This window comes from Streptomyces sp. NPDC001851, assembly GCF_040297165.1.
Lineage (GTDB): Bacteria > Actinomycetota > Actinomycetes > Streptomycetales > Streptomycetaceae > Streptomyces.
In genome coordinates, this window is the sequence record NZ_JBEOYR010000001.1 from 552478 (window position 1) to 609848 (window position 57371).

General features: G+C 72.5%; 46 protein-coding genes, 2 pseudogenes and 1 riboswitch (2 of these 49 only partly in view). Of the genes and pseudogenes, 18 read left to right on the top strand and 30 right to left on the bottom strand.

The window, feature by feature from the left end; all coding sequences use genetic code 11:
- Positions 1-1161, top strand: the 3' portion of a protein-coding gene (locus ABT171_RS02590) for a DUF5691 domain-containing protein (protein WP_351238937.1). Its footprint begins 519 nt before the window's first position; the window shows 1161 of its 1680 coding nt (coding positions 520-1680); its start codon lies beyond the left edge, outside the window; its stop codon occupies positions 1159-1161.
- On the opposite strand, the gene icmB is transcribed toward ABT171_RS02590, so the two are convergent.
- Positions 1137-1559 (bottom strand): coenzyme B12-dependent isobutyryl CoA mutase small subunit, encoded by a 423-nt coding sequence (gene icmB / locus ABT171_RS02595; protein WP_351238939.1) that lies wholly within the window; start codon positions 1557-1559, stop codon positions 1137-1139. The genes ABT171_RS02590 and icmB overlap by 25 nt on opposite strands.
- Positions 1560-1783: 224 nt before the next feature.
- On the opposite strand from icmB, the gene ABT171_RS02600 reads away from it, so the two are divergent.
- Complete coding sequence (locus ABT171_RS02600; RefSeq protein WP_351238941.1) at positions 1784-2635, top strand: esterase/lipase family protein; 852 nt, start codon at positions 1784-1786, stop codon at positions 2633-2635.
- Between the two features lie 208 nt (positions 2636-2843).
- Entirely contained in the window at positions 2844-4352 is a 1509-nt protein-coding gene (locus tag ABT171_RS02605) for a M23 family metallopeptidase (RefSeq protein WP_351238943.1), read from the top strand.
- Between the two features lie 51 nt (positions 4353-4403).
- Here the strand turns inward: ABT171_RS02605 and pcrA are convergent, their stop codons facing one another.
- Positions 4404-6884: a DNA helicase PcrA gene (gene pcrA, locus ABT171_RS02610; protein ID WP_351238945.1), complete on the bottom strand. Its 2481-nt coding sequence runs from the start codon at positions 6882-6884 to the stop codon at positions 4404-4406.
- Between the two features lie 236 nt (positions 6885-7120).
- A riboswitch (cyclic di-AMP (ydaO/yuaA leader) is annotated at positions 7121-7277 on the top strand.
- A gap of 7 nt (positions 7278-7284) precedes the next feature.
- Here pcrA and ABT171_RS02615 point away from each other — a divergent pair.
- Entirely contained in the window at positions 7285-8466 is a 1182-nt protein-coding gene (locus ABT171_RS02615; RefSeq protein ID WP_351238947.1) for a C40 family peptidase, read from the top strand.
- A 104-nt stretch (positions 8467-8570) separates the two neighbouring features.
- Positions 8571-9533: a tellurite resistance/C4-dicarboxylate transporter family protein gene (locus ABT171_RS02620; protein ID WP_351238949.1), complete on the top strand. Its 963-nt coding sequence runs from the start codon at positions 8571-8573 to the stop codon at positions 9531-9533.
- Here ABT171_RS02620 and ABT171_RS02625 read toward each other — a convergent pair.
- The gene (locus tag ABT171_RS02625; protein ID WP_351238951.1) at positions 9511-9864 is read right to left on the bottom strand and encodes a hypothetical protein; all 354 of its coding nucleotides are present in this window, start codon (positions 9862-9864) and stop codon (positions 9511-9513) included. The two genes, ABT171_RS02620 and ABT171_RS02625, sit on opposite strands and share 23 nt — an antisense overlap.
- Positions 9865-10306: 442 nt before the next feature.
- Here ABT171_RS02625 and ABT171_RS02630 point away from each other — a divergent pair, with 442 nt between their 5' ends.
- Positions 10307-11371 (top strand): C40 family peptidase, encoded by a 1065-nt coding sequence (locus ABT171_RS02630; protein WP_351239123.1) that lies wholly within the window; start codon positions 10307-10309, stop codon positions 11369-11371.
- A gap of 17 nt (positions 11372-11388) precedes the next feature.
- Here ABT171_RS02630 and ABT171_RS02635 read toward each other — a convergent pair whose 3' ends face one another.
- Positions 11389-12132, bottom strand: a complete 744-nt coding sequence (locus tag ABT171_RS02635) for a LuxR C-terminal-related transcriptional regulator (RefSeq protein ID WP_351238953.1) — start codon at positions 12130-12132, stop codon at positions 11389-11391.
- Positions 12129-13454 (bottom strand): ATP-binding protein, encoded by a 1326-nt coding sequence (locus tag ABT171_RS02640; protein WP_503072922.1) that lies wholly within the window; start codon positions 13452-13454, stop codon positions 12129-12131. The genes ABT171_RS02635 and ABT171_RS02640 overlap by 4 nt, the downstream gene beginning before the upstream one ends.
- Before the next feature lie 175 nt (positions 13455-13629).
- Here ABT171_RS02640 and ABT171_RS02645 point away from each other — a divergent pair, with 175 nt between their 5' ends.
- Complete coding sequence (locus ABT171_RS02645) at positions 13630-15075, top strand: PspC domain-containing protein (protein ID WP_351238957.1); 1446 nt, start codon at positions 13630-13632, stop codon at positions 15073-15075.
- On the top strand, positions 15062-15268 hold the full coding sequence (locus ABT171_RS02650; protein ID WP_351238959.1) for a hypothetical protein: 207 nt from the start codon (positions 15062-15064) through the stop codon (positions 15266-15268). The genes ABT171_RS02645 and ABT171_RS02650 overlap by 14 nt, the downstream gene beginning before the upstream one ends.
- Positions 15269-15380: 112 nt before the next feature.
- On the opposite strand, the gene ABT171_RS02655 is transcribed toward ABT171_RS02650, so the two are convergent.
- The 3 genes from ABT171_RS02655 to ABT171_RS02665 form a co-directional block, all read right to left on the bottom strand.
- Positions 15381-15911 (bottom strand): DoxX family membrane protein, encoded by a 531-nt coding sequence (locus ABT171_RS02655; RefSeq protein ID WP_351238961.1) that lies wholly within the window; start codon positions 15909-15911, stop codon positions 15381-15383.
- Between the two features lie 137 nt (positions 15912-16048).
- On the bottom strand, positions 16049-17329 hold the full coding sequence (locus ABT171_RS02660) for a hypothetical protein (protein WP_351238963.1): 1281 nt from the start codon (positions 17327-17329) through the stop codon (positions 16049-16051).
- Between the two features lie 279 nt (positions 17330-17608).
- Positions 17609-18403 carry a class II aldolase/adducin family protein gene (locus ABT171_RS02665; protein ID WP_351238965.1) on the bottom strand — a complete coding sequence of 265 codons (795 nt, stop codon included), beginning with the start codon at positions 18401-18403 and terminating at the stop codon, positions 17609-17611.
- 140 nt (positions 18404-18543) lie between these two features.
- On the opposite strand from ABT171_RS02665, the gene ABT171_RS02670 reads away from it, so the two are divergent.
- The gene (locus ABT171_RS02670; protein ID WP_351238967.1) at positions 18544-19008 is read left to right on the top strand and encodes a pyridoxamine 5'-phosphate oxidase family protein; all 465 of its coding nucleotides are present in this window, start codon (positions 18544-18546) and stop codon (positions 19006-19008) included.
- Between the two features lie 12 nt (positions 19009-19020).
- Here ABT171_RS02670 and guaA read toward each other — a convergent pair whose 3' ends face one another.
- Positions 19021-20601 carry a glutamine-hydrolyzing GMP synthase gene (guaA, locus tag ABT171_RS02675; protein WP_351238969.1) on the bottom strand — a complete coding sequence of 527 codons (1581 nt, stop codon included), beginning with the start codon at positions 20599-20601 and terminating at the stop codon, positions 19021-19023.
- Between the two features lie 153 nt (positions 20602-20754).
- Between guaA and ABT171_RS02680 the strand changes: the two genes are divergently transcribed.
- Positions 20755-21144, top strand: coding sequence for a chorismate mutase (locus tag ABT171_RS02680; RefSeq protein ID WP_351239125.1), 390 nt, complete (start codon positions 20755-20757; stop codon positions 21142-21144).
- A gap of 567 nt (positions 21145-21711) precedes the next feature.
- On the opposite strand, the gene ABT171_RS02685 is transcribed toward ABT171_RS02680, so the two are convergent.
- From ABT171_RS02685 to ABT171_RS02700, 4 genes and pseudogenes are all read right to left on the bottom strand, one after another.
- Positions 21712-23508 carry a GMC family oxidoreductase N-terminal domain-containing protein gene (locus ABT171_RS02685; protein ID WP_351238971.1) on the bottom strand — a complete coding sequence of 599 codons (1797 nt, stop codon included), beginning with the start codon at positions 23506-23508 and terminating at the stop codon, positions 21712-21714.
- A 74-nt stretch (positions 23509-23582) separates the two neighbouring features.
- Entirely contained in the window at positions 23583-25196 is a 1614-nt protein-coding gene (locus ABT171_RS02690; protein WP_351238973.1) for a succinic semialdehyde dehydrogenase, read from the bottom strand.
- A gap of 136 nt (positions 25197-25332) precedes the next feature.
- The gene (locus ABT171_RS02695; RefSeq protein ID WP_351238975.1) at positions 25333-26334 is read right to left on the bottom strand and encodes a protein kinase domain-containing protein; all 1002 of its coding nucleotides are present in this window, start codon (positions 26332-26334) and stop codon (positions 25333-25335) included.
- A gap of 46 nt (positions 26335-26380) precedes the next feature.
- Positions 26381-26695: pseudogene (locus tag ABT171_RS02700) on the bottom strand (MBL fold metallo-hydrolase); the annotation flags it as partial.
- Positions 26696-26702: 7 nt separating this feature from the next.
- On the opposite strand from ABT171_RS02700, the pseudogene ABT171_RS02705 reads away from it, so the two are divergent.
- Positions 26703-27314, top strand: a pseudogene (locus tag ABT171_RS02705) (AraC family transcriptional regulator); the annotation flags it as partial.
- Here the strand turns inward: ABT171_RS02705 and ABT171_RS02710 are convergent.
- From ABT171_RS02710 to ABT171_RS02730, 5 genes are all read right to left on the bottom strand, one after another.
- Entirely contained in the window at positions 27301-29091 is a 1791-nt protein-coding gene (locus ABT171_RS02710; RefSeq protein ID WP_351238977.1) for a serine/threonine-protein kinase, read from the bottom strand. The pseudogene ABT171_RS02705 and the gene ABT171_RS02710 overlap by 14 nt on opposite strands.
- Before the next feature lie 97 nt (positions 29092-29188).
- On the bottom strand, positions 29189-31102 hold the full coding sequence (locus tag ABT171_RS02715) for a serine/threonine-protein kinase (protein ID WP_351238979.1): 1914 nt from the start codon (positions 31100-31102) through the stop codon (positions 29189-29191).
- 127 nt (positions 31103-31229) lie between these two features.
- Entirely contained in the window at positions 31230-33842 is a 2613-nt protein-coding gene (locus ABT171_RS02720; RefSeq protein ID WP_351238981.1) for a serine/threonine kinase C-terminal domain-containing protein, read from the bottom strand.
- A gap of 163 nt (positions 33843-34005) precedes the next feature.
- Entirely contained in the window at positions 34006-36111 is a 2106-nt protein-coding gene (locus tag ABT171_RS02725) for a serine/threonine-protein kinase (protein ID WP_351238983.1), read from the bottom strand.
- A 186-nt stretch (positions 36112-36297) separates the two neighbouring features.
- Positions 36298-38007, bottom strand: coding sequence for a glycerol-3-phosphate dehydrogenase/oxidase (locus tag ABT171_RS02730; protein ID WP_351238985.1), 1710 nt, complete (start codon positions 38005-38007; stop codon positions 36298-36300).
- A 289-nt stretch (positions 38008-38296) separates the two neighbouring features.
- Between ABT171_RS02730 and ABT171_RS02735 the strand changes: the two genes are divergently transcribed.
- Together ABT171_RS02735 and ABT171_RS02740 are read left to right on the top strand one after the other, a co-directional pair.
- Positions 38297-39505: a nucleotide sugar dehydrogenase gene (locus ABT171_RS02735; protein WP_351238987.1), complete on the top strand. Its 1209-nt coding sequence runs from the start codon at positions 38297-38299 to the stop codon at positions 39503-39505.
- 138 nt (positions 39506-39643) lie between these two features.
- Positions 39644-40219 (top strand): hypothetical protein, encoded by a 576-nt coding sequence (locus ABT171_RS02740; RefSeq protein WP_351238989.1) that lies wholly within the window; start codon positions 39644-39646, stop codon positions 40217-40219.
- A gap of 68 nt (positions 40220-40287) precedes the next feature.
- On the opposite strand, the gene ABT171_RS02745 is transcribed toward ABT171_RS02740, so the two are convergent.
- From ABT171_RS02745 to ABT171_RS02765, 5 genes are all read right to left on the bottom strand, one after another.
- Complete coding sequence (locus tag ABT171_RS02745) at positions 40288-41412, bottom strand: GuaB3 family IMP dehydrogenase-related protein (RefSeq protein WP_351238991.1); 1125 nt, start codon at positions 41410-41412, stop codon at positions 40288-40290.
- 153 nt (positions 41413-41565) lie between these two features.
- Entirely contained in the window at positions 41566-43074 is a 1509-nt protein-coding gene (gene guaB / locus ABT171_RS02750) for an IMP dehydrogenase (protein WP_351238993.1), read from the bottom strand.
- Positions 43075-43237: 163 nt separating this feature from the next.
- The gene (locus ABT171_RS02755) at positions 43238-43825 is read right to left on the bottom strand and encodes a sigma-70 family RNA polymerase sigma factor (RefSeq protein ID WP_351238995.1); all 588 of its coding nucleotides are present in this window, start codon (positions 43823-43825) and stop codon (positions 43238-43240) included.
- Between the two features lie 974 nt (positions 43826-44799).
- Positions 44800-44928 (bottom strand): hypothetical protein, encoded by a 129-nt coding sequence (locus tag ABT171_RS02760; RefSeq protein WP_351238997.1) that lies wholly within the window; start codon positions 44926-44928, stop codon positions 44800-44802.
- A gap of 68 nt (positions 44929-44996) precedes the next feature.
- Positions 44997-45608 carry a response regulator transcription factor gene (locus ABT171_RS02765; protein WP_003948568.1) on the bottom strand — a complete coding sequence of 204 codons (612 nt, stop codon included), beginning with the start codon at positions 45606-45608 and terminating at the stop codon, positions 44997-44999.
- 380 nt (positions 45609-45988) lie between these two features.
- Here ABT171_RS02765 and ABT171_RS02770 point away from each other — a divergent pair, with 380 nt between their 5' ends.
- Positions 45989-46318, top strand: coding sequence for a WhiB family transcriptional regulator (locus tag ABT171_RS02770; protein ID WP_351238999.1), 330 nt, complete (start codon positions 45989-45991; stop codon positions 46316-46318).
- A 94-nt stretch (positions 46319-46412) separates the two neighbouring features.
- Here the strand turns inward: ABT171_RS02770 and ABT171_RS02775 are convergent, their stop codons facing one another.
- Positions 46413-47312: a LysR family transcriptional regulator gene (locus tag ABT171_RS02775; RefSeq protein WP_351239001.1), complete on the bottom strand. Its 900-nt coding sequence runs from the start codon at positions 47310-47312 to the stop codon at positions 46413-46415.
- An 81-nt stretch (positions 47313-47393) separates the two neighbouring features.
- Between ABT171_RS02775 and ABT171_RS02780 the strand changes: the two genes are divergently transcribed.
- The 3 genes from ABT171_RS02780 (at position 47394) to ABT171_RS02790 (ending at position 49691) form a co-directional block, all read left to right on the top strand.
- Positions 47394-48059, top strand: a complete 666-nt coding sequence (locus tag ABT171_RS02780) for an MOSC domain-containing protein (RefSeq protein ID WP_351239003.1) — start codon at positions 47394-47396, stop codon at positions 48057-48059.
- A gap of 74 nt (positions 48060-48133) precedes the next feature.
- Positions 48134-48907: an SDR family NAD(P)-dependent oxidoreductase gene (locus ABT171_RS02785; RefSeq protein WP_351239005.1), complete on the top strand. Its 774-nt coding sequence runs from the start codon at positions 48134-48136 to the stop codon at positions 48905-48907.
- Positions 48908-48983: 76 nt separating this feature from the next.
- Complete coding sequence (locus tag ABT171_RS02790; RefSeq protein ID WP_351239007.1) at positions 48984-49691, top strand: ester cyclase; 708 nt, start codon at positions 48984-48986, stop codon at positions 49689-49691.
- 80 nt (positions 49692-49771) lie between these two features.
- Here ABT171_RS02790 and groL read toward each other — a convergent pair whose 3' ends face one another.
- The 4 genes from groL to ABT171_RS02810 all read right to left on the bottom strand — a co-directional run bounded on the left by groL (position 49772) and on the right by ABT171_RS02810 (position 54094).
- Complete coding sequence (groL, locus tag ABT171_RS02795) at positions 49772-51397, bottom strand: chaperonin GroEL (RefSeq protein WP_351239009.1); 1626 nt, start codon at positions 51395-51397, stop codon at positions 49772-49774.
- 119 nt (positions 51398-51516) lie between these two features.
- Complete coding sequence (gene groES, locus ABT171_RS02800; protein WP_020132158.1) at positions 51517-51825, bottom strand: co-chaperone GroES; 309 nt, start codon at positions 51823-51825, stop codon at positions 51517-51519.
- 278 nt (positions 51826-52103) lie between these two features.
- Positions 52104-52898 (bottom strand): polysaccharide deacetylase family protein, encoded by a 795-nt coding sequence (locus ABT171_RS02805; protein WP_351239127.1) that lies wholly within the window; start codon positions 52896-52898, stop codon positions 52104-52106.
- Positions 52899-53182: 284 nt separating this feature from the next.
- Positions 53183-54094 carry a polysaccharide deacetylase family protein gene (locus ABT171_RS02810; protein WP_351239011.1) on the bottom strand — a complete coding sequence of 304 codons (912 nt, stop codon included), beginning with the start codon at positions 54092-54094 and terminating at the stop codon, positions 53183-53185.
- A 90-nt stretch (positions 54095-54184) separates the two neighbouring features.
- Here ABT171_RS02810 and ABT171_RS02815 point away from each other — a divergent pair, with 90 nt between their 5' ends.
- Positions 54185-55366: a THUMP-like domain-containing protein gene (locus tag ABT171_RS02815; protein WP_503072978.1), complete on the top strand. Its 1182-nt coding sequence runs from the start codon at positions 54185-54187 to the stop codon at positions 55364-55366.
- Here ABT171_RS02815 and ABT171_RS02820 read toward each other — a convergent pair.
- Together ABT171_RS02820 and ABT171_RS02825 are read right to left on the bottom strand one after the other, a co-directional pair.
- Positions 55363-56664: an RNA polymerase sigma factor gene (locus ABT171_RS02820; protein WP_503073086.1), complete on the bottom strand. Its 1302-nt coding sequence runs from the start codon at positions 56662-56664 to the stop codon at positions 55363-55365. The two genes, ABT171_RS02815 and ABT171_RS02820, sit on opposite strands and share 4 nt — an antisense overlap.
- A 378-nt stretch (positions 56665-57042) precedes the next feature.
- Positions 57043-57371: the 3' portion of a YciI family protein gene (locus tag ABT171_RS02825; protein WP_351239013.1), read on the bottom strand. 28 nt of this gene lie beyond the right edge of the window; 329 of the gene's 357 nt are visible here — the last part of the coding sequence; its start codon lies off the right edge, out of view; it ends in the stop codon at positions 57043-57045.

Genomic DNA, 57371 nt, shown 5'->3' on the forward strand with positions numbered 1-57371 from the left:
CGCGCGGCCCCCGGCGGCGGCACCGCACTGCCCGGCCCCGGGGAGGACGAGGAGGTCCGGCGGCTGTGGCAGGAAGGCCTGTTCGCCGAGCGGGTGGCCCTGCTGGGCGCGCTGCGCGCCGCTGTGCCCGCGTTCGCGCGCGAGCTGCTGGCATCGACCTGGCCGAAGGAGCGGGCGGAGGACCGGCTGATGTTCCTCGACTCGCTGCGCACGGGCCTGTCCGCCGCGGACGAGCCGTTCCTGGAGCAGGCGTTGGCCGACCGCAGCCGCAATGTGCGGGCGACGGCGGCCGAACTGCTGTCGGCGTTGCCCGCTTCGGCGCTCGCCACGCGCATGGCCGTACGGGCCGTGGCGTGCGTGGCCCTCGACCGCACGGGGAACACGCCGGCGATCGCGGTGGAGGCGCCGCTTGAGTGCGACTCCGGCATGGAGCGCGACGGTGTGGTGGCCGCACCTCCCGCAGGCAGAGGGGAACGCTCATGGTGGCTGGGGCAGTTGGTGGAAGCGGCACCGCTCGGCGTCTGGCGGGAGCGGCTCGGTGGCCGGACGGCGCAGGAGATCGTGGCGCTGCCGGTGGCGGACGGCTGGCAGGGCGAACTGCACGCGGCCTGGTGCCGGGCGGCGGTGCGGCAGCGGGACGCCGAGTGGTCGAGGGCGCTGCTCGGCTCGCCGTCGGCACCGGAGGCCGGCGGGCCGGGCGCGGTGTCACTGGCCGAGCGCGCGAAGCTGCTGGCCGCCCTGGAACCGGCGGAGCGGGCCGGGTGGGTGGCGGGATTCATCGCGACACACGGTCTGTCGGAGGCGTTCCAGCTGCTCGGGGTGTGCGCGGTGCCCTGGGCCCCGCCGCTGGGCCGGGCGGTCGTGGACGCGCTGAACATCGCGCGGGACGCGGGGAGTTACCCGTGGAGCTTCAGCGGGGTGATGGGCCTGACGGAACGCTGCCTGGACCCCGCGGAGGCCGCCCGGCTGGAGGGGCTGCTGGCGATACCCGACGAACGGGAGGACGCGGCGCCGGGCGCCGGAGGGTACTGGGCGGAGGCGTTCCAGCGGTTGGTGACCACATTGCGGTTGCGGGCGGAGATGGCGGCGGAACTCGCGGCCGGCGAGCGGCCGCCGCCCCTGGTCGCGGCGTCGGCTCAGCCGCCGGAGGCGGTCGGCTGACGGACGTTGTCCCGCACCCACTCCACGATCGACGCGGTCGTCGCCCCCGGCGTGAAGATCTCCGCGACGCCCTTCTCCTTCAGCGGCGGGATGTCCTCGTCCGGGACGATGCCGCCGCCGAAGACGACGATGTCCTCGGCGTCCCGCTCCTTGAGCAGGTCGATCACCGCGGCGAACAGCGTGTTGTGCGCGCCGGAGAGGATGGACAGACCGATCGCGTCGGCGTCCTCCTGGATGGCGGTGTCCACGATTTGTTCCGGCGTCTGGTGAAGGCCGGTGTAGATGACCTCCATACCGGCGTCGCGCAGGGCACGCGCGATGACCTTGGCCCCGCGATCGTGGCCGTCGAGCCCCGGTTTGGCGACCACCACGCGGATCGGACCGGCTGCCACACCCATCACTGCCTCCATCAGACGACCACGGAAGCGATCGCTTCCGTCCGTAACGACAAGTACCGCACTTTTGGCGCGTCCCGCCACCTGTCGCGAAGTGAACGAACGTTATCTCCAGCATCCCGCAACCGGCAGTTTTACGGTGCGCAGCGAGGGGGAAATCACATGGTGGGACATGAGGGCACACGGGGGATCGAGCCGTCCTCCGGCGTGCCGACAGGAGGTCGGCCATGAAGGTCACCGGGGTACTGCCGCTCTTCCTCCCGCTCTGCCGCCGCCTGTGGCCCGGCAGACTGGCCGGACTCTCGGTGGCGCTGGTGAAGGCGACCGCTCTGGAGGCCGCGATCCTGACCGGCCACCTCCTGCTGTATCCGACCGGTCTCACCCAGGAACGCCGCTCCCCCGTCCTGCCCGCCCAGGACGGCACCGCCCCGCTTCCGGTCCGGTCCGGCCCGCCGGTGGTGCTGCTGCACGGTTTCATCGACAACCGTTCGGTGTTCGTGCTGCTGCGCCGCAACCTCGCCCAGCACGGCAGGCAGCGCGTCATATCGCTCAACTACTCCCCGCTGACCTGTGACATCCGCGCGGCCGCCGAGCTGCTCGGCCGGCACATCGAGGAGATCTGCGAGCGCACCGGCAGCGACCGGGTCGACATCGTGGGGCACAGCCTCGGCGGGCTGATCGCCCGCTACTACGCGCAGTGCCTCGGCGGCGACCTGCGGGTGCGCACGCTGGTCACGCTGGGTACACCGCACTCGGGGACCAGCGCGGCGCCGCTGGCCAACGCCCATCCGATCGTGCGCCAGATGCGGCCCGGTTCGGGGGTCATCGAGGAGCTGGCCCGGCCCGCGCCCGGCTGCCGTACACGGTTCGTCTGCTTCTGGAGCGATCTGGACTCCGTGATGGTCCCGCTGGAGACGGCCTGTCTCGAACACCCCGATCTCGACGCGCAGAACGTCCGGGTGACCGGCATCGGGCATCTCGCCCTGCCCGTGCACCCGGCCGTCGCGGCCGGAATACGCACGGCGCTCGACACCCCGCACCCGGGGGACCGGGTCGCCGGCGGTCTGACGGTGGCATGACCCCGACGCACAGGTGACCAACGGTCACCCCACATCGAACACCAATCGAACCCTCGGCCAAACTCGTGTCCGGCACCCCCCGAAACACCGCCGAATGCCCGTTTACCGCCAACGCGAAACCGGCGGAAGATTGTCGCGCCCAGGTACCGGCGGGTACAGTCGCCGCACTGCTCTGGCAGCCCCTGTTGTCGAGGCGAAAGAGAAGTTGGTGAACGACCGTCACCCGTCGGGGACCATGACCACCCCGGCCCCGGCTTCCGACGCCTCCACCGCGCACTACGCGGCATACGGGACACATGAAGCCCCCTACGGCGACCTCACCACGTACGGCGGCTACGGCGCCAGCGGTTTTCCGGACGGCACCGGTTCCTTCTCCACCGATCCGCTCTTCGGCGGCCTGCCCGGCCAGCAGACCAGCAGTGCGTACGAGACGGGACAGTGGCAGACCGGTCAGAGCCCGAACTACGACCCCTACGCGGCCCAGCACCACACCGCCTACGACTCCGGCGTCCATGACACCAGTGCCTGGACGGTCCCCGCCCAGGCGACCGGCAACGACATAAGCGGGCAGTGGGACGCGAGCGCCTGGCTGCAGCCCGACCAGTCCGGCGGGGCCGACCCGACACAGCAGTGGGAGTGGGGCACCCAGACCTTCGAGACGGGCGCCTACGACGCCACCCAGTGGAACTCCGGCGGCCAGGGCCTGACGGCCGAGCCGGAGCAGCCTGGCGAACCGTTCGGCCAGCAGGCCACCGCCCTCTTCGAGCAGGCCGGCGAGCAGGACGCGGCCTACGGGCAGGCGCCGTATCAGCACCAGGCGCCGTACGCGGACACCGCCTTCGCCGGACAGCATTCCGCGGACTCCGCGGACGACGAGCCGGGCGGTACGGGCGAACTGCCCGCGGTCACCGGTCTGCTGGACGACCAGGAAGAGATCGCCCCGGTGTCCGTGACGCGTGCCGGCGCCCGCAGCGCCGCGCGCTCCCGCCGTCGTACACCCGCCAAGCGCTCCGCGCTGCTGACCGTCGCCGTGCCCTCGGCCTGTGTGATGGGGGTCGCCGGGATCGCCGCCGCCTCGGTCGGCGCCCTGACCGACGGCGGCGGCAAGGACACCACGGCCTCCGCCTCGGACGCGCACGCGGTCAAGCCGTCGGTCGCCAACAGCACGCTGGACAGCCAGCTGCGGACGCTGTCCGCCGGTGCCGACGACTTCGCCGACCGGGCGAGCCGGACGCAGGAGCGGATCGATCTCAAGAACCACCAGGAGCTGGAGAAGAAGAAGGCCGCGGCTCAGGCCGCACTCAAGGAACGGCTGCGCCCGAAGTTCGTGCTGCCGGTCACGCAGCGGGGGCTCAGCGCCTTCTTCGGCCAGGCGGGCGTGAACTGGATGTCGGTGCATACGGGCATCGACTTCCCCGTCTCCTACGGCACCACGGTGATGGCCGCCACCGACGGCGTCGTCTCCACGAAGTGGAACAGCGCCTACGGCAACATGATGATCGTGACGGCGAAGGACGGCACGGAGACCTGGTACTGCCACCTCTCCAGCTACCGCGTCGCTTCCGGTACAGCCGTCAAGGCCGGCCAGCCGATCGCCTACTCCGGCAACTCCGGCAACTCCACCGGCCCGCACCTGCACTTCGAGGTGCGGCCCGCGGGCGGGGCGGCCATAGACCCGCTGCCGTGGCTGAGGAGCCACGGACTCGATCCGACCTGAGCGTCCAAGCGTCCAGTGGCCCTCGCCGTTCGGCGAGGGCCACTGCTGCTTCTACAGCTTCTCCACCGGGGCGTACCGCAGCAGCAGCCGCTTCGGCTTGGCGTCGCCGAAGTCGATCGTCGCCTCCGCGTTCGCTCCCATGCCCTTCACGGCGACGACCGTGCCGAGCCCGAACTGGTCGTGGGTGACCCGGTCCCCGACGGCCAGCGCCACCACCGGCTTCTCCGCCGTGCGCCGCGTGGCGAAGCCGGACGCGCCCGACGCCGAGGAACGCGAGCGGGTCGAGGACAGCGAGGCCGCGATCCCGGAGGCCGGGCCGGAGGAAGCCGGTGCCGTCGCCCCCGTCCGCTTCCACTCGACATGGGCGGGCGGGATCTCCTCCAGGAAGCGGGAGGGCGGGTTGTACGACGGCTGGCCCCAGGCGCTGCGCATCGCGGAGCGGGTGAGGTAGAGCCGCTCCCGCGCGCGGGTGATGCCGACGTACGCCAGGCGCCGCTCCTCCTCCAGTTCCTTGGTCTGGCCGAGGGCGCGCATGTGCGGGAAGACGCCGTCCTCCATGCCGGTCAGGAAGACGACCGGGAACTCCAGGCCCTTGGCGGTGTGCAGGGTCATCAGGGTGATGACGCCGTCGCCGTCCTCCTCGTCGGGGATCTGGTCGGAGTCGGCGACCAGGGCGACCTGCTCCAGGAAGTCGGCCAGCCCCACCGGTTCGCCCTCGCCGCGCTCCTGCTCGAACTCCAGGGCGACGGCCGCGAGTTCCTGGAGGTTCTCGATGCGGGTCTCGTCCTGCGGGTCGGTCGAGGCTTGCAACTCGGCGAGATAGCCGGTGCGTTCGAGGACCGCCTCCAGGACGGTGGCGGGTCCGGCGCCGGACTCGGCGATCGTACGCAGGTCCTCCATCAGCGTGTTGAACCGCTTGACCGCGTTGGTGGAACGCGCGGCCATGCCGTACGCCTCGTCCACCCGCTTCAGCGCCTGCGGGAAGCTGATCTTCTCGCGCTGGGCGAGGGCGTCGACCATCGCCTCCGCGCGGTCGCCGATGCCCCGCTTGGGCACATTGAGGATGCGGCGCAGCGGCACCGAGTCCTCGGGGTTCGCGAGGACCCGCAGGTAGGCGAGGACGTCCCGGACCTCCTTGCGCTCGTAGAAGCGGACCCCGCCGACGACCTTGTAGGGCAGGCCGACGCGGATGAAGACCTCTTCGAAGACACGGGACTGGGCGTTGGTGCGGTAGAAGACGGCGACGTCGCCGGCCTTGGCGTCCCCCGCGTCCACCAGGCGGTCTATCTCTTCGGCGACGAACTGCGCCTCGTCGTGCTCGGTGTCGGCGACGTAGCCGGTGATCCGCGCGCCCTGGCCGGCGTTGGTCCACAGGTTCTTCGGGCGGCGGGACTCGTTGCGCTCGATGACCGCGTTGGCGGCGGACAGGATGGTCTGCGTGGAGCGGTAGTTCTGCTCCAGCAGGATCGTCGTCGCGTCCGGGTAGTCCTCCTCGAACTGGAGGATGTTGCGGATGGTCGCACCCCGGAAGGCGTAGATCGACTGGTCCGCGTCACCCACCACGCACAGCTCGGCGGGCGGGATGTCGTACGCGCCGGGTGGGGTGTCCTCGTCGTGTTCCCCGGTGCCGACGAGTTCCCGTACCAGCGCGTACTGGGCGTGGTTGGTGTCCTGGTACTCGTCGACCAGGACGTGCCGGAAGCGGCGGCGGTAGTGCTCGGCCACGTCCGGGAAGGCGCGCAGCAGGTTGACCGTCGTCATGATCAGGTCGTCGAAGTCGAGGGCGTTCGCCTCGCGCAACCGCGACTGGTACAGGGCGTAGGCCTGGGCGAGGGTCTTCTCGAAGCCGTCGGTGGCCTGGGCGGCGAAGTCCTCCTCGTCGATCAGCTCGTTCTTCAGGTTGCTGATCTTGGCGCTGAAGGACTTCGGCGGGAAGCGCTTGGGGTCGAGGTCCAGGTCGCGGCAGACCAGGGCCATCAGGCGCTTGGAGTCCGCGGCGTCGTAGATCGAGAACGACGACGTGAAGCCGAGCTTCTTGCTCTCCCGGCGCAGGATGCGCACGCACGCGCTGTGGAAGGTCATCACCCACATCGCGTGCGCGCGCGGGCCGACGAGCTGCTCGACGCGCTCCTTCATCTCGCCCGCGGCCTTGTTGGTGAAGGTGATCGCGAGGATCTGGCCCGGATGTACGTGCCGCTCGGCGAGGAGGTGGGCGATGCGGTGGGTGAGCACACGGGTCTTGCCGGAGCCGGCACCGGCGACGATGAGCAGCGGCGAGCCGGCGTGCACGACCGCGGCGCGCTGGTTGTCGTTCAGCCCTTCCAGCAGGGCCGCCACGTCGAGCGCGGGGCGGGGGGCGCCGTCGCGGTAGTAGGCGTCCCGATCCGGGGGCACGTCGAACTTCCCGCCGAACAGATCGTCCGGAAGCGGCTCCGGAGCGTGATCGTCCTCGGGCGGCGGCGGGGGCTCCTCCTCGCGCCCGCGAGGGGGCTGGAGGTCCGCCAGGAAGCTGTCGTCAAAGAGGCTGCTCATCGCTCTACGAGTCTAGGGCGCCCCACCGACAACCGGTCGCCGTCCCGGGAAGATGCCCCGCGGGCTCGATGGCGGAGATCCGGGAACACAGCCCTTACGCTGCGGAATCGCCCGATGGCGTAAACGTGATCCGGAGGTCGGATCACGAAAATGTATCGGACATATCACGCACCAACCTTCACACTAGTCACACGAGTTGGCTAGGTTGCCGTCAGGCCGCGTGCGCGGCCTCCGCCGAGTCCGGCGCGCCGCTTCCGGCGACCGGAGCCGGGGACCCACCGATCCCGGGGTGAATCGGCCGACTCCCACCCGGGACGAGGCCGTAGGGCAACCCTTCCGAGCCGCCGCCCGAACCCGACAGCTAACCCGGTAGGCGGCCCACTGGAAGGAGTCGCCTCCCTTGGCGTCGCACCGCAAGACGCGCCCCGGCGGAACCATCGGGACGGGCCTGCGCACCCCCGCCCTCGCCACCGCCGCCCTCACCTCCATGGCTGTGCTCTCGCAGACCGCGGAGGCCGCCCCGACCGATCGCGCCAAGCCGAGCCTGGAGGAGGTCGAGAGGAAGGTCGACGACCTCTACCGCCAGGCGGAGTCGGCGACCGAGAAGTACAACGCGGCCAAGGAGCGGACAGGAAAGCAGCAGGGCCGTGTCGACGCCCTGCGCGACGATCTCGCCCGGCGCACCGAACGCCTCAACAAGGCGCGCGAGGAGCTGGGCTCCTTCGCCGCGGCCCAGTACCGCAGCGGCGCCGCCACTCCCGGCACGGCCACCTTCCTGCTCGCGGACAGCCCGCAGGACTACTTCGACCAGAGCCAGCTGATGAACCGGCTGACCTCGCGGGAGAAGAGCACGGTCGACGACTACATCGGCGAGCAGGCCGCGACCATGAAGAAACGGCGGGAGGCCGCGGAGAGCCTTCAGACGCTGACCGACTCGCAGCACGACCTGCAGGCCGCCAAGGCCACCGTCCAGAGCAAACTCGCCTCCGCGCGCGAGCTGCTGTCGCAGCTGACGGCCCAGGAGAAGGCGCGGCTGGCCGCCATCGAACGGGAGAAGCAGCAGGAGGCGGCACGCAAGGCGGCCGAGCTCGCGAAGCAGCAGGCAGACCGGGAGCATTCCGCCTCGTCCTCGTCGTCGTCCTCATCGTCCTCGTCGTCCTCGTCGTCCGGATCCGGTTCGACGGGCTCCGGCTCGGCCGGCTCCACGCCATCCGGTTCCTACGGCACGAAGGCCGAGAAGGCGATCGCCTTCGCCCGTGCGCAGCTCGGCAAGCCGTATGTGTGGGGCGCCACCGGGCCGGACTCCTACGACTGCTCGGGCCTCACCCAGGCCGCCTGGAGAGCGGCCGGCGTCGCCCTCCCGCGCACCACCTACGACCAGGTCGATGCGGGCACCACGGTGTCGCTGGCCAACGCGCGGCCGGGCGACCTGGTCTTCTTCTACGACGACATCAGCCACGTCGGCGTCTACCTGGGCAACGGCATGATGATCCACGCCCCGAAGCCGGGCGCCTACGTCCGCGAGGAGTCGATCTTCTACGGCGGAGAGTCGATCATCCACAGCGTGGTCCGGCCGGGCTGACCGGGCCGGCTTTCTTCGCCGCACGCGCGCGTAGCGGCGTTTTCGCCCTCCACGCGCGCGTGCCCTTCCCCGGCGGGGCCGTGCGGCTCCCTAGCATCGGGCGCATGCCCGGCATCCCAGGTCTGCGTACGTGGTGGGCGGAGCGGCCCCCCGCGGCCGGGGCCGCCGTGATGGCGACCGGCATCCTGTCGGTGGGGCTGCACCTGACCGGCGCCGAGGCGCTCTCCTGGGTGACGCTCGCGATGACCGGCGTCGCCTGGGTGGCGCTGGCCGCCGACTTCGTCCTGCGGCTGCTCTGCGAGCGGCAGCGCTGGGTGGCCGAGGCGGAGAGTCCCGGCGCGCTCAGCGCCGTCGCCGCGACCACCGTGCTCGGCACCCGGGTCGCGGAGCTGGGCCGGCAGACCGTGGCCGGGGCGCTGCTGGCGCTCGCGGCGCTGCTGTGGCCGGTCCTGCTGGTCCTGGTCGTCCGGCACTGGGGGCAGCGCATGCCGGGAGCGGTGTTCCTGTGCTGTGTGGCCACCCAGGGGGTCGCCGTACTGGCCGCGACGCTGGCCGCGGCCCAGCGCACGGCGTGGCTCGCGCACGCCGCACTGGTGGTGTTCTGGCTGGGGCTGGTGCTCTATGGCCTCGCGCTGGCCCGCTTCGACGTACGGCAGGTGCTGGAGGGGGCCGGCGATCACTGGATCGCCGGCGGGGCGCTCGCGATCTCGGCGCTGGCGGGGGCGAAGCTGCTCGTCGCCGGGGACGCAGGCCTGTATCTGTGGGACGAGGACGACCGCGGGGTGCTGCGCACCGTGACGGTCGCGCTGCTCGTCCTGAACCTGGCCTGGTGTCTCGTGCTGCTGGCCGCTGAGGCGGTGCGGCCCCGGCGCGGCTATGACGTGCGGCGGTGGGCGACGGTGTTCCCGATGGGGATGACGGCGGCGGCGACGCTGACCGCCGCGAGCGTCCTCGGTGTCCCGTGGCTCAGTTGGCCGGGACGGGTGCTGCTGTGGGTGGCGGTGGCGGTGTGGCTCGCGGTGGCCACCGGTGCGGTGCGCGCGTTCAGGTCCACAGCACGGCGATGAAGACATTCACCGCGGTCAGCGCACCCACCAGCCCGAACTGGGTCCTGTCCACCGTCTCCTCGTCGCGCTTCACATAGACCAGCCCGAGGATCACGATCAGCAGCGCCAGCTTCACACCGATCTTGATGGTGTTGATGTGGTGGTCGTCGGCCTGGTTGAGGCCGACCAGGGCCACACCGGTGACCAGCATGGTCAGCGCGCCGTGCAGCATCCCGGGCACGAATCGGGCGGTGCCCCGGCCCATCGCCTTCATCTGGGTGAGGAAGCCGCCGAGCAGCGCGGCGATGCCGATGATGTGCAGGCCGACGAAGAGATGGATGAGTACGTCCATGGGTCCGGAGCCTAGCCAGCACTCCCCCACGCTCTGTCAGCGGGCCGCCGGACACCGCCGCGGATGTGGATATATGCGCCCCATAGCAGCCCAGGGCTCCCATCCGTACCGTTTTCCGTGCTTCGGTCACCACGCTGCGTGAAGGCGACGACTCATCACCGACGGCCTGGTCACATACGGTCACATCTCGGTCCGTCGAGGCCAGTTCCGTACACCGCGTTACCCGCCTGTCACCGTCGGGCCTAGCGTCCTCCCCCAGGTGACCGGCTTCCCACCGCCGCCCGGGCCAGGGGCGGCCGTCGGCCACCACCGCCGAGAAGGTCCGGCGGTGGTCCGCTCCCCCTGTGCGGGCCGCCGCCGGACGTCGTACGGACCACTCGGTCGGGCCGCCCGGCCGGACCACTCGGTCGTACGAGTCGTACGGAAGGACGTGACGGCCCAGGTGGCAGCGCACCGCAAGCCCCGGCAACGCTCGATCGGCGGCCCTACCGCCCGGACGGCCGCCACACTCGCCCTGGCGGGCGCGGCCACCGCCGCGGGGTTCGACGGGACCGGCCACGCCGAGCCGCAGCTGACACCGGCCCAGGTGAAGGCCAAGGTGGACAAGCTCTACCAGGAGGCCGAGGCCGCCACCGAGAAGTACAACGGCGCGAAGGTGGAAGCGGACACGGCGCAGCAGCGCCTGAACGCGCTGCGGGACGAGACCGCCCGCAAGCAGGAGGGACTCAACGCCGCCCGGGAGCAGCTCGGTTCGTTCGCGGCGGCGCAGTACCGCGACGGCGGGTTCGCCCCGGCCTGGCAGCTGGCCCTGTCCGGCGATCCCGACCGGTACCTGGACAACGCCGCGTTCGCCGAGCGGGTCGGCGACCGGCAGGCCACCGCCCTGTCACGGGTGCGCGAACAGCTGCGGGAGATCGAGCAGTTGCGCGGCGCCGCGCGCGTCGAGCTGACGTCGCTGCGGTCACGGCAGGCGCGGCTGAAGCAGCAGAAGAGGACCATCACCGGCAAGCTGGACGAGGCCCGGCGGCTGCTGGAGCAGCTCACTCCCCGGCAGCGCAGTGAGGCCACCGGTGACGGCGTCGCGCCGGGACGTGCCTCCCGCTCGGCCTCCGACACCCGTGGAGCGCTGGAGCAGGCGGGGCCGGCCACGGCGCCGAACGCGCGCGCCGCGGCGGCCGTCTCCTACGCCTACGCCAAGCTGGGCAGCCCCTATGTGTGGGGCGCGTCGGGCCCGAACGCCTTCGACTGCTCAGGCCTGGCCCAGGCCGCCTACCGCTCCGCCGGCATCTCCCTGCCCCGCACCACCTACACCCAGATCAACGCGGGCCGGCGCGTGTCCCGCTCCGAACTCCAGCCGGGTGACCTGGTGTTCTTCTACTCCGGCATCAGCCACGTCGGCATCTACGTGGGCAACGGACAGATGATCCACGCGCCGAACCCCTCGGCCCCGGTCCGGCTGGCCCCGGTCGACCTGATGCCGTTCGCGGGAGCGACACGGGTGGTCTAGGGGCGGCGCCGTAAGGGTCAGACAAGCCGGCGGGCCGTCGCCCAGCGGGTCAGTTCATGGCGGTTGGACAGCTGCAGCTTGCGCAGCACCGCCGAGACATGGGACTCGACCGTCTTCACCGAGATGAACAGCTGCTTGGCGATCTCCTTGTAGGCGTAGCCGCGGGCGATCAGCCGCAGCACCTCGCGCTCGCGCTGGGTGAGCCGGTCCAGGTCCTCGTCCACGGGCGGGGCGTCGGTGGAGGCGAAGGCGTCGAGGACGAACCCGGCCAGCCGCGGGGAGAAGACCGCGTCGCCCTCCTGGACGCGGAAGATGGAGTCGACCAGGTCGGTACCGGTGATGGTCTTGGTGACATAACCGCGGGCACCGCCGCGGATCACGCCGATCACGTCCTCGGCCGCGTCCGACACGGACAGCGCGAGGAACCGGACCGGCCGCTCGGTGTCCGCCGTCAGCGCCGCGCACCGGCGCAGCACTTCGACACCGCCGCCGCCCGGCAGGTGGACGTCGAGGAGGACCACCTCGGGCCGGGTCGCGGTGATGACCGTGACCGCCTGGTCGACGTCCGCGGCCTCGCCGACCACCTCGACGCCGGTCTCGGCGGTCTGCCCGATCTCGGCCTGGACACCGGCGCGGAACATACGGTGGTCGTCCACGAGCACCACCCGTACATGCCGTCCGCCCGCGCCGCCGTCGGCGGCCCCGGACCCGGTCGCCTCGGGGGCTCCCGCCGTGCCGTTCGCCTCGGTCGCGTCGCTCATGACGTCTTCTCCGCCCTCTCCATCTCCAGCTCGACCTCCGTGCCGCCGCCCGGCACCGACCGCAGCCGGGCCGTGCCGCCGTAGCGCTCCATGCGGCCGATGATCGATTCTCTAACGCCCATGCGGTCGGCGGGTATCGAGTCGGGGTCGAAGCCCGGGCCGCGGTCGCGCACGGACACGAAGACCGTCCTTCCCTCGACCTCGGCATAGACCTGCACGGCGCCGCCCTCGCCACCGTACTTGGCGGCGTTCACCATCGCCTCGCGCGCGGCCTGCATCTGCGCGCCGGTTCTCTCGTCCAGCGGGCAGTCGCCGACGATGACGACCTCGATGGGCACCCCGTGCTTGTCCTCCACCTCGGCGGCGTTGCGCCGGACCGCCTCGGCGACCGTGTCCGGCTCGTCGGCCTCGTCCTTGCCGGTGCCCTCCGGCTTGTACAGCCAGGTGCGCAGGTCGCGCTCCTGGGCGCGGGCGAGGCGGCGCACCTCGTTCGCGTTGTCGGCGTTGCGCTGGATCAGGGTGAGGGTGTGCAGCACGGAGTCGTGGACATGGGCGGCGACCTCCGCGCGCTCCTGGGCGCGGATGCGCATCAGGCGCTCCTCGGACAGGTCCTGGGTCATACGGACCAGGTACGGGCCGGCGAGGAGCGTGATGCCGACGAGGACGACGAGGGCCGCCTGGAGGACCGCGCCGAGGTGGGCGGCCGAGCCCTGCAGGACGAAGATGGCGGAGACACCGGCCGTGACGAGCAGCACACCGCCGGCCGCGCGCAGCAGGGTGAGGGTACGGCGCCGGCGGCCGACCTCGACCCAGCGGGCCCTGCGGGCGTTGTCCGCCTGGCGCCAGACGAGGGCGACACCGGCCGCGACGAGGACGGCCGGCACCAGATACACCTTGGCGCCATCGCCCAGGTCGACGCTGCTGACGAAGACCACGGACACGACGACCATGAGGAGCAGCGCGACGATCTGGCCCTTGTCCGGCTTGCGCGCCACGAGTCTGCGGCGGCCGTCCGGCGCAGTCTCAGTGCCGAGGAGCGACTGCTTCTGCTCCACCACGCCGCCGACGCCGAGCGGCACCCAGAACCAGAACGCCGCATACAGCAGCGCGCCGAATCCGTGGGCCATGAACAGGCCGACGAAGGCGAGCCGCACCCAGATCACGGGCAGCCCGAGGTGCCCGGCGAGGCCCCGCGCCACTCCGCCGAGCCAGCGTCCGTCGCTGCTGCGGTAGAGCTTGCGCGGCGGCCGCGGGTCGTCGACTGGCAGGCTTGCGGCTTCCGGCATGCCAACGATGGTCACACGGCCGGCGGGACCGGGCATCAGGGTCGGCCCCCGAGACGCCCCTGATCTTCGGCGGCGTCGGGTCGGGGAGCACCGGGCGGGGGCTCTCCCGCGACGTTCGAACGGTTCCCCACCTGGCCTCAGGGCCGATTTCAGGGTTCGCCCAGGGTCGTCCCGACTGCCGCGGCGGCGGCCGGGCCGTCACCATGGACGCATGACGGATCACGAGCACGCCGCGACGGGTCCGGGACCCGGCCCCGGCCCGCGCCCGGTCCCGGGCACCGGGCCGACGGATGCCGCGCCCGCCGCGACGGACAGGACGGGAGCGGCCGGCGCCGGCACAGACACCCACGCCGACGCACAGCAGCCGGAGCAGCCGGCCGCCGGAGCGCCCGAGCGGTTCCGGCGGGACCGCCGGCACAAGATGATCGCGGGCGTGTGCGCGGGCCTCGGCCGGCAGACCGACATGGACCCGGTCATCTTCCGGATCACGCTGGCCGTGCTGTCCGCGACCGGAGGCATCGGCCTGATCTTCTACGGCTTCGCCTGGCTCCTCGTGCCGTACGGGGACGAGGAGGAGAACGAGGTCCGCAAGCTGCTGACGGGCCGGGTCGACGGCCAGGCGCTCGCCGCCGTGCTGTTCGCCCTGGTCGGCTGCGGGACCTTCCTGACCATGCTGAGAAACGGCGGGGTGCTGACCTTCGCCGTGGTGCTCTCCCTGCTGCTGGCGGGCGCCGGGTACTGGTCGCGGCGCCGTGGCGCGGCCGGCCCCGACCCGCTGGCCGCGCAGGCCGCCGCCGACGCCCCGCCGGAGGCACAGGCCCCGCCGGTCGTCACCACCTATCCGTCCTGGTGGCGGGACCCGATCGTCAAGGACGGCACGCACGTCGGCGGCACCGGCTATCTGTGGGGGCCCGGCGACGCCCGCCACCGGGACCTCACCTCGGTGGTCGACGTCGGCGTCGCCCTCCCCTGGGCCCACCACGGCTCCGCACAGCCGCGGCCGGCCGCGCCCCCGAGACCGCGCGGGCCGCGCTGGATCGGCGGCTGGGTGTTCCTGCTGGCTCTGGTGGCGGGAGGTCTCGGCACCGGGCTGACGTGGGACACCCATCCGCTCGGCACCAGCCTGCAGACCGGCTTGGCGTGCGCGCTGGGGGTCTTCGGCCTCGGCGTCGCGGTCAGCTCGTTCCTGGGCCGCACGGGAGCCGGGACGGTGTTCCTGGCGATCGTCACGGCGGCGCTGCTCGCCGGGGCGGCGGCTCTGCCCAAGGACATCACCACCCACTGGAGGGACGTCTCCTGGAAGCCCGCCGCAACGGCACAGGTCCGGCCGGACTACGACCTCGGCACCGGGCGCGGCACGCTGGACCTGAGCCGGGTGCATCTGGCCAAGGGCCGGACGGTCACGACGGACGCCCATGTGGGTGCGGGGCAGCTGAAGGTGATCGTTCCGGCGGACGCGACCGTGCGGATGACGATCGACGTGGGAGTGGGCGACATCCGGTCGCCCGAGGACAGCGGGAAGGACGTGGACGTGCAACCTGGCAGGCACGCAGACGTGACGCTGGCTCCGGCCAAGGGCGCCAAGGACACGGGCACGCTGGACCTCACGCTCGGGGTCGGTGTGGGACGGGTGGAGGTCAGTCGTGCTGCGTCATGAGTTCCAGCCCGGGAGGCTGGTCGCCGGTCTCTTCCTCACCGCCACGGGCGCGGTCTTCGCGGGAGACGCGGGCGGCCTGTGGGAGACACCGTGGTTCGCGGTCGTCCCTCTGACCGTGGGCGGCCTCTGTCTGGCCGGCGCCACGGCGACCGTGGCCCGGGGCATACGCAGACGGGGCGGCGCCGAGAGCTGAGCGCGCCGCTGGACGTGCCGGGATGCGCCGTCCGTCGCGCATCCCGGTGGTGGCCGCACACCGGACGGGGCCCCACGAGATCGGACAGGACCCCGCGCGGGGTGCTGCCGGGCTAGCGGTAGCCGCCCAGCCGCCGGCGGCGACGGGCTCGCCAGGCCGCGTCGAGGGAGAGGTAGGGGGCGCCGGCGAGGACCAGCGGGAGCCAGGCCATCAGGTAGGCGAGGTCGTTGCCGTAGTAGTAGGGACTCGTCGCCCAGCTCACCGTGAGCCACAGGCTGAGCGAGATCAGCGCGCCGCCGAGCGCGGCGAGCCGGCCGAGCAGACCGAGCAGGGTGCCGATGCCGACGGCCAGTTCACCGAGGGCGATGGCGCAGCCGAAGCCCACCGGGGCCTTCAGGGCCAGGTCGACCAGGGCCGGGACGGCGGCGGAGTCGCGGGCCCCGCGCATGGTGTCGCCGATGGACCCGGAGCCGCCGGACTTCATGAAGGCGCTGTCGGTGAGCTTGTTCAGGCCGGCGTAGACGAAGGTGACGCCGAGGAAGATCCGGAGGGGCAGAAGTGAGTAGTGGGTGGCGGTGTCCCGCCAGCTGCGGCGGCCGTTCAGGCCGGAGGTGTGCGGGTCCGTCCGGATGCTGTGGGTCATCGTCGCCAGCCGCCTCTCGCCCGCCGTTGAGCCCCTCACCGACCATACGCATGGAAAGGGGAAGCGGTTCAACCGCGACTCGGGTCTTTTTCCGGACTTCGAGGTGGTGGTGTGCGTTGGTCACCCGGTCAGGCCGGTCAATCGGTCACCTGGACGATGCAGCGGTTGGTCGCGACCCCGGCCGCGGTCACCACCTGCACCTCCACCGCCCCGGGCTCGACATCGGCCGGTACGGGCACGGTCAGGACGCTGTCCGTGGGGTTGCGGAAGCCGCCGGCGACGGGGACCAGCGGCACGTGCACATCGACGGCGCCGATGCGGACCACTATGCGGGAGAGCCGGTCGGCGGTGCGTGCGCCGGGCGGCACGAAGCCGGCACCGCGGATCTCGATGTCGTCGCCGGTGCGGATCGGCCCGTCCAGGTCGCCGGGCTCACGGGCCCGGACCACGGACAGGACGACCGGGCGGCCGCCCTCGGCGTACTTGCCGGCCAGGTAGGTCGCGGCCGAGACCAGCACCACCACGCCCAGCCCCCAGGGCAGGTCGGGCAGCTGGTCGGGGCGGCGGGCCAGCCGTACGGCGGCGAACAGCAGGGCGACGGCGCTGATGGCGACGTACTGGATGTCGGCGAAGGCGCCCCGGCCGGAGTCGTCGGTGAGCAGATCGGCGGCGCGCGGCCGGTGCGCCGGTACCTTCTGCAGCCGCTGCGCGAGAACGCGCACCGCCACCACCCGACGGACCAGGACGGCGATGCCGCACACCACGGCCAGGACGGTCACCACGCCGGCGCCGCGCGCCAGGTCGAGGCCGGAGATCAGCGCGTCGCGCTGGACGTGGTCGGAGGCGGCGGCCAGCCGGGCGGCCAGCAGCAGGACGGCGTAGCCGACGAACAGCACCCAACAGGCGGCGACGGTACGGGAGGTGGACATGCGGTTGTCCTCGCCGATCACCGGGGCCAGCGCCCCGCCACGCGCCCGGTGCAGCCAGGAGGCGGCGCTGAGCGTGATGGCGACGACCAGCGCGGCGGCCAGGGCCGCGGTGCGGGCGCCGGTCCAGCCCGCGCCGACCGCGGTGAGCGCCTCGCCGAGCAGCAGGGCGAGGACCGCGCCCCACACCGCGCACACCGTCCGCACCCACAGCCGGGCGAGCCGGGCCTCGCCCTCGGCCCGGCCGCGTTCCGCGACGGCGTCCGCCCGCTGGGTCAGTTCCTCGGAGACCCACTGGCGGGTTGCCGAGGCGGAGTGCGCCACGGCCGTCGGCAGGCCGTGCCCGGCCGCGTACTCGTCCCGCAGGCGCAGGAACGCGGCGACGGCCCGCCGGTGCCCCTCCCGGGCGCCGTGCGGGCAGTCCCCGCAGGCGCAGCCGCCCTCATGGATCGCCCCGGCATCCGTGCCCTGTCTCGCCTCCTGCACCGCCACGCCCGGCGCCCGCCTTCCCCACGACCTTCCGGCACGGCCGGCGGTCCCTCGTCGGAAGAGCTCGCTGCCGCGCAACTGCCTTGCGTCGAAAGCGAATTGTGCCCTACGGCAGGCCGCCCGGGGCCGTCGAGGCGGGTCACGGCGGGTGAAGTACGGGTCGCTGTGTTGACCCGGCTGCGAGAACCGCTGGCCGAGAGCATCCAGCGGGACCCCCAGGTCCCGGCGCGCGCGGCCGCACCCGGCAGCCGTCCGGACCCTGACGGGCGGTGCTCAGGGGGTTCAGCTGAGCAGGTCCGGTTCGGTGCGGCTGATGTCCTGCCACAGCGGCTGGTAGTTGATCCAGGCCACCAGGTCGCCGCCGAGCTGTTCGCGGGTGGCGACGGCCAGTCTGTGGTCGATGAGGACCGGGCGGCCGGCCGCCTTGGCCATCAGCTGCACCTGGCAGGACCGCTCCATGGACATGAACCACCAGGCCGCGGCATCCACCGAGTCGCCGACGGTGAGCAGTCCGTGGTTGCGCAGCACGAGCGCCTTGCGGGAGCCGAGGGCACCGGCGATCCGGCGGCCTTCCTCGGTGTCGACGGTGACGCCGGTGTAGGAGTCGTAGAGCGCGACGTCCTCGTAGAAGGCGCAGCTCTCCTGGGTGATGGGGTCGATCAGCTCACCGAGCGCGGCCAGGGCGCGGCCGTGCACGGAGTGGCAGTGGGCGACGGCGACGACGTCCGGGCGGGCGGCGTGGACCTGGGCGTGCACGGTGAACGCGGCCTGGTTGACGTGGTAGCGGCCCTCGACGACCTGCCCGTCCTGGTTGGCGAGGACCAGATCGCTGACGGTGACGTGCGTGAACGGCATCCCGAACGGGTTGACCCAGAAGCAGTCGGAGAACTCGGGGTCGCGGGCGGTGATGTGCCCGGAGACCCCGTCCTCGAACCCGGCCCGCCCGAAGATCCGCAGGGCTCCCGCGAGCCGCTCCTTGCGGTGCCGGCGCTCGTCCTCCACCGACTCGTGCATCGGCGGCATGGCGAACTGCAGCTGGTCGGTGGGCAGCGGCAGGGGCGGGGTGGGCCCGTGCATAGGTCCTCCAGCGGGCGGATTGCGGTACGCGCCGGAAGTTACCGCCGGTCAGCGCAAAAGGGCAGAGCTGTTTTGTAAAGATGACGTACGCGACGGATTCACGACAGAGGTTGTCCGGTATTCCGGTGAGACTTGCGCGCATGAACTGGGCATCCTTCACCACCGCAGAACCCGGACTGGCAGCGATCGTCGAGGAGCGGTTCGGCGCCTTCCGCCATCACGTCCTCGCCACCCTCCGCAGGGACGGCTCGCCGCGCACGTCCGGCCTGGAGGCCGAATTCCGCGGCGGCGAGCTGTGGCTCGGCATGATGGCGGGCTCGCGGAAAGCACTCGACCTGCGGCGCGACCCGCGTTTCGCGCTCCAGGCGAACCCGGGCGAGGGCACGGGGATGGGCGGCGGGGACGTACGGATCGCCGGGCGGGCCTACGAGGTCGAGGGCGAGCGGAAGTCCGGGTACGCGAAAGAGGTGGAACCGCCGGAGCCGTTCCACCTCTTCCGTACCGAGCTGACGGAGGTCGTGCGGACCTGGGTCGAGGGCGACCGGTATCTGGTCGTCCAGGTCTGGCAGCCCGGTGAGCCCCTGCGCACGCTCACGCGCACGTAGGGGCCATGGGGGTCACTCCCACTCGATGGTGCCCGGCGGCTTCGAGGTCACGTCGAGGACGACGCGGTTGACGTCCCGGACCTCGTTGGTGATCCGGGTCGAGATGCGGGCCAGGACGTCGTAGGGCAGCCGGGACCAGTCGGCGGTCATGGCGTCCTCGGAGGACACGGGGCGCAGCACGATCGGGTGGCCGTAGGTGCGGCCGTCGCCCTGGACGCCCACGCTGCGGACGTCGGCGAGGAGGACCACCGGGCACTGCCAGATGTCGCGGTCCAGGCCGGCCGCGGTCAGCTCCTCGCGGGCGATCGCGTCGGCATCGCGGAGCAGGTCCAGGCGCTCCTTGGTGACCTCGCCGACGATGCGGATGCCGAGGCCGGGGCCCGGGAACGGCTGGCGCTGGACGATCTCGTCCGGCAGGCCGAGCTCCTGGCCGACCATGCGGACCTCGTCCTTGAACAGCTTGCGCAGCGGCTCGATCAGCTGGAACTCGAGGTCCTCGGGCAGGCCGCCGACGTTGTGGTGCGACTTGATGTTCGCGGTGCCGGTGCCGCCGCCGGACTCGACCACGTCCGGGTACAGGGTGCCCTGCACCAGGAACTCCACGGCCGGGCCCTCGTCGGCGATGATGTCCGCCTGCGCCTGCTCGAAGACGCGGATGAACTCACGGCCGATGATCTTGCGCTTCTCCTCGGGGTCGGTGACGCCCTTGAGCGCGGTCAGGAAGCGCTCCTCGGCGTCCACGACGACCAGCTTGACGCCGGTCGCGGCCACGAAGTCCTTCTCGACCTGCTCGGTCTCGCCCTTGCGCATCAGGCCGTGGTCGACGTACACGCAGGTCAGCTGGTCGCCGATGGCGCGGGCGACGAGGGCGGCGGCGACGGCGGAGTCCACGCCGCCGGACAGACCGCAGATCGCGCGCTTGTCGCCGACCTGCTCGCGGATCGCGGCGACCTGCTCCTCGATCACGTTGCCGGTCGTCCAGTCCGGCTTCAGGCCCGCGCCCCGGTACAGGAAGTGCTCCAGCACCTGCTGGCCGTGCGTGGAGTGCATGACCTCGGGGTGGTACTGGACGCCGTAGAGCTTCTTCTCGTCGTTCTCGAACGCGGCGACCGGGACGACGTCCGTGGACGCGGTGACCGAGAAGCCCTCGGGGGCGGCGGAGCAGGCGTCACCGTGCGACATCCACACGTGCTGCTCGTCCGGGGTGCCCTCGAACAGGGTGGAGGAGTTCTTCGAGACGTGCAGGTCGGTACGGCCGTACTCGCGGGCGCCGCTGTTGTCGACGGTGCCGCCGAGGGCCTGGGCCATCAGCTGGAAGCCGTAGCACATGCCGAAGACGGGGACGCCGGCCTCGAAGATCTCGCGGTCGAGCGTGGGGGCGCCCGCCTCGTACACGGACGAGGGGCCGCCGGAGAGGATGATCGCCGCGGGGTTCTTGGCGAGCATCTCCTTCACCGGCATGGTGCTCGGCACGATCTCGCTGTAGACCCGCGCCTCGCGGACGCGACGGGCGATGAGCTGGGCGTACTGCGCGCCGAAGTCGACGACCAGGACGGTGTCCGGAGTGGCGGCAGTGGAGGTCGCTGATGACACGGGGTGCCTTCTGGTGGTCGGGCGGGGGTCTGTGCTAACGAGTCTAACGGTGTGGGCGGGAAGGCTTCCCCTGGACTTCGCCATGGCATACTGACCGCATGCTCCAGCACACGACCTTCGTCTTTACCTATGGCACCCGGCCCGCCGGCTGCCATGGTCGTGCTGCTTGAGCGCAACGCCAAGCACTTCCCAGGCGCCCCGGGCCGACAAGGCCCGGGGCGCCTGTCGTTTTTCCGGGTCGTGTCGTCTCCGGGACGTTCCTTCCGATCGAGGAGCCCCGACATGACCAGTACCGTCACCGCGGAAGAGACCATCGCGAACGCCCGCGAGCGCATCGACGCGCTCGACGACCGGATCATCGGTCTCGTCCAGGAGCGGATGGCCGTCTCCGCCGTCGTCCAGGAGACCCGGATCGCCTCCGGCGGACGCCGGGTGAACCTCTCCCGCGAGATGGAGATCCTCGGCCGCTACCGCGAGGCCCTCGGCAAGCCCGGCACGCCGCTCGCCATGACCCTGCTGGAGCTGTGCCGGGGCCGGGTCTGAGCGCCGGCCGGGAGCGCCGTATCTGAGTTCGAGCTCCGTCTCACCCGTACGGCGCGTGACCGGACACCGCACCGCTTCGTTGAACGGGGTGTCCGTGCCAGCCAGGGGCGGGCCCGACAGAACCACGCGTGGCTCGCTGGAGCGATGAGGCGTACGGGTCGTGCCGTGCGCCGTGGGACCTCGCTCCAGGGAAGTGACCGGACGGCAGGGGACAGCAGCCCGGTCACCCAAGAGAACGGCCGGCTCCGGGGACGCCCGGGGCCGGCCGGCGGAAAGACCGCACACCCACCCCAGAACCAGCGGCGCACCTCCCCCCGGCGCCGCCCCCAGGCACCGACGCTGCCCTGACGTCGGTGCTGACCGAAGAAGGGCCCCGCGGCCTCTCCGTCCCGCGGGGCCTTTCGGCATGCCCGTGACCCACGCCACACGAATATTCGATGACGCGAAGCAACCCTTCACGGCTTTCGCCGATCAAACCTGCCGAAACGAAAAAACAGGGGACAGTGAGAGGGACCTGCCTTCGGAGGGGGATGCAGGTCTCTCTCGCTGTACTCAGCCGGGCGCCCGCTAGGCGTGCCCGCCGGGCTGGTTCTTCGGTGGTACGGCCGGCATCCCCAGGAACGGCAGGCGCAGCGCACCGAAGGCCTCCGCCGGGACCGCCGGGGCCTGCGGTTCCACCGGCTTCAGCCGCTCGTACACCGCTCCCGGTGCCGGCCGCGGGTCCTCCTCGCCCTTGTTCGGCCAGAAGGACATCGCCCGCTCGGCCTGCGCGGTGATCGTCAGCGACGGGTTCACGCCGAGGTTCGCCGAGACCGCGGCGCCGTCCACGACCGAGATCCCTGGGTGGCCGTAGAGCCGGTGGTACGGGTCGATCACACCCGTCTGCGGGGAGTCGCCGATGGGGCAGCCGCCGAGGAAGTGCGCGGTGAGCGGGGTGCCCATCAGCTCGCCGACGTTGCTGCCCGCGAAGCCGTTGATCTCGGCGGCGAGCGCGGTGGCGGCCTCCGTGGCGGCCCTGATCTGCTTGGGGTTGGGGGCGCCGTGGCCCTGGCGGGCGGTGAGCAGGCCCCTGCCTATTCCGTCCGGTTTCAGGTACGTCGTCAGGGAGTTGTCCAGCGACTGCATCACCAGGCCGATGATGGTCCGCTCGGACCAGCGCCGGTTGGAGAGGGAGCGCAGGAGCAGCAGCGGGTGCCTGGCCGCGTTCGTCAGCCAGGCCAGTGCCCGGGAGGAGCCCTCGGCGTACGGCACCTGGAGGATCGACAGGCCGCCCATGGAGTTGGAGCCCTTGCCGTAGCGGACCGGCTCGATGTGGGTGTTCTCGTCCGGGTGGATCGAGGAGGTGATGGCGACGCCCCGCGTGAAGTCGGGCTTCGGCCGGCCGGTCGCCCTGCGGTAGCGGCGGCTGTCGGTCTGCGCGCCGACCAGCGCCTCGGAGTTGGTCCGGGTCAGGTCGCCCAGCCGCTCGGACAGGTACGGCAGCTGGCCGCCGGCCTTCATCCGGTGCAGCAGCGTCTGCGTGCCGTAGGTGCCGGCCGCGAGGACGACCCTGCGGGCGGTGAAGAGCCGGCCCTCACCCTTCTTCTTCCGGTCCGTCGGCAGGGTCGCCACCGCGTACCCGCCGCGCGAGTCGTCCGTGACGGACACGACCGTCGTCAGGGGGTGGACCACCGCGCCCGCCTTCTCGGCGAGGTAGAGGTAGTTCTCGTTCAGGGTGTTCTTCGCACCGTGCCGGCAGCCGGTCATGCACTCGCCGCACTCGGTGCAGGCGTTGCGGGCGGGGCCGGCGCCGCCGAAGTACGGGTCGTTCACCTGCCCGCCGGGCCTGGCCTTCGCCTTGCCGTCGGCGTCCTTGCCGTCGCCGAAGAACACGCCGACCGGGGCGAGGTGGAAGGTGTCACCGACGCCCATCCGCTGCGCCGCCGCCTTCAGATGCACGTCGGAGGGGGTCATCGTCGGGTTGAGCCGTACGCCGAGCATGCGCTGGGCCTGGTCGTAGTACGGCGTCAACTCCTCCTGCCAGTCGGTGATGTCCCGCCACTGGGGGTCGTCGAAGAACGCCTTCGGCGGTACGTAGAGGGTGTTGGCGTAGTTGAGCGAGCCGCCGCCCACACCCGCGCCGGCCAGCACCATCACATTGCCCAGCAGATGGATGCGCTGGATGCCGAACATGCCCAGCCTCGGCGCCCAGAGGTAGTTCTTCAGGTCCCAGGAGTTCCTGGGGAGGGTGTCGCGGGTGAAGCGGCGTCCCGCCTCCAGTACGCCGACCTTGTAGCCCTTTTCCGAGAGGCGCAGGGCGGACACCGAACCGCCGAATCCCGATCCGACCACGATGACGTCGTAGTCGTAGGTGTCCTGAGGCACGGGGGTCTCCTCGTTGGGTTTCGCGTGCGGGCCGTCTGTGGTTGATCGCGCAGTTCCCCGCGCCCCTGGGTGACTCACCTGAGCCGGAAGGTCTTCATGAGCCGGAGACTCGCAGTCATGAAGGCCGCGTACTTCTCGTCCGTCATGCCCAGCGACGGCGCCATCGGCAGCAGCCGCTGCTGGGCCACCGTCTGGGCCTCCGTGTACTTGAGGATGCCCTCGGAGCCGTGGCGGCGGCCGAGGCCGGAGTCCTTCATGCCGCCCATCGGGGACTGGACGCTGCCGTAGGCGGGTGCGTAGCCCTCGTTGACGTTGACCGTGCCGGTGCGCAGGCGGGCGGCGACGTCCCGGCCGCGCGCGGCGCTCCTCGTCCAGACCGAGGAGTTGAGGCCGTACGGCGTGGCGTTGGCGCGCTCGACCGCCTCGTCGTCGCTCTTGAACCGGTAGACCGAGACGACCGGGCCGAAGGTCTCCTCCTCGCACACGGACATGGAGCTCTCCACGCCGTCGAGGATGGTCGGCTCGAAGAAGTACGGGCCGATGTCCGGGCGGGCGACCCCGCCCGCGATGACCTTCGCCCCCTTGGCGACGGCCTCTTCCACATGCCGCTCGACGGTCTTCAGCTGGCGCTCGCCGACCAGGGAGCCCATGTCGGCGCCGTAGGCGAGGGAGTTGCCGAGCCGCATGGCCCGGGTGCGGGCGGCGAAGCGCTCCAGGAAGGCGTCGGCGACCGACTCGTGGACGTACAGCCGCTCGATGGAGATGCAGAGCTGTCCGGCGGAGGAGAAGCAGGCGCGTACGGCGCCGGCGGCGGCCTTCTCGATGTCGGCGTCGTCCAGGACCAGCATGGCGTTCTTGCCGCCGAGTTCGAGCGAGACGCCGACCAGACGGGCCGCCGCGCCTTGCGCGACCTCGCGCCCCGTGCGGGTGGAGCCGGTGAAGGAGACGTAGTCGGCGTGCTTGACGACCTCGGGGCCGACGACCGGGCCGTCGCCGAGGACGACCTGGAAGACGCCCTCGGGCAGGCCGGCCTCGATGAGCAGGTCGCGGGCCCACAGGGCGGTCAGGCAGGTCTCCGTGTCCGGCTTCATCACGACCGCGTTGCCCGCGACGAAGGCCGGCAGCGCGTCACCGACGGACAGTTCCAGGGGGTAGTTCCACGGGGCGATCTGGCCCACGACCCCGCGCGGGTGGCGGAGTTCGGTGACCATCGTGAGCGTGGGCACGGCGCCGGTGTGCCGCTTCGGCCGCAGGTAGGCGGGAGCCTTGCGGCCGTAGTGGCGGGCCGCGACCGCGACGGCCTGCACCTCCTCGTGCGCGTGCAGGCGGGCCTTGCCGGTCTCCAGCTGGATGAGGTCGAGCACCTCGGCCTGCCGCTGGAGCACCAGGTCGTGGAAGCGGAGCAGGACGGCGGCCCGCTGCCGTACCGGGGTCTTCTCCCACCCGGCCTGTGCGGTGCGGGCCGCCTCGAAGGCCTTCTGTACGTCCTCGGGGGTGGACTCGGGCAGGTCGGCCAGCTTCTCGCCGGTGAACGGGGTGTGGTTGGCGGTACGGCCGGAGCCGACGACACCCTTGGTGAGCTGGGCCACCAGTTCCGGGGTGACCACGTCGGCGGCGGTGCGGGCGCCTTCGGGTGCGGGCGCGAGGGGGTTGGTGCCGGTGCTGTCCGGGGCCTGCGTGTCCGTCATGACGCGCAGGGTATGCCGGAGCGGGGCCTTTGTGTACCCGTCGGTAACGGGGATTCACCGAGTGCTCACACGCCGCCAGTGATCACTGGCAGGGAATGTGCTGATCAGGGCGTTGAGGCGGTGACGGGCACAACGATCATTCGAGTCCGGCTTTTTTCGCCAGGAGCAGTCCGAGCGCGGTGCGCGGGGGGCGGCGACGGCGGGGCGGGGGCGACGGGGGCACCGGCGAGGGCGAAGGCCCTGCCGTGGTGCCGGGCTCCGGCGCGGTGCCGGGTCCGCTCGCGGTTCCGGGTGGGGTGCCGGGTCCGCTCGCGGTTCCGGGTGCGGTGCCGGGTCCGCTCGCGGTGTCCGGTTCCGGTGCTGCGCCGGGTTCCCCTGCGCTGTCCGGTTCCGGTGGGAGTCCGAGGTACGCGCGCAGTGCCGTCATGACCTCCTCGGCGCCCGGGCGCTCCGCGGGCTCGGCGGCGTGCAGCCGGTCCAGCAGCGGGCCCAGCGGGCCGGGGTCCGCGTCCCCCAGGGCGGCGCGGAGCAGGGCACCCAGCGACCACAGGTCGCAGGCCGGGCCGGCGCCGGGGCCCGCGGCGCGCTCGGGGGCCACGAATCCGGCGGGCGCGTCCGCCGGGTGCCCGGCGCCCGTGCCGAAGTCGGTGACGACGACCCGCCCGGTGCCGGACTCCAGCAGCACGTTGGCCGGTTTGACGTCCCGGTGCACGATGCCGACGGCGTGCGCGGCGCGCAGCGCACCGAGGACGGCGAGCCCGATCCTGGCGGCCTCGACGGGCGGGAGCGGCCCGCGGCGCAGGACCTCCCGCAGGGACTCGCCCTCCACCAACTCCATGACCACCCACGGGACATGGTCCTCGGTGACGACGTCGTACACGGTGACGGCGGAGGGATGGCGCACCCGGGCGGCGGCGCGGGCCTCCCGGTGGAGCCGGCGGGCGACCCGGCGGATCTCCTCGTCGGCGGCCGGATCGCCGGGCAGCAGCGGCTCCTTGACGGCGACCCGGCGGCCCCGCCCCTGTTCGTCCCGGGCCCGCCAGACGGTTCCGGTGGGCCCGGAACCGAGGCGTCCGGCCAACCGGTAGCGGCCACCGATCAGACGTGCGTCGGGCGGGTGTTCGCCGTCTCCACTCATGTCACATGAGTACCGTGCGCACCACGCCCTTGTCGAAGCGAGGCGGTCAGGCGGCCCACCGGTCCAGGGTGAAGCCGCCCCTTGCCTTCCTCACCTCCACCGCGCCGGCCCCGCCGAAGTGGGCCGGGACGACCAACTCGCGTTCGGCCGCCGCGCGTTCCAGGACCCGCAGCCGGGTCTCGGCCGCCTTTCGCGGGTCGAGGCAGAAGCAGCTGCTGCACTCGGGGTGCAGGATCTGCACCGGGCTGTGCAGCAGATCCCCGACGAACACGGCCCGCTCGCCCCGGGACTCGACGCGCAGGACCGAGGAGCCCGGGGTGTGACCGGGCGCCGCCTCCAGGACGAGGTGGGCGTCGATCCGGTCCCCCGGGCCGGGCCCCGACGTCGAGCTGCTGTGCGGCAAGTACCGGCTCGACCGCAGCCGTACGCATCCGCTGCTGGCGGAGCTGCCGCACGTGGTGCATCTGCCCCACCAGGTCGGCGGCCATCCCGAGCTGCGCACGGCCGTCGACCTGCTCGCCCGTGAGCTGGACGAACGCCGGCCGGGCGGCTGCCTGGCCCTGCCCAGCCTGCTGGACCTGCTGCTGATCTACATGATCCGTACCTGGATGGCGCGGGCGGAGACGGGCGCGTGGCCGGCGGTGCTGGGCGACCCGGTGACGGCGGCGGCGCTGCGCGCCCTGCACTCCGGTCCGGCGGCCCCCTGGACGGCCGACCGCCTCGCCGCCGAGGCCGGCGTCTCCCGCGCCACCCTCGCCCGGCGCTTCACGTCCCTGGTCGGCCGCCCGCCGATGGCCTATCTGACCTGGTGGCGGCTGACCCTCGCGGCGACCCGGCTGCGCACCTCCGACGCGCCGCTCGCGACGGTGGCGCGGGAGACCGGGTACGGCAGCCCGTACGCCCTCTCGCACGCCTTCAGCCGGGAGTTCGGGACCACCCCGGGCCGGTACCGGAACGCCTCGGGAGTCAGGGCTTCGTGACATCCGGGCCGGCCCGGAAGGTGTCGACCGCCACGTCGAAGTACTCCCGCGCCTCCCGCACCTTGCCGACCGGCGCCGACACCCACACGTCGTACATCCGTCCGGCCTCCTCCCAGCACAGGTCGTAGGTGTGGCGCGGGCCCTCCGCCGCGCTGAAGCCGTCCCAGGTGAACTCCCACAGCGCGGCGGGATGCCCGTTGTGCGTGGTGGGGGTGATCCGGCCGTCACGGTAACCGGGGTTGGTGTCCGGGCCCTTGGCGGCCGATCGTTCCACGGCGCCCCGCGGTCCGCCCGGTTGGCGACCGGTCACCTTGACGCCGAGACGGAAGGTCTGGCCGGGCGAGAGGTAGAAGACGCGCTCCCCCTGCGGACTGCGGGTGAAGTCCTGCGGTACGGCGAGGGAGAAGCCGGCCGGGTCGCGGGCGGTGCGGAAACCGGAGGGCGCGGCGCGCGAGCCGGTCGAGACGGGCCCGGTCGGCGTCGGGCGTGTCGCGGTGCGGGTCGGCACGGTGGTGCCGGAGGCCGGGGAGGAGGCCGGCGGCGGCGTCACCGTACCGTCGGGGCTGCCGCCACCCCCGCCGCCGTTCCGGTGCAGCAGCAGCGCCGCCGCCGACACACCGGCCCCGACCAGCGCGGCGACGAGCAGGGCGGCGATCAGCACCCCGCGCGTGGACGTCCGGGGCGGGGGCTCGGCCGCCGGCCCGGACGCGGTGGGCGGCTGCGGCCCGGGGTGCGCGAGGGCCGGCTCGGTGGGCGCGTAGGGGGCGGCGGCCTGCGGCGCACCGGCGCCGCCCTGGCCCCCGGACCACGGCGCGCCGCTCCCCGTGCCCCCGGTTCTCGGCGTACGGCTTCCCGTCGCGCCGGGCCTCGGCGGCCAGGCCCCGCCGATGCGGTGGCCGCGCCCGGCGGCCGGAGTGCCGGCCGGTCCCGGGGCCTCCGGTGTCCGGCCCGTCTCCAGGAACGTCCGCAGCATCTGTTCGGCCGCGGCGGCGCCGAGCCGCCGGTCGGGATCGCGTTCCAGCAGCCCCCGTACGACCGGCAGCAGCGGCTCGGCCTCGGCGGGGGGCCGGATCTCGGCGGCGACCACGGCGTGCAGGATGCCGCCCAGCGAGTCGCGGCGGAACGGCGACTCGCCGCTGAGCACCGTGCACAGCAGCGCGCCGACCGACCACAGGTCGGACTCCGGCCCGGTGCGCAGCCCCGACATCCGCTCCGGCGCGGTGTATTCGGGCGAGCCGACGAAGGAGCCGGTCTCGGTGAGCGTGGTGGCGCCCTCGACCTGCGCGATCCCGAAGTCGGTCAGCACGACCCGCCCGGTGCCGGACTCGATCAGGACGTTCGCGGGCTTGATGTCCCGGTGCAGCACCCCCGCCTCGTGCGCCGTGTGCACCGCGCTGAGCAGGGCGACGCCGATCCGCGCGGCCTCGGCGGCGTCGACCGGGCCCTGCCGCGAGATCCGGTCGGCGAGCGAGCCGCCGTCGATCAACTCCATGACCAGGTAGGGGCGTTCGTCCTGCTCGACCACGTCGTGCACGACGATGATGTGCGGATGCCGCAACTGGGCGACCGCCCGCGCCTCGCGGAAGGTACGGTCCCGGCGGCGCCGCGCGTCGTCCTCGGCGAGGGAGTCGTCCGGGAGGAGTTCCTTGACCGCGACACGCCGTCCCAGCACCTGGTCGACGGCCCGCCACACGACGCCCATGCCGCCACGCCCGATGCGTGCCTCCAGGCGGTAACGGCCCGCGATCACCCGGAAATCGGCGCCCTCGGTCCCCATGAGCCCCATCATGCCGCACCGGACCCATGCGCTCCGGGGCACCGATCGGCCAAGCCGGGCCGATCTACCAGCCTTTTTCGGCCGTATCAGCCGTCGTTCAGCTCTCGTCCGGCTGCTGCCAGCTCTGCAGCACCCACTTGAACTGCTTGCCGGCGTTCGCCCAGTCGTCGGCCGGCGACGACACGTAGACGGCGTACTCGGTGCCGGCGCGCGAGAAGTACGTCTCCTCGATCGCGTGGCGCGGGCCGGACGGCGGATCCTTCTTCAGCGCCGTCCAGGTGTACTCCCACAGCGAGCCCGGGCGGTCGCGGTAGGTGTTCTGCTTCATGGTCACGCGCTTGTAGTCGGCCAGCCGCTGCAGCTGCTGTTCCAGGTCCTTCTGGTGCTCGAAGGCGTTGGGGAAGTCCGGCGAGCTGTCGATGGCGATGCGGACGAAGTGCCGCCCGTGGTCGGGCGAGTAGTCGACCTGCCGCAGGCCGTCGGCGGGAACGCCGACGACCTTCCGGGACCAGCCCTTGGGCAGGTAGACGGTGAAACCCCAGGGGTCCCGGTACGGCTGCCACGAGGCGGGCATGGTTCCGTCGGCGGCCGGCGAGGGGCGACCGCTCGCGGAGGGTGACGTGGCCGGGCCCGCGCTCCCGCTCGACCCGGTGTTCTGCTCCGAGCCTCCGCCCCAGCTCTGGAAGACCACCGCCGTGCCACCGCCGAGTACGGCCGCGACGGCGACGACGAGCGCGAGGGTGCGCAGCCGGCGCCGGGGACGGGGCCGTGCCGCCGCCGGGCCGCCCGCCGTGCCCGGGGGCGTGGGCGCCACGGCCGTCGGACCGGTCGCGGAACGGCCCGGACCCCCCGGCGCTCCGGGGCCGCCGGGTCCGTAGCCGGGAGCGGCACCGCCGGGCCGGTGACCGGGCGTGTGGCTGGTGTGGCCGTAGCCGGAGCCGGCGGGCTCGTAGCCGGCCGCATGGCCGGTGGAGCCGTAACCGGAAGCGGACCCGGCCGAGCCGTAACCGGGAGCGGCCCCCGTGGAGCCGTGGGCCGGAGTGGGATCCGTGGAGCCGTAACCCGGAGTGGACTCGGGGGAGCCGTAACCCGGAGTGGTCCCTGGGGAGCCGTAGCCCGAGGCCGCCGGGTGGCCCGTCCCTCGGATCTGCACGCCCGAGCCCTGCGTCGGGAGGAACGCCTGGGCCGCGTGCGGGCGGCGGCCCTCGGCCGCCTCGGCGAGCATCTGCTCCGCCTCCTCCGCACCCGGCCGCCGGTCCGGCTCCTTGCGCAACAGGGCGGCTATGACCGGGCCGAGCGCACCGGCGTGGCGCGTCTCGTCGGCCGCCTCCTCGACGACCGCCTGCATGGTGCTCAGCGGTGAGGTACGGCGGAACGGCGACCGGCCCTCGACCGCGGTGTACAGCGTGGCGCCGAGCGCCCACAGGTCGGAGGCCGGCCCCGGGTCGTGGCCGCGCACCCGCTCGGGCGCGAGGTAGTCGACGGAGCCGACGACTTCTCCGGTGCGGGTGATGGTGGAGTCGCCCTCGATCTGGGCGATGCCGAAGTCGGTGAGCAGCACCCTGCCGTCACGGCCGAGGAGGACGTTGCCGGGCTTCACGTCCCGGTGCAGTACGCCGGCGGAGTGCGCGGCGCGCAGCGCCCGCAGCACCCACAGACCGATGCGGGCGGCCTCCCGGGGCTCGACGCGCCCGCGTTCCTTGACCGCGTCGGCCAGCGAGTTGCCCTCGACCAGCTCCATGACGATCCAGGGGCGGCCGTCGTGTTCGAGGACGTCGTGCACGGTGACGACCGCGGAGTGGTTGATGCGCGCTGCGGCGCGGGCCTCCGCCCGGGTCCGGGCGAGGAGAACGGCGCGGTCGCTGTCGGAGACGTAGAGCGCGGCGGTCAACTCCTTGACGGCGACCGTCCGGTTCAGTACCTCGTCGTGGGCGCGCCACACCCGGCCCATGCCGCCGCTGCCGATGGAATCGGCGAGCCGGTAGCGGCCCGCTATGAGCAGGCCCTGCATCTGATTCACGTTGCCCCGCAATGCTCTTGACAGGGCCAGGTTAAGGACCACCCTGCCGGCAGGGAACCAGCGGGGTACCAAGGTGACATCACTGTGACGGTTGTCGCCGCCCCCGTGTACAGCGCGCTCAACGCGTGTAGCGGTACGTCGCCGTGGCCTGCTCGTAGAGCCGCGTCACCTCGTCCCGGTCCGCCTCCGGACCGCGGACCTGGACGATGTGGTAACGGCCGTTCAGCAGGATCGCCATGTTCCGCACGAACAGGTCGCGCCCCTGCCCGTCGGTCCAGGTGAACTGTCCCTCGGCCATCGTCCGTCCGCCCACCTCGATGGTTCTCAGGCCGGTGGCCGTGGCCCAGCTGGTGTCCCGGTACGGCTGGAGTTCGCGCTCCTTGTCCCGCTGGTAGGCCATCGGGTCACCGCCGTACGCCGACGCGCTGTCCCTCCCCGGTACGACGATCAGCTCGAAGTTCCCGTGGCTGTACACGACCTGGCCGCTGCCGTTCCTCGGGCTGCGGTCCCAGCCCTTGGCGACGGCCACCTGGAAGCCGTCGGGGTCCGTGCGCAGGGTGAAGCCGTCGGCGACGGACGTGTCGCCGCCGGTCTGGGTCTCGGTGGCGGGCGCACCGCTCTCCGGCGTGCTCTGCCCGGCGGGGGGCTGCTGCCCGGTGTGCGACGGCGCGGGACTCGCCTCCCCCGCGGTGCCGGTACGGTCGCTGCCCGCAGCCGCGTTCTCCCCTCGTCCGGGCATGAACAGCACGGCGTAGGCGATCGCGCCGGCCAGCAGGAGCAGGATCAGCAGGAGCAGCGTCCGGCCGAGGCCGCGCGGGGAACGCTCCTCCTCCCGGGCTCTGGCTCGCTTGTGCCGGCCGTGCGGATGGGCCTCGGGCAGTCCGGCGCGGCGTCGCCGCATCCGCACCAGCTCGCCGCGGCGCCGCACGATCGGCAGCCGGCTCGGATCGGCGGACGGCACGGGTACGACGTGGGTACCGGCGTCCGGCTCGGGCGCGGAGCGCACCAGTGAGCGCAGCCAGCCGTTCAGCTCCTCGAAGTCCAGCCGTTCGGTGGGGTCCTGACGCAGCAGCGACTCCACGACCGGCCGCAGCGGACCGCACTCCTCGGCGAAGGCGGGCGGCTCCGCGCACACCAACTGCACCAGCTCGGCCGTCGACTCCTCCGGGTACGGCGCGTGTCCCTGCACGGCCCGGAACAACAACGCGCCCAGCGCCCAGAGATCGGTCGCGGGTCCGATCGGCGCCGCCAGCTGCCAGTTCTCGTGCACGGGACCGGCCTGCTCCGGCGCCCACCGCTCGGTCACCGGCCCCACGACGGTCATCCGCACCTGCCGCGCCCGCTCGGCCGCCAACGCGGTACCGGGCCCGCGCCGGGTACCGGTCACGGCCGCCGCGGAGTCGTCCCAGCGGGGGCCGGCCTGGGCCTGCTGGGGAAGCGGGGGCGGCGGGTCCCCCATCCGACGGCCGGGGGTGGCGCCGCTCCGGTAGGCGGAAGCGGGTACCTGTCCGGGCACGACCGGGCCCACGGGACGCTGCCCCTGTCCTCCGTAGGGGTCGGCGATGCGGCCGGGCGGTGTCGGGCCGCCGGGGCCGCCGGGGTACGGCGACCGCGTCGTACCGTCGGTCCGGTCGGCGGCGGCGCCGCCCTCGGCGGGCGGCCGGGCCCCGGGCAGGGCGACGCGCCCGCTCTGCCCGGCCTCCTGCACCCGGGCGGCGGCACGGGCGCCCGCGCGGTACGCGGCGATGGCACCGGCGCGGGCGGCACGGATGTCCGCGCCGTTCTCCGGGGACCGCTGCTCCGCCGGGCCGGGCACCCCGGGGCCGCCATGGACCGCGGTACCGCCCTGCGCCCCGTTCAGCCCTCCGGCTGCTCGTGCCTGGATCGCGGCCCGGCGTGCGCCCTCGGGGTCGACGTCCGCGGAAGGGTGCGCGCCCGCTCCGGCCGAACCGCCACCCGGCCCGCCGCCGGAACCGGAGGAAGCCCCCTGCCCGTCGGCGAACGGAGGCACCTCAAGCCCCGCACCCGAGCCGGAGCCGGCCCCGGCCGTCCCGGTTCCGCCCGCCGTGCCCGCCGTGCCCGGGGCTTCCTCCGCGATGCCGTCCTCGGCCGGCACCGGGTCGTACCCGCACAACGCCTCCTCCGCGGCGCCGACGGCCAGGCCGGTCAGCATCACACGGCCGTCGTCGCAGACCAGCACCGTGCGGGCGGTGATGTTGCGGTGCACCCAGCCGTGCGCGTGCAGCACCCGCAGCGCCATGAGCACGTCGGAGGCGACCTCGGCCGCCCGGTACGGGGACAGCGGCTGCTCGGCGAGCAGCGCGGCCAGCGGGCGCGCGGCCACCAACTCGCTGACGATCCACAGCGAACCGCCCTCGGCGAACACGTCGAAGACCTGGTCGAGGCGCGGGTGGTCGGGGATGCGGGCCGCCGCCTGCACGGCGTCGACGGCGCGCCGTACGGCCGGGTCGGCGGGCCGCCGGGTGGCGTTCCGGGCGTCCGCCGTCCGCCGGGCCCCGGTCCCGCGCTCACGCGCGGTGAAGCCTTCGGGCAGTCCCTCCGCGTCGAGCACCTCGGCCTCGACGACCTCCGGCAACGGCACCTGCCGGACGAGCACTTCCTGTCCGCTGTAGGTGTCGAAGGCGCGGCTCTCGGTGAGTTCGTACGCGTCGGAGGGCGGCAACGGCAGGCGGTAGCGGTCGGCGAGCACCCGACCCGCGTAGTCCTCCACTGTGCCTCCCCCGGCCGCCCAGCTGGTCCTATCCGTTCGCGTCGCGACCCGTTTCGCACACGCGTCCGGCCGCGTACGGTCCGCAACCATTCACGATACGTGCCGGAGGCAACCCGCACGGAGTGGATGACGGATTCTCACGCCGCAAACCGCCGCCGGGTGTCTACGACTTGGGCTCGAAGGACGCCGTCAGCGTCTTCCAGGTGTCCTTGCGCAGCGCGCTGTCCCAGTTCGCGGCCTTCGCCGTGTACATCAGCCCGTACCCGAGATGGCCGTTGACCACGAACCCGCGGTCGACGGTGCGGTACTCGGTGCCGTCGTCGTCGACGTAGGTGAACTCCCAGTCGGCCGTGTTCCAGCCGCGGTAGTCCACCTTCTCGATGCGGATCCGGTGGTACTGCGCACGCACCATGCCGCCTTCCTGGTTCCTCCAGTCGGCCACCGGGTCGTCCTTGGGGCTGCCGGTCCAGCCGACGAGCAGCTTCTGCCCGTCCGGACCGGTGTAGCGGTCACCGGCGTCGCCGGTGGACTTGTACGACCATCCCTTGGGCAGGCCGATCGAGTAGCCCTGGCCGGCCTTGCGGGTCGACACCGCCGGCGCGCTCCCGCCGCCCTTCGCGCCGGAGGAGCCGGAGGAGCCGGCCGAGCCGGAGGCGTCGGCGGACGCGCTCGCGTCGACCGCGTGGCCGGACGCGGCACCGGTGCCGGCCGACGACGGGCCCGCCCCGTCCGTCCCTGTCCCGCGGTCCGCGCCCGTGCCGCTCTTGCTCTGCCTGGTGGACGCGCCGGCGCTCGCCGCAGCCCCGGCGCCGCTGCTCTTGCCGCCCTTGCCGTCGTCGCTCAGGGCGAAGGCCAGGACGGTGCCGAGCACCGCGAGGACGACCACCACGGCGATGATCACCAGCGTCCGCTTGGGCACCACGTCGGTCAGCGGCGCCCTCGGCACCGGCCGCGGCGGCAGGTCCAGGTCCGGCGGCGGCATCACGGGCCAGCCCGAACGCGGCTTGTTCGGGCTGGAGTTCGGTACACCGGCGGCATCCGGGGCCGGGCCGCCCGGCCGTCCCGCGGATCCGGCTCCGTGGCCGCTGGGGGATCCGGGCCGCGCGACACCGGACGACGCCGGGCGCGTACCGCCGGGGACGGCCGGGCGCATACCGCCGGCCGTGGTGCCGCCCGCGCCCGCCGCCTCACCGGCGCCCGGCGCGGCCGTGTCTCCGCCGCTCTTCGTCCGCGCCGCCGCGGCGGTTGCCGCCGCCCCGGCCGCCTTGCGGACCGACCGCAGCGCGCCGCGCAGCTTCTCCGCGGCCTCGTCGCCCCGCTTGCCCCCGCCCCGCTCGTCCTCGGACGGGCCGGGCTGGGCCGGCAGCGGAACCACCCGGGTGGCGTCCATGGGCTCCGGCTCGGGCGCGTGGATCACCTTGTTGAGCATCGCCCGGGCGCCGGCGTCGTCGAGCCGCTTGGCCGGGTCCTTGGTGAGCAGGCCGTAGAGGACGTCCCTGAGCGGGCCCGCGTTCTTGGGCTCGTCCAGGGGCTCGGTCATCACCGCGGTGAGCGTGGCGATCGCCGAGCCCTTGTCGTACGGGGGGACACCCTCGACCGCGGCGTACAGCAGCCCGCCGAGCGACCACAGGTCGGCCGCCGGGCCGGGCTTGTGGCCGCGGGCCCGCTCCGGGGAGATGTAGGAGGGGGCGCCGACGAGCATGCCGGTGGAGGTGATGGACGGGTCGCCCTCGACCTGCGCGATGCCGAAGTCGGTGAGGACGACCCGGCCGTCCTCGGCGATGAGCACGTTGGACGGCTTCACGTCCCGGTGCAGGATGCCCTCGCGGTGCGCGGAACGCAGCACGTCGAGGATGGCGAGGCCGACCTCGGCGGCGCGCTTCGGCTCCAGCAGTCCGTCCTCGCGGATGACCTCGGCGAGGGACTTGCCCTCCACCAACTCCATGACGATCCACGGCCGGTCGTCCTCGTCGACCACGTCGTAGACCGTCACCGCGCTGTTGTTGCGGATCCGGGCGATCGCCTTGGCCTCACGCAGGGTGCGCGTGATCAGGCGCCGCTTCTCCTCCTCGTCGATGTTCGACGGGAACCGCAGCTCCTTGACGGCGACCGTCCGGCCCAGGGTCTCGTCCTCGGCGCGCCAGACCGTGCCCATGCCGCCCCGGCCCAGCACGTCTCCCAGCCGGTAGCGCCCGGCGAGGAGACGACGCTCGCTCTTGTCCTGACGAGTCTCCTGGCGAGATGTACCCGCCCGCTCCGCCTCCGACATGCGTCCCCTCATACAACCCGCCCTGACAGAGGCTCCATTGTCTCTCACCCGACAAGTGCTCAATGCCCAGGGGCCCCTCCGGCCGGGCCGGGCCAACCTGCCGGAAGCCGGGCGAAGTGCGCGTACTGCTCACGGGGGTGACGGCCGTTCGGCTGCCGTACCCGCTCCCCGCGCGCACCCGGCCGGTCAGCCGAGCGGCACGATGTCCGGGGCTCCCAGCCGCGCCGCGTCCGCCGTCTGGTCGTCGGGCTGGAGCTGGGACTCGCGCTCGGCCTCCACCCGCTTCTCGTAGTGCTCGACCTCGCGCTCGATCTGGTCCTTGTCCCAGCCGAGGACCGGTGCCATCAGCTCGGCCGCCGTACGGGCGCTGCGGGTGCCCCGGTCGAAGGTCTCGATGGATATGCGGGTGCGGCGGGTGAGGACGTCGTCCAGGTGCCGGGCGCCCTCGTGCGAGGCGGCGTACACCACCTCGGCGCGCAGATAGTCGTCGGCGGCGGCCAGCGGCTCGCCCAGGGCGGGGTCGGCGGCGATCAGGTCCAGGACCTCCTCGGCCAGGGAGCCGTACCGGTTCAGCAGGTGCTCCACGCGGGCCACGTGCAGTCCGGTGCGGGCGGCGATCCGGGCGCGCGCGTTCCACAGCGCCTGGTACCCCTCCGCGCCCAGCAGCGGGGTCTCCTCGGTCACGCACTCGGCGACCCGCATGTCCAGGCCGTGCACGGCCTCGTCGACGGCGTCCTTCGCCATCACCCGGTAGGTGGTGTACTTGCCGCCCGCCACGACCACGAGTCCGGGCACCGGGTGGGCGACCGTGTGCTCGCGGGACAGCTTGCTGGTGGCGTCGGACTCCCCGGCCAGCAGCGGGCGCAGACCGGCGTACACGCCCTGCACGTCGTCGCGGGTGAGCGGCACCGCGAGCACCGAGTTGACGTGTTCCAGCAGGTAGTCGATGTCGGCGCTGGACGCCGCCGGGTGGGCCTTGTCGAGGTCCCAGTCGGTGTCGGTGGTGCCGATGATCCAGTGCCGGCCCCAGGGGATGACGAAGAGGACGGACTTCTCGGTGCGCAGGATCAGGCCGGTGGTGGAGTGGATGCGGTCCTTGGGCACGACCAGGTGGATGCCCTTGGAGGCGCGGACGTGGAACTGGCCGCGCTCGCCCACCATGGCCTGGGTGTCGTCGGTCCACACGCCGGTGGCGTTGACGATCTGCTTGGCGCGGACCTCGTACTCACCGCCGCCCTCCACGTCCTGCACCCGGGCGCCGACGACCCGCTCGCCCTCGCGCAGGAAACCGGTGACGCGCGCGCGGTTGGCCGCCTTCGCGCCGTAGGACGCCGCCGTGCGCACCAGGGTGGCCACGAAGCGGGCGTCGTCCATCTGGGCGTCGTAGTACTGCAGGGCGCCGACCAGGGCGTCCTTCTTCAGGCAGGGGGCGACGCGCAGTGCGTGACGGTGGGACAGATGGCGGTGCAGGGGCAGGCCCCGGCCGTGGCCGCGGGCCATGGACATCGCGTCGTACAGGGCCACGCCCGAGCCCGCGTACAGCCGCTCCCAGCCCTTGTGCTGCAGCGGATACAGGAACGGCACCGGCTTGACCAGGTGCGGGGCGAGCCGCTCCAGGAGCAGACCGCGCTCCTTCAGGGCCTCGCGCACGAGCGCGAAGTCGAGCATCTCCAGATAGCGCAGACCGCCGTGGATGAGTTTGCTGGACCGGCTGGAGGTCCCGGACGCCCAGTCGCGGGCCTCGACCAGACCGGTGGACAGGCCGCGCGTGACGGCGTCCAGCGCGGTGCCCGCGCCCACGACTCCGCTGCCTATCACCAGGATGTCCAGCTCGCGCTCCGCCATCGCCGCCAGTGCCTCGGCGCGCTGCGCCGGCCCCAGAGTCGCTGTCCTCACCGCTGCCTCCCGCTGTCGCACACTCGCTCGCGTCGGCCGCACCCGGCGGGCGAAGCCCGGTTCGTCCCCTCCTCCTGCCCAAATTCTGACGGGACTGCCGTACTTCAGCCACCACGGACTCCCAACCTGTGGACAACTTGCGCACAACCCTGGAAGACACACGGAGACACACGGACACAATCAGACATAACGGTCATATATGTACCTAGTCTGACATAGCACTCGCTCACCCTGTCGGCAGCGGTTGCGTACCTGTTCCGCTTCGGCTACTGGGAAGGACGGCCCACGCATGCCCTCAGACCTCGCCGTCATCGGACTCGGCCCCTACGGTTTGCCGCTCGCCCAGGCCGCCGTCGCCGCAGGCATCGCCACCATCGGCTACACGACCGGCCCCGAGGCGGGTTCGCTCAGCCCCGCCGAGCTGCGCCGGATGCACGCGGCGGGGTTCCGGCCCGGCACCGACCCGGCCCAGCTCGGCCGGGTGCGCACCGCGGTGATCTGCGCCTCGACCCCGCGCGGCGCCGACGGCGGGCTCGACCTCGGCCAGGTGGAGGCGGCCGCCCGCACGCTCGCCGAACGGCTCCGCCCGCACACCACGGTCATCCTGGAGTCGCCCGTGCTGCCCGGGACGACGGAGGAGTTCCTGCGGCCCCTGCTGGAGAAGGGCTCCGGGCTCCGCGCCGGCCGCGACTTCCACCTCGCCTACTCCCCCAGCCGGGTCGACCCCGGCAACCGCGAGCACACCCCCGCCAACACCCCCAAGGTCATCGGCGGCCTCACCCCCGCCTGCACCGAGTCGGCCGCCGCCTTCTACGGCCGGCTCACCGACAAGGTGGTACGCGCGCGTGGGCTGCGCGAGGCCGAGACGGTGCAGCTGCTGGAGACCAATTTCCGGCATGTCAACATCGCGCTGGTCAACGAGATGGCCGTGCTCTGCCACGAGCTGGGCGTCGACCTGTGGGACGTGATCCGCTGCGCGGAGACCAAGCCGTTCGGTTTCCAGGCGTTCCGGCCCGGACCCGGCGTCGGCGGTCACGGCGTCCCCCAGGACCTCACCGGCCACGCCACCCGCACCCTGCGCCTGGTGGAGCTGGCCCAGCAGGTCAACAGCCGGATGCCGCGCTACGTCGTCCAGCGCGCCGCCACCCTCCTCAACGAGCACGGCAAGTCCGCCCGGGGCGCCCGCGTGCTGCTGCTCGGCGCCACCTACAAGCCCGACCTCGCCGACCAGCAGGGCACACCCGCCCAGGAGATCGCGATCCGGCTGATGGAGCTGGGCGCCTCCGTGAGCTACCACGACCCCTATGTGGCGTCCTGGAACGTGCTGGACCGCCCGGTACCGCGCGCGGACGCGCTCTACGAGGCCGCCGCCGAGGCCGACCTGACGATCCTGCTGCAGCACCACCGGACGTACGACCTGCAGGGGCTCTCGGTGAAGGCCCAGCTGCTGCTGGACACCCGCGGGGCCACGCCCACGGGGGCGGCGCACCGGCTCTGAGCGCGGTCACGAACGGAGAACAGCCGGGGGCGGTGTCGTCCCCGGCTGTTAGTCTCCCCCGGACTCGCCGCACACGGATGCGCGGGTGCCTTCCGTTCCCGTTGTTCAGTCATGCTCCATCTCGGGGGAATTCCTGTCATGAGCCAGTCAGCTCCACCGCCTCAGCCGCCGCAGTCCGGTCCGGTGGCCGGCAACCCGTACGCCCAGCAGGCCCCCGCCCCGGCCCCGGCCCCGGGAGCGCCGTACCCGGGAACCCCGTACCCGCCGCAGCCGGGCGCCTTCGCCGCGCCGCCGGCGCCGCCCGCGCCGGTCCGGAACAACCTGGCGCTCGGCCTGGTGGCCGCGCTCGCCGCCGCCGTGGCCGCCGCAGCGCTCTACGGGCTCATCGCCGGTGCCACCAAGCACGAGATCGGCTACGCGGCCGTCGGCGTCGGCTTCGTCATCGGTGTCGCGGCCGGCAAGGCGGGCGGCCGCAACCCGGCCCTCCCGGTCATCAGCGCCGCCCTGGCGCTCGGCGCGGTCTACCTCGGCCAGCTGGTCGGCGAGGCGATGATCATCGCCGATCACTTCGGCGTGAGCTTCAACGAGGTCTTCTTCAAGAACTTCGGGGACGTCCAGGACGTCTGGAAGGAGAGCGCCGACCCGAAGACCTTCCTCTTCCTGGTCATCGGCGCGGCAGCCGCGTTCACCGGCTCCAGGAAGGCCGCCCGGTAGAGCCGCGGCCGCACGGGAGAGGGCCCGCCCACCGCACGGTGGACGGGCCCTTCGCGTACGACGACGGGTCAGCGGCGGTGCTGGCTGTCCGCCACCGTGACCTCGACCCGCTGGAACTCCTTCAGCTCGCTGTAGCCGGTGGTGGCCATCGCACGGCGCAGGGCGCCGAAGAAGTTCATCGAGCCGTCGGGAGTGTGGGACGGGCCGGTGAGGATCTCCTCGATCGTGCCGACCGTGCCCAGGTCGACCTTCTTGCCGCGGGGCAGCTCCTCGTTGACCGCCTCCATGCCCCAGTGGTGGCCCTTGCCGGGCGCGTCCGTGCCGCGGGCCAGCGGGGAGCCCATCATCACCGCGTCGGCGCCGCAGGCGATCGCCTTGGGCAGGTCGCCGGACCAGCCGACCCCGCCGTCCGCGATCACGTGCACGTACCGGCCGCCGGACTCGTCCATGTAGTCACGGCGGGCCGCGGCCACGTCGGCGACGGCGGTGGCCATCGGGACCTGGATGCCCAGGACGTTGCGCGTGGTGTGGGCGGCGCCGCCGCCGAAGCCGACCAGGACGCCCGCCGCGCCGGTGCGCATCAGGTGCAGGGCGGCGGTGTAGGTGGCGCAGCCGCCGACGATCACCGGGACGTCCAGCTCGTAGATGAACTGCTTCAGGTTCAGCGGCTCGCTGGAGTGCGAGACGTGCTCCGCCGAGACCGTCGTACCGCGGATGACGAAGATGTCCACGCCCGCGTCCACGACCGCCTTGGAGAACTGGGCGGTGCGCTGCGGGGAGAGCGCGGCCGCGGTGACCACACCGGAGTCGCGCACCTCCTTGATGCGCGCGCCGATCAGCTCCTCCTTGATGGGCGCCGCGTAGATCTCCTGGAGACGGCGGGTCGCCTGCTCGGCGGGCAGCCCGGCGATCTCGTCCAGCAGCGGCTGCGGGTCCTCGTGCCGCGTCCACAGGCCCTCCAGGTTGAGGACGCCGAGGCCGCCCAGCTCGCCGATGCGGATCGCGGTGGCCGGGGAGACGACCGAGTCCATGGGGGCGGCCAGGAAGGGCAGCTCGAAGCGGTAGGCGTCGATCTGCCAGGCGATCGAGACCTCCTTCGGGTCCCGCGTACGGCGGCTGGGGACGACGGCGATGTCGTCGAAGGCGTACGCCCGGCGGCCGCGCTTGCCTCGCCCGATCTCGATCTCAGTCACGTCTGTGGCCTTTCCCTGATGCGTTGCAGCGCCTTCCAGTATCGCCGACGGGTACGACAACGGCGGCCCCGGATGCTCCGGGACCGCCGTGGGTGAGCTTCACGCGCGCGTGGGCGTCATTTTCCGCTCGTCACTTCTCGCTGCTGCAGCTCGTCACTTCTTGCTGCTGTAGTTCGGCGCCTCGACCGTCATCTGGATGTCGTGCGGGTGGCTCTCCTTCAGGCCCGCCGAGGTGATCCGCACGAACCGGCCGTTCGCCTGCAGGTCGGGCACGGTCCTGCCGCCGACGTAGAACATCGACTGGCGCAGGCCGCCGACCAGCTGGTGGACGACGGAGGACAGCGGACCGCGGTAGGGCACCTGGCCCTCGATGCCCTCGGGGATCAGCTGCTCGTCGGAGGCGACGCCCTCCTGGAAGTAGCGGTCCTTGGAGAACGACCTGCGCTCGCCGCGGGTCTGCATGGCACCGAGCGAGCCCATGCCGCGGTACGACTTGAACTGCTTGCCGTTGATGAACAGCAGCTCGCCCGGCGACTCCTCGCAGCCCGCGAGCAGCGAGCCGAGCATCACCGTGTCGGCGCCAGCGACCAGGGCCTTGGCGATGTCACCGGAGTACTGCAGACCGCCGTCGCCGATGACCGGGACACCGGCGTCCCTGGCGGCGAGCGCGGCCTCGTAGATCGCGGTGACCTGCGGGACGCCTACGCCGGCGACCACGCGCGTGGTGCAGATGGAGCCCGGTCCGACACCGACCTTGATGCCGTCGGCGCCCGCGTCGACCAGGGCCTGGGCGCCGTCGCGCGTGGCGACGTTGCCGCCGATGACGTCGACGCCGGAGGAGTTCGACTTGATCTTGGCGATCATGTCGCCGACCAGCCGGGAGTGGCCGTGCGCGGTGTCCACGACGATGAAGTCGACACCGGCCTCGATGAGGGCCTGGGCACGCTCGAAGGCGTCACCGGCCACACCGACCGCGGCGCCGACCAGCAGTCGGCCCTCGGCGTCCTTGGCCGCGTTCGGGTACTGCTCCGCCTTGACGAAGTCCTTGACGGTGATCAGGCCCTTGAGGACGCCCTCGCCGTCCACCAGCGGCAGCTTCTCGATCTTGTGCTTGCGCAGCAGCTCCATGGCCTCCGGGCCGGAGATGCCGACCTTGCCGGTGACCAGCGGCATCGGGGTCATGACCTCGTGCACGCGGCGGCTGCGGTCGCTCTCGAAGGCCATGTCACGGTTGGTGACGATGCCGAGCAGCTTCTTGTCGCCGTCGGTCACCGGGACACCGCTGATGCGGAACCGGGCGCACAGGGCGTCGGCCTCGGCGAGGGTGGCGTCCGGGTGGATGGTGATGGGGTCGGTGACCATGCCGGACTCGGAGCGCTTCACCAGGTCGACCTGGTTGGCCTGGTCCTCGATGGAGAGGTTGCGGTGCAGCACGCCGACGCCGCCCTGGCGGGCCATGGCGATCGCCATCCGGGACTCGGTCACCTTGTCCATGGCGGCGGACAGCAGCGGGATGTTGACCCGCACGTTCTTGGAGACGTACGAGGCGGTGTCGATCTCGTCGGGTGCCATGTCCGACGGGCCCGGCAGCAGCAGCACGTCGTCGTAGGTCAGCCCGAGTGTCGCGAATTTTCCGGGCACTCCGTCGACGTTGGCAGTCATGACACCTTCCCCAAATGGCCTTGATCGGTGCGGATGTCCATGCTAACGGGAAGCACCGCTAGCAAATTCCACGGTACGGCCACGCTTCAGGCTTCGTATGTTCGTACGGAAACGGCGGCGCACCTGTTCAGCTAAGGAGCTACACGTGCTCCGCGCTGGGGGATTACTGTTCCGCGAGCGCGCGGAGGCGGCTCAGTGCCCTGTGCTGGGCGACCCGGACCGCGCCGGGTGACATTCCCAACATCTGCCCCGTCTCCTCCGCGGTCAAGCCCACGGCGATGCGCAGCAGGAGCAGTTCGCGCTGGTTCTCGGGCAGGTTGGCCAGCAGCTTCTTGGCCCACTCGGCGTCGCTGCTGAGCAGGGCGCGCTCCTCAGGGCCGAGGGAGTCGTCGGGGCGCTCCGGCATCTCGTCGGAGGGGACGGCCGTGGAGCCCGGGTGGCGCATCGCGGCGCGCTGGAGGTCGGCGACCTTGTGGGAGGCGATGGCGAAGACGAACGCCTCGAAGGGGCGGCCGGTGTCGCGATAGCGGGGCAGCGCGAGCAGGACCGCGACGCAGACCTCCTGGGCGAGGTCCTCGACGAAGTGGCGCGCGTCGCCGGGCAGCCGGGACAGCCGGGTGCGGCAGTAGCGCAGCGCCAGCGGGTGCACATGCGCGAGCAGATCGTGCGTGGCCTGCTCGTCCCCGTCGACGGCGCGGTGCACGAGCGCACCGATCGCCCCCTGGGCCGTGCCCGCCTCGTTGTCGCGCATCGGTCCATGGTGCCTTGCGGCCGTCCGGTCCGTCGCATCGTGCTCATGGTTGTGCACCGAAGCGTTATGAGCAGGTGCGCCGGCACTCATTCCCTGCGCCCTCCCCTTCCGCTCGACCGACTCGTCCCCGAGAGACTCCACATCTCAAGGATGCGGCATCCGCGCCGAAACGAGCAGCGCGCGTCCGGCGGGTCTCCTTGCGCAGCACCCGCCGAGGTGTCCTACGGAGTCGTGCGCCCAGGGCGCGAACAGCCCGACGGCGGGTGCCGCGATCCTCGTCCAGCGGCGCCGACCACGGGTGTTCACGGAGCGGATCTCCGTTCCCGCGTACGACCCCCCACCCGGCCCGCACGCCGCGCACCTCCTCGGGTGTGACCGGGTCCACCCCTCGCCGGCACACCGGCCAAGGCGTCTCACCGCCCCACGGCACATCCGGGCCACGCAGGTCCACTTCCACCGACGGCCCGGACACGGCAGCACACCCCGCGACCAAGAGCCACGTGGCAGCACGCACGCCCGGAACCCGACGCGCAGCCATGAGGGCGTCGCGGCGCGGTTCGGTCCCGGCCCGGCGAACGGCCGGGCCACCCCGATGCCGGCATACGGCCCGAAGGCCCCCGAAATCCCCGCACGGCCGGGAGCCCCGGAAATCGCAGCGCAGTCCGGACTCGCGGAACTCGGCAGCACACCCGGACACCCGGAACCGGTCACGCGACCCGGACACCCGCAGGCCGACACGCCACCGCGACACCCCGAAGCCCCCGCACAGCCCGCACCCGCGGAACCCCGCAGAACGCCCGGACGCCCCGGAACCGCCACACCACCCGGACACCCGCAGGCCGGCACACCACCCCGACACCCGGAAGCAGGCACACAACCCGGACCCCCGGAAGCAGGCACACCACCCCGGCACCCCGAAGCCGCCGCACAGCCCACACCAAGAGAGGCCCGCAGGACGCCCGGACACCCCGAAGTCACCGCACGGCCCGGACACCCGCCAGTCCGCAGAACGCCCAGGCGTCCCCGGAAGCGTGCCGGGTGCCCTCTCCCAGGCGGTTGCGGTTGCGGTGGGGCGCCCGGCTGCTGCCAGGGGAGGCGGACACGCTTCCGGCTCCGGGGGCGGTGCCCCGGTGGCGGTCGGCCCCGCCTGCCCCGCAGGGCTGGGCACTGCCTACCGGACCAGTCCCCAGCGGAAGCCGAGCGCCACGGCGTGGGCCCGGTCCGAGGCGCCGAGCTTCTTGAACAGGCGCCGCGCGTGCGTCTTGACGGTGTCCTCGGAGAGGAACAGCTCGCGCCCGATCTCGGCGTTGGAGCGGCCGTGGCTCATGCCTTCCAGGACCTGGATCTCACGTGCGGTGAGCGTGGGCGCGGCACCCATCTCGGCCGAGCGGAGCCGGCGCGGGGCCAGTCGCCAGGTCGGGTCCGCGAGGGCCTGCGTCACCGTGGCCCGCAGCTCCGCGCGCGAGGCGTCCTTGTGCAGGTAGCCCCGGGCGCCGGCGGCGACCGCGAGGGCCACACCGTCGAGGTCCTCGGCGACGGTGAGCATGATGATGCGCGCGCCGGGGTCGGCCGACAGCAGACGGCGCACGGTCTCCACGCCGCCCAGGCCGGGCATGCGCACGTCCATCAGAATGAGGTCGGAGCGGTCGGCGCCCCAGCGGCGGAGGACTTCCTCGCCGTTGGCCGCCGTCGTCACGCGCTCGACGCCGGGCACGGTCGCGACCGCGCGGCGGAGCGCTTCTCGGGCAAGCGGGGAGTCGTCGCAGACGAGGACGGATGTCATGACCGCCCTCCGCAGCTGATGCGCGTCACCTTGAGCCTCCAGGCTGGTACGGAATCGTCACCTGTGCGGTCGACCGTCTCGGACGCCTGCCCGAGCGCTTGTGTTTTCAACCGCCTCCGCACTCTCAACGACGGTCACTCGAAAGAGTTACGGGGCCGCGTGCCGTCTTCGGCACTCTACGTGAGGGCCCCGACACAGAGCAGACACGGACGAAAGACCCTCAACTTTTCATCACAACTATGCCCCATTTGGCCTCTTTTCTTCCCGTTTCATGGTGTCCGAGGCTAGATTCTCAATGAGTCATATTTTCATCTCCTTAGACCGGAGATGTACGGTCGTTGGCACCGTATCCGCTCAGAACGGCTACAAGGGGTCACGTAATGGCAGATTTCTCCCGCCTTCCCGGACCGAACGCGGACCTGTGGGACTGGCAGCTGCTGGCTGCCTGCCGCGGCGTGGACAGCTCGCTCTTCTTCCACCCTGAGGGCGAGCGCGGGGCGGCTCGGAGCGCTCGCGAGAACTCGGCCAAGGAGGTCTGCATGAGGTGCCCCGTGCGCGCGGAGTGCGCAGCGCATGCGCTGGCGGTGCGCGAGCCGTACGGCGTGTGGGGCGGCCTGACCGAGGATGAGCGTGAGGAGCTGATGGGGCGTGCGCGCAACCGTCTGGTGACGGCCTCGGCCGTCGGCGGGGACACGGCCCCACACCACTGAAGGAACGTTTCTGCACCCATAGCCCTCCGGGTGCCCTCTTCCCTCTTCCACCAGGGCACGCCCCGCGCGTGCCCTTGATTTCTGCTGGGGCTTCCTAGGCGCGCCCGGCCGCCCGTGCCAGCTGTTCCAGCGTCGCCGCCACGGCCGGCACCTGTGCCAGGTCGGGCAGGGTGAGGGCGACGATCTCGCGCCGCACCGCCGGCTCCAGCCGAATCGTGCGCACCCCCCTGGGCCGTACCGACTCCACCGCCAGTTGCGGCAGTACGGCGACCCCCAGGCCGGCTCCGACCAGGCCGGCCACCGCCGGGTAGTCGTCCGTGGCGAAGTCGATGCGGGGGGTGAAACCGGCCCCCTCACAGACCTCGACCAGCTGGCCGCGGCAGCGCGGGCAGCCCGCGATCCACGGCTCCTGGGCCAGCTCGCCGATGGCGACGGACTGCGCGCGCGCCAGGCGGTGCCGCTCCGGGACCAGAGCGACCAGACGGTCCGTCAGCAGCGGCCGTACCACCAGGTCGTCCCAGTCCTCGGCGACCGCCGCCCCCTCGTAGCGGAAGGCCAGCGCGAGGTCGCAGTCGCCCTCGCGCAGCAGCTCGACGGAGGCCGGGGGCTCGGCCTCCTCCAGGGAGACGCGGGTGCCGGGGTGGGCGGCGCGCAGGGCGGCGAGGGCGGTGGGGACCAGGGTGGAGGTGCCGCTCGGGAAGGAGACCAGCCGGACCCGGCCGGCCCGCAGGCCCGCGATGGCGGCGACCTCCTCCTCCGCCGCGGTGAGCCCGGCGAGGATGCCGGAGGCGTGCCTGACCAGGGCTTCCCCGGCCTGGGTCAGCCGCATCTCGCGGCCGCTGCGGACCAGCAGCGGGGTGCCGACCGAGGTCTCCAGGGCCTTCATCTGCTGGCTGACGGCGGGCTGGGTGCAGCCCAGTTCGCGCCCCGCCGCCGAGAACGAACCGGTGGTGGCGACGGCGCGCAGGACGCGGAGATGACGGGCCTCGATCACCCTTCAAGCATAAGGGCGACTTGGAGATCGCGCGCAATACTGGCTCGACGCTTTGAGGTGCGGTCACGTACCGTGCGGTACATGAGGGTTCTCACGGTCAATCTGGGCCGCCCGCAGCCGGTGCCGTACACGGACCAGCCGGAGGGCGTGACGGGCATCGACAAGAAGCCGGCCGACGGGCCGGTGCGGGTGACGGCCCCGGGTCCCAAGGGGGTCGGCGGCAGCGGGCTGGCCGGGGACGCGGTGTGCGAACTGCGCCATCACGGCGGAGATGACCAGGCGGTGTACGCGTACGCGCGCGAGGATCTCGACGGCTGGGAGCGCGAACTGGGCCGGCCGCTGGCCAACGGCTGCTTCGGGGAGAACCTGACGACCGACGGCCTGGACGTCTCCGGGGCGCTGATCGGCGAGCGCTGGCGGATCGGTGGCGGGCCGGTTCTGGAGGTGACCTCGGGCCGGATCCCGTGCCGCACGTTCCAGGGCCATCTGGGCGAGCGCGGCTGGGTCAAGAGGTTCACACAGAAGGGCGCAACCGGTGCCTACCTCCGGGTGATCGAGCCGGGCGAGATACGGGCGGGCGACCCCGTCGAGATCGTGCACCTGCCGGACCACGGGGTGACGGCGGCGATGCAGTTCCGCGCGGTCACCACCGAGCGGCACCTGCTGCCGCGGGTGCTCGCGGCGGGCGACGCGCTGCACGCGGAGACGCTGGCCGCGGCGCGCAAGTACGTGGCGCTGCAGGGCTGAACGAGCGTCGGCCGGACCGCCGTCCGGGTCCCGCGCCAGCGGACGCGCGCGCTCCGGGTCACTACCCTTGGGCCATGACAACGGCTCTGATTACGGGATCGACCGCGGGGATCGGCGCCGCGTTCGCGCGGCGGCTGGCGGCTGACGGGCACGACCTCGTCCTGGTGGCCCGGGACACCAAACGGCTGCGCGAACAGGCGACCGAACTGCACGACCGGCACGGCATCGAGGTGGAGGTGCTGACCGCCGACCTGTCCGAGGACAAGGGCATCGAGTCGGTGGCCGACCGCCTCGGCAGCCGGAAGAACCCGGTCGACCTGCTGGTCAACAACGCCGGCTTCGGCAACAAGGGCCGCTATCTGGAAGTGTCCATGGCCGACGAGCTGCGGATGCTCAAGGTGCACTGCGAGGCGGTGCTCCGGCTGACGTCCGCGGCGGCCGAGGCGATGCGGGAGCGCGGGCGGGGCGGGATCGTCAACGTCGCCTCCGTGGCCGCCTTCGTGCCGCGGGGCACCTACGGCGCCTCCAAGGCGTGGGTCGTGCAGTTCACGCAGGGCGCGGCCAAGGACCTGGCCGGCAGCGGCGTGCGCCTGATGGCCCTGTGCCCCGGCTTCGTGCGCACCGAGTTCCACCAGCGGGCCGGGATGGGCACGGACAACATCCCGGGGTGGATGTGGCTGGACGCCGACAAGCTGGTCGCGGCGGCCCTGGCCGACCTGGCCCGCGGCAAGTCGCTGTCGATCCCGGACCCCCGCTACAAGGCGCTGATGGGCCTGGTGAAGGTCGCCCCGCGCGGGCTGATGGGCGGGATCTCCTCCCGGACGGGACGCAAGTACGGTCCTCAGTAGCGGGCGGGTGGCGCCGCCGTCCCGGTGCGAAAATGAGCGTGGCACAACCGGGCCAGGGGGGCCGGGAGGCGGCGTCATGACCTTCGTACAGCTCATCGAGTGCAGGACGAGCCGGCTGGACGAGATGAACCGGCTGATGGACGACTGGGTCGAGCAGACCAAGGGGAAGCGGACGGCGACGCACGCGCTGGTCGGCAAGGACCGCTCGGACGCGGCGCACATCGTCGAGGTGGTGGAGTTCCCGTCGTACGAGGACGCGATGCGGAACTCGAACCTGCCGGAGACCGACAGGATCTTCCAGGGGATGGTCTCCCTGTGCGACGAGATGCCGACGTTCATCGATCTGGACGTCGTGCGGGACGAGCTGCTGGCCGAGGACACGGTGCGGCGGTTCTTCGCCGCGCTGGCCACCGCGGGCGAGTTGCCGCCGCTCAACGACCTGCTGGACGAGGACATCCACAGCCACGATCCGATGAACCCCCAGGACACCATCGGGCTGGACAACGCCCGCGCCGAGTACCGGATGTGGCGCGCGGCCTTCGATTTCGGGTTCACGGTGGAGGACGTGCTCGCCCAGGGCGACCGGGCCTGCGCGCGGTGGACCTGGAACGGCACGCACAAGGGTGACTTCCTCGGGATCGGGCCGACCGGCCGGGAGGTCACCATGACCGGAATGACGCTGTTCCGGTTCGCGGACCACGGCAAGATCGCCGAGCTGTGGTGGCAGCACGACCAGCTCGGGCTGATGCAACAGCTGGGCGCGCTGGACGAGTTGGAGCAGTAGGAGGACTTCCTCTGCCCGTCCGGACAGGGCGAAGGCCCGGCACCGTGACGGTGCCGGGCCTTCGCGCGGGAGCGCTCGGCTCAGTGGGCGTGGCCGTGGCCGTGGCCCGCGGCGGCCGGCTCTTCCTCTTCCTTCTTCTCGACGACCAGGGTCTCGGTCGTGAGCAGCAGGGAGGCGATGGAGGCGGCGTTCTCCAGGGCGGAGCGGGTGACCTTCACCGGGTCGATGACGCCGGCCTTGACCAGGTCGCCGTACTCGCCGGTGGCGGCGTTGTAGCCCTGCCCCTTCTCCAGGTCCTTGACCTTGGAGACGATGACGTAGCCCTCCTGGCCGGCGTTCTCGCCGATCCAGCGCAGCGGCTCGACGACGGCGTTGCGGACGACCGCGACACCGGTGGCCTCGTCGCCGGTCTTGCCGAGGTTGCCCTCAAGGACCTTGGAGGAGTGGACCAGGGCGGAGCCACCACCGGAGACGATGCCCTCCTCGACCGCGGCGCGGGTCGCGGAGATGGCGTCCTCCAGACGGTGCTTCTTCTCCTTCAGCTCCACCTCGGTGGCGGCGCCGACCTTGATCACGCACACGCCGCCGGCCAGCTTCGCGAGGCGCTCCTGGAGCTTCTCGCGGTCCCAGTCGGAGTCGGTGTTCTCGATCTCGGCCTTGATCTGCGCGACGCGGCCCTGGACGTCCTCGGACTTGCCGGCGCCGTCGACGATCGTGGTGTCGTCCTTGGTGACGGTGACGCGGCGGGCGGAGCCGAGCACGTCGAGGCCGACCTGGTCGAGCTTGAGGCCGACCTCCTCGGAGATGACGGTGGCACCGGTGAGGGTGGCCATGTCCTGCAGCATCGCCTTGCGGCGGTCGCCGAAGCCGGGGGCCTTCACCGCGACGGCGTTGAAGGTGCCGCGGATCTTGTTGACGACCAGGGTCGACAGGGCCTCGCCCTCGACGTCCTCGGCGATGATCAGCAGCGGCTTGGAGGCGCCGGCCTGGATGACCTTCTCCAGCAGCGGCAGCAGGTCCTGGATGGAGCTGATCTTGCCCTGGTTGATGAGGATGTGCGGCTCGTCGAGGACGGCCTCCATGCGCTCCTGGTCCGTCACGAAGTACGGCGACAGGTAGCCCTTGTCGAAGGCCATGCCCTCGGTGAAGTCCAGCTCCAGACCGAAGGTGTTGGACTCCTCGACGGTGATGACACCGTCCTTGCCGACCTTGTCCATCGCCTCGGCGATCAGCTCGCCGACCTGCTGGTCCTGGGCGGACAGCGCGGCGACGGCGGCGATGTCGGACTTCTCGTCGATCGGGCGGGCCGTGGCCAGCAGGTCGTCGGAGACGGCCTTGACGGCGGCGTCGATGCCCTTCTTCAGGGCGGCCGGGGAGGCGCCGGCGGCGACGTTCTTCAGGCCCTCGCGGACGAGCGCCTGGGCGAGCACGGTGGCGGTGGTGGTGCCGTCACCCGCGATGTCGTTGGTCTTGGTCGCCACCTCCTTCACCAGCTGAGCGCCGAGGTTCTCGTACGGGTCCTCGATCTCGACCTCACGGGCGATCGTGACACCGTCGTTGGTGATGGTGGGGGCACCGAACTTCTTGTCGATGACGACGTTGCGGCCCTTGGGGCCGATCGTCACCTTCACCGTGTCGGCCAGCTTGTTGACGCCGCGCTCGAGGGCGCGACGGGCGTCCTCGTCGAACTTCAGGATCTTCGCCATGACAGCGGGAGCCCTCTCGAAATCTAGGGTGGAAAGACAACTGCGCCCCGGGCGCCCGGCTTCGTTATCGGTCGCGGGGGCCAGGGGCGCAGCTCAAGAGCAAAATGTGCTCGGGGTGACTACTTCTCGATGATCGCGAGCACGTCGCGAGCCGAGAGGACGAGGTACTCCTCGCCGTTGTACTTCACCTCGGTGCCGCCGTACTTGCTGTACAGGACGACGTCGCCGACCTTGACGTCGAGCGGAAGGCGCTCGCCGTTCTCGAAGCGGCCCGGACCCACGGCGAGGACGGCGCCCTCCTGGGGCTTCTCCTTCGCGGTGTCCGGGATGACCAGGCCAGAGGCGGTGGTCTGCTCGGCGTCGAGCGGCTGGACCACGATGCGGTCCTCAAGCGGCTTGATGGCAACCTTGGAGCTGGTGGTCGTCACGATCCGACCTCCCCCTTCGGAGATCTCACGGGGTTAACTGTCTGAGGTGGCGACCAGGTCGATCCGTCGTCGCGGGTGCCGGACCTGCCCGTCGCGTAGTTGGCACTCTCCAGTGGGGAGTGCCAGAGCCGAGACTATGACTGCGGTTAGCACTCGGTCAAGCGGAGTGCCAATGCCGTGCGGCGCGTCGGCGGAAGAGGGGGGCGCGCGGAGTGTGCGGGTGCCCGGTGTCCGCCCCGCCGCCCCGGGGGTCGCCGCCCCCGGACCCCCGGCCGGACTCATGGGAGGTAGTCCTCCAGCCGGCCTACCGTCAGCCCCCGCTGCTGGACCCTGCGGAGCGCCCGGGCGGTGCGGTCGCGCAGGCCGGGGCCCGTTGTCTCGTCCGGGCCGATCAGGATGATGTCGCCGGGGCGGAGGTGGTGCGCGCCGTGGGTGTAGACGAGGTCGGTGGGGGTCATGGCGGCGCGCCACAGGACGAGCGTGGAGATACCGCAGTCGGACGCCGCGCGCAGGGTGGTGGCGTCGTACGAGCCGTACGGCGGACGGAAGAGGCGGGGGCGCAGGCCGAGACGGGCGCCGAGCCGGTCCTGCTGTCCGCAGATCTCGGCCCGCTGGCCGGCGTAGGGCAGTCCGGACAGCGCGCGGTGGTCGAGGGTGTGGTTCTGGATGCCGGCGCCCAGCCGGTGCAGGCGGGCGAAGTGGCCGTAGCCGGGGCCGGCGATGCTGTCGGTGAGGAACATGCTGACGGGGAGCCGTAGTTCGCGGACCATGTCGACGAAGCGGGGGTCCTTGTCGGCGCCGTCGTCGTAGGTGAGGAAGACGACCGGGTCGTGGGTGGGGACATGGTCCATGACGCGGGGCAGGGCACGGCCGGCGGTGTGCGGGGTGAGGGCGAGCGTGCGGGCGGTGGGGCGCGGTGGGCGGGCGAGGGGCTCGGTCAGGCCCCACCGGAGGTAGGTCCGGTCGGGGGCGGGGCCGGGCGGGTGTACGCCCTCGGCCGCCTTCATGCCGAGGCGTTCGATGGGGTCGACGGACTGGGCGCAGCCGGTGAGGAGGAGCGCCGAGGCGAGCAGCGCGGCCGGCCTCCGCCCGGCACGCCACCCGGAACCCGCCCGCCGGCCACCGAAGCCGGCCCCCGCGCGCCCCGCCCGCGGCCCCCGCGGGCCGGCCTCGGCGAGTGGGGGCCGGGCGGCGCGCGGGCTGGTTCTCCTGGTGCGGAGGTGCGGTACGTGCCGCTTCCCGTCACCCGGGACAGCCCGCGTTCCGCCGGGCCGTAAACCGCCGAAGAGCCGTGCCCGCACGGTGTGGGAGACCGCCGTTCCGGGTGCCGGCCGCGGGGCGCCGCCGCCTCCGTGGCTCACAGGTAGTCCTCCAGGCGGGCCACGGCGTAGCCCTCGCGGGTGACCTTGTTCAGGAAGCGGCGCATGTCGTCGACCATCGTGCCGTTCCAGTCGGACCGGCCGCGGAAGTGGGTGAGGACGATGTCGCCGCGGCGCATCTTCTGGTCGTCCTCGCGGTACTCCCAGTGGTCGACGAAGACCTCCTCGTTCCAGATCGGCGCGTAGCGGATGCCGCAGGCCTTGGCGGCGCGCAGGGTGTCCTGGTTGTAGTCGCCGTAGGGCGGACGGAAGACCGTCGGCCGCTTGCCGAACTCCCTCTCCATGATGTCCTGCATGCCGCAGATCTCGTCCCGCTGCTCCTCGTAGGAAAGCCCCGGCAGGTAGGGGTGGTGCAGGGTGTGGTTGTTGAGGGTGTGGCCGTAGGACTGCATCCGGCGGAAGTAGCCGTAGTCGTCCTCGACCAGGTAGTTGCTGAGGAAGGCGGTGTACGGGATCTTCAGGTCCCGCATCATCCGCAGGAACTCCGGGTCCTTCTCCGAACCGTCGTCGATCGTGAGGAAGACGATCTTCTGCCGGGTGGGGATCGTGGTGAAGACGGGGGGCAGCTCCCAGTCCTCCTGGTGGTCGACCTCGAAGCCGGCCCGGGCGGTGATGTGCGGCTTCTTCGCGGGCGGGGGCGGCGGCGCCAGCGGGACCTCGTCCAGTCCCCAGCGCCGGGCGGCGGCGACCAGGCGGGCGTGTTCGGCGGCCCGGCGGGCCTGGGGACTCAGGGTGTGCGCGGGGCCGCCCTGCCCGGACGCGGGGCGGGTCACGCCGGGGCCGGCACAGCCGGCGAGGAGGGCGGCGCAGGCCAGGGCGGTGGCTCCGCGGGCGAGGACCGAACACCCGACCCGATTCTGGTTTTTATCGTTTTGTACGATTAGTCGCATGGTGCCGGATCCTCCCAGGCCACCCCCCGGATCCCGGGCCGACACCGCCGCCGGAGGCGCACGATCCACCGACTGGCCCACAATGACCCGGTGAACGACCTCGCTCTGCTCCTCACCCCCGAAGGCCGTGCCCTCCTCGACGAGGTCCGCGACACCGCCCCGGCGGACGAACTCGCCGTCGCCACCCGGCTGCGCCGCGGCCATCCCGCCGAACTGGTGTCGGCCGCGCTCGGCCAGGCCCGGCTGCGGCAGCGGGCGGCGGCGAAGTTCGGGGCGGCGGACGCCGGGCGGATGTTCTTCACGCCGAACGGGGTCGAGCAGTCGACGCGGACGAGTGTGGCGACATACCGCGCCGAGCGGCTCAGGGGGCTCGGAGTGACCTCCGTGGCCGACCTGTGCTGCGGGATCGGCGGGGACGCCATCGCGTTCGCCCGGGCGGGGATCCGGGTGCTCGCCGTGGACCGGGACCCGGTGACGGCCGCCGTGGCGCGGGCGAACGCCGAGGCGCTGGGGCTGGCGGAACTGATCGAGGTGCGCGAGGCGGACGTCACGGAGGTGGACACCGCCGGGTACGACGCGGTCTTCGTGGATCCGGCGCGCCGGGGCGGTCGCGGCCGGATCTTCGACCCGGAGGCCTACTCACCACCGCTGTCCTGGGCGGTGACAGCCGCCTCGGCCGCCGGGACGGCCGCGCTGAAGATCGCCCCGGGCATCCCCCACGAGGCGGTGCCCGCCGAGGCCGAGGCGGAGTGGATCTCCGACGGCGGCGATGTGAAGGAGGCGGTGCTGTGGTTCGGGACGGGGACGCCGGGGGCGGTCCGCGCCACGCTGCTGCCCGGCCCGCGCACGCTGCTCGGCCGCGGCCTGCCCGATCCCGGGGTGCGCCCGGTGGGGCGGTACCTGTACGAGCCGGACGGTGCCGTGATCCGCGCCCATCTGGTCGCCGAGGTGGCCGAACACCTGGACGGCGGGCTGATCGACCCGACGATCGCCTACGTCACCGCCGACGGGCTGCGGCACACGCCGTACGCCTCGGCCTACGAGATCACCGATCAACTGCCCTTCAACGTCAAGAAGCTGAAGGCCCTGCTGCGTGAGCGCGAGGTCGGCACGCTGACCGTGAAGAAGCGGGGTTCGGCGGTCGAGCCGGAGGAACTGCGCAGGAAGGTCAAGCCGCAGGGGCCGAACGCGGCGACCGTGTTCCTCACCAGGGTCGCCGGGGCGCCCACCATGCTCGTGGGCGGCCCCGCCCCCCGGCCCCGAGGGTCCTAGGACGGCACCTCGTCGGCCCGGCGCAGCAGCAGTTCCCGTTCCCTTCCGTTGCGTGCCAGGGCGGCCGCCCGCTCGAACTCCGCGCGGGCCTGAGCCGTACGGCCGAGCCGGGCCAGCAGGTCGCCGCGGACGCTGGGCAGCAGGTGGTAGTCGCGCAGGGCGGGTTCGGCGGCCAGGGCGTCCACCAGCTTCAGGCCCTCGGCAGGGCCGTCGGCCATCGACACGGCGACCGCGCGGTTCAGCTCGACCACCGGGGACGGGGCACGGGCGGCCAGCAGGCCGTACAGGGTGGCGATGGTCCGCCAGTCGGTCTCCTCGTAGGTGTACGCGTGGGCGTGGCACGCGGCGATGGCCGCCTGGAGGGCGTAGCGGCCCGGGGCACCGGTCGCCGTGGCGCGGGCCCGGTCGAGGGCCTGGACACCGCGGGCGATGAGCATGCGGTTCCAGCGGCGGCGGTTCTGGTCCTTGAGCAGCACGGGCCCGCCGTCCGGACCCGTGCGGGCGGCCGTGCGGGACGCCTGGAACTCCAGCAGCGCGGCCAGGCCGTGCACCTCCGGCTCCTTGGGCATCAGCGCGGACAGGACGCGGGCCAGGCGCAGCGCGTCCTCGCACAGGCCGGGGCGGAGCAGGTCCTCGCCGGCGGTCGCCGCGTACCCCTCGTTGAAGACCAGGTAGATGACGTCCAGGACGGAGTCGAGGCGGGCCTCGCGGTCGGGGCCGCAGGGCACCTCGAAGGCCACGTTCCTCGCGGCGAGGGTCCGCTTCGCCCGCACGATGCGCTGGGCGATCGTCGGCTCCGGGACGAGGTGGGCGCGGGCGATCTCGGCGGTGCTCAGGCCGCCGAGGAGGCGCAGGGTGAGGGCGGTGCGGGCCTCGGGGGACAGCACCGGGTGGCAGGTGGTGAAGACGAGCCGGAGCAGGTCGTCGTCGATGCCGTCCGGGTCGGCGGGCTCGTCGTACGGCGCCGGGGACGACAGCGTGCGGTCCCTGCCGATCTCCTGCAGCTTGCGGGCGTAGGTCTCGCGGCGCCGGACCAGGTCGACGGCGCGGTGCCGGGCGGTGGCCATGAGCCAGGCGCCGGGATTGTCGGGCACACCGTCGCGGGGCCACTGCTCCAGCGCGGCGACCAGCGCGTCCTGCGCCAGTTCCTCGGCGATGCCGACGTCCCGGACGATCCGTGCCACGCCGGCGATGACGCGGGGCGACTCCAGACGGAAGACGGTCTCGATGGCATACGCGGCGCCGGGGCCGGCGGGGCGTGGCTGGGCGGGCTGGAGCCCGGTGGGCCGTGGCTGGATGGGCTGCGACTCGGTGGGCCGCGACTCGGCAGGCCCGATGGGCTGGAGCCCCGTGGGCTGAGGCGTGGTGGGCTGAGACCCCGTGGGCTGAGACCCCGTGGGCCGTGGCCCGGGGGGCTGAGACCCGGTGGGCTGAGACCCGGTGGGCTGAAGGCCGGTGGGCCGCGACTGGAAGGGCTGGAGCCCGGTTGGCCGCGACTCAGTGGGCTGAGACCCGGTAAGCCGTAGCCCGGCGGGCCGCGACTCGGCACGCCCGATGGGCTGGAGCCCCGTGGGCCGTGGCTCGATGGGCTGAGGCCCGGGGGGCCGGGGTTCGGGGGGCTGTGGTTCCACAGCCCCCCATGCAACACCCCCGGGCGCCCCGGGGCCAGCGACGGCTCAGCCCTCGGCGATCTCCCGGACCTCACAGGTCACGGTCCAGTACTCCTCGTGGGTCTGCAGGAACCGCTTGGTCCACTCGATCGCCTCGGCCATGTCCTTGCACTGCATGAGCGCATAGCCGCCGACGACCTCCTTGGACTCGGTGAACGGCCCGTCCGTGACGGAGAGCCTGCCGCCCTCCCAGCGGACCCGCTTGCCCTGGCTGTGCGGGGTGAGCCCGGCGGTGTCGAGCATGACGCCGGCCTTGGTGATCTCCTCGATCAGCTCGCCCATCCGCTGCATCAGCTCGGGGCTGGGGCCCTCGGGGGGCGCGGTGGACTCGTCGA

What these genes read in the sequence shown, in the direction of transcription:
- icmB (WP_351238939.1), bottom strand. Translation starts at nt 1,559, where the DNA reads ATGGGTGTGGCAGCCGGTCCGATCCGCGTGGTGGTCGCCAAACCGGGG.
- ABT171_RS02600 (WP_351238941.1), top strand. Translation starts at nt 1,784, where the DNA reads ATGAAGGTCACCGGGGTACTGCCGCTCTTCCTCCCGCTCTGCCGCCGC.
- pcrA (WP_351238945.1), bottom strand. Translation starts at nt 6,884, where the DNA reads ATGAGCAGCCTCTTTGACGACAGCTTCCTGGCGGACCTCCAGCCCCCT.
- ABT171_RS02620 (WP_351238949.1), top strand. Translation starts at nt 8,571, where the DNA reads ATGCCCGGCATCCCAGGTCTGCGTACGTGGTGGGCGGAGCGGCCCCCC.
- ABT171_RS02625 (WP_351238951.1), bottom strand. Translation starts at nt 9,864, where the DNA reads ATGGACGTACTCATCCATCTCTTCGTCGGCCTGCACATCATCGGCATC.
- ABT171_RS02635 (WP_351238953.1), bottom strand. Translation starts at nt 12,132, where the DNA reads ATGAGCGACGCGACCGAGGCGAACGGCACGGCGGGAGCCCCCGAGGCG.
- ABT171_RS02640 (WP_503072922.1), bottom strand. Translation starts at nt 13,454, where the DNA reads ATGCCCGGTCCCGCCGGCCGTGTGACCATCGTTGGCATGCCGGAAGCC.
- ABT171_RS02645 (WP_351238957.1), top strand. Translation starts at nt 13,630, where the DNA reads ATGACGGATCACGAGCACGCCGCGACGGGTCCGGGACCCGGCCCCGGC.
- ABT171_RS02655 (WP_351238961.1), bottom strand. Translation starts at nt 15,911, where the DNA reads ATGACCCACAGCATCCGGACGGACCCGCACACCTCCGGCCTGAACGGC.
- ABT171_RS02665 (WP_351238965.1), bottom strand. Translation starts at nt 18,403, where the DNA reads ATGCACGGGCCCACCCCGCCCCTGCCGCTGCCCACCGACCAGCTGCAG.
- ABT171_RS02670 (WP_351238967.1), top strand. Translation starts at nt 18,544, where the DNA reads ATGAACTGGGCATCCTTCACCACCGCAGAACCCGGACTGGCAGCGATC.
- ABT171_RS02680 (WP_351239125.1), top strand. Translation starts at nt 20,755, where the DNA reads ATGGTCGTGCTGCTTGAGCGCAACGCCAAGCACTTCCCAGGCGCCCCG.
- ABT171_RS02690 (WP_351238973.1), bottom strand. Translation starts at nt 25,196, where the DNA reads ATGACGGACACGCAGGCCCCGGACAGCACCGGCACCAACCCCCTCGCG.
- ABT171_RS02695 (WP_351238975.1), bottom strand. Translation starts at nt 26,334, where the DNA reads ATGAGTGGAGACGGCGAACACCCGCCCGACGCACGTCTGATCGGTGGC.
- ABT171_RS02710 (WP_351238977.1), bottom strand. Translation starts at nt 29,091, where the DNA reads ATGGGGACCGAGGGCGCCGATTTCCGGGTGATCGCGGGCCGTTACCGC.
- ABT171_RS02715 (WP_351238979.1), bottom strand. Translation starts at nt 31,102, where the DNA reads ATGCAGGGCCTGCTCATAGCGGGCCGCTACCGGCTCGCCGATTCCATC.
- ABT171_RS02725 (WP_351238983.1), bottom strand. Translation starts at nt 36,111, where the DNA reads ATGTCGGAGGCGGAGCGGGCGGGTACATCTCGCCAGGAGACTCGTCAG.
- ABT171_RS02735 (WP_351238987.1), top strand. Translation starts at nt 38,297, where the DNA reads ATGCCCTCAGACCTCGCCGTCATCGGACTCGGCCCCTACGGTTTGCCG.
- ABT171_RS02740 (WP_351238989.1), top strand. Translation starts at nt 39,644, where the DNA reads ATGAGCCAGTCAGCTCCACCGCCTCAGCCGCCGCAGTCCGGTCCGGTG.
- guaB (WP_351238993.1), bottom strand. Translation starts at nt 43,074, where the DNA reads ATGACTGCCAACGTCGACGGAGTGCCCGGAAAATTCGCGACACTCGGG.
- ABT171_RS02755 (WP_351238995.1), bottom strand. Translation starts at nt 43,825, where the DNA reads ATGCGCGACAACGAGGCGGGCACGGCCCAGGGGGCGATCGGTGCGCTC.
- ABT171_RS02765 (WP_003948568.1), bottom strand. Translation starts at nt 45,608, where the DNA reads ATGACATCCGTCCTCGTCTGCGACGACTCCCCGCTTGCCCGAGAAGCG.
- ABT171_RS02770 (WP_351238999.1), top strand. Translation starts at nt 45,989, where the DNA reads ATGGCAGATTTCTCCCGCCTTCCCGGACCGAACGCGGACCTGTGGGAC.
- ABT171_RS02780 (WP_351239003.1), top strand. Translation starts at nt 47,394, where the DNA reads ATGAGGGTTCTCACGGTCAATCTGGGCCGCCCGCAGCCGGTGCCGTAC.
- ABT171_RS02785 (WP_351239005.1), top strand. Translation starts at nt 48,134, where the DNA reads ATGACAACGGCTCTGATTACGGGATCGACCGCGGGGATCGGCGCCGCG.
- ABT171_RS02790 (WP_351239007.1), top strand. Translation starts at nt 48,984, where the DNA reads ATGACCTTCGTACAGCTCATCGAGTGCAGGACGAGCCGGCTGGACGAG.
- groL (WP_351239009.1), bottom strand. Translation starts at nt 51,397, where the DNA reads ATGGCGAAGATCCTGAAGTTCGACGAGGACGCCCGTCGCGCCCTCGAG.
- ABT171_RS02810 (WP_351239011.1), bottom strand. Translation starts at nt 54,094, where the DNA reads ATGCGACTAATCGTACAAAACGATAAAAACCAGAATCGGGTCGGGTGT.